The 56,042-nt window shown below is 67.1% G+C and carries 57 protein-coding genes and 1 tRNA gene (2 of these 58 running past the window's edge); 21 read left to right on the top strand and 37 right to left on the bottom strand.

All coding sequences use genetic code 11. From position 1 onward, the window contains the following. A protein-coding gene (locus PGN37_RS11315) for a hypothetical protein (protein ID WP_335331122.1) crosses the window boundary here: on the top strand, positions 1-102 show its end. It extends 171 nt beyond the left edge of the window; 102 of the gene's 273 nt are visible here — the last part of the coding sequence; its start codon lies beyond the left edge, outside the window; it ends in the stop codon at positions 100-102. Between the two features lie 645 nt (positions 103-747). Here the strand turns inward: PGN37_RS11315 and PGN37_RS11310 are convergent. After that, complete coding sequence (locus PGN37_RS11310; protein WP_335331121.1) at positions 748-1,110, bottom strand: hypothetical protein; 363 nt, start codon at positions 1,108-1,110, stop codon at positions 748-750. A gap of 412 nt (positions 1,111-1,522) precedes the next feature. Then, positions 1,523-1,912 (bottom strand): DUF6188 family protein, encoded by a 390-nt coding sequence (locus PGN37_RS11305; protein ID WP_335331120.1) that lies wholly within the window; start codon positions 1,910-1,912, stop codon positions 1,523-1,525. Between the two features lie 265 nt (positions 1,913-2,177). On the opposite strand from PGN37_RS11305, the gene PGN37_RS11300 reads away from it, so the two are divergent. Beyond that, positions 2,178-3,278 carry a hypothetical protein gene (locus PGN37_RS11300; protein WP_335331119.1) on the top strand — a complete coding sequence of 367 codons (1,101 nt, stop codon included), beginning with the start codon at positions 2,178-2,180 and terminating at the stop codon, positions 3,276-3,278. Positions 3,279-3,425: 147 nt separating this feature from the next. Here PGN37_RS11300 and PGN37_RS11295 read toward each other — a convergent pair whose 3' ends face one another. The 11 genes from PGN37_RS11295 to PGN37_RS11245 all read right to left on the bottom strand — a co-directional run bounded on the left by PGN37_RS11295 (position 3,426) and on the right by PGN37_RS11245 (position 9,630). Then, positions 3,426-3,791 carry a hypothetical protein gene (locus PGN37_RS11295; protein ID WP_335331118.1) on the bottom strand — a complete coding sequence of 122 codons (366 nt, stop codon included), beginning with the start codon at positions 3,789-3,791 and terminating at the stop codon, positions 3,426-3,428. Next, positions 3,788-4,060 carry a hypothetical protein gene (locus tag PGN37_RS11290; RefSeq protein ID WP_335331117.1) on the bottom strand — a complete coding sequence of 91 codons (273 nt, stop codon included), beginning with the start codon at positions 4,058-4,060 and terminating at the stop codon, positions 3,788-3,790. Before PGN37_RS11290 ends, PGN37_RS11295 begins: the two co-directional genes overlap by 4 nt. Continuing rightward, positions 4,057-4,482, bottom strand: a complete 426-nt coding sequence (locus tag PGN37_RS11285) for a hypothetical protein (RefSeq protein WP_335331116.1) — start codon at positions 4,480-4,482, stop codon at positions 4,057-4,059. Before PGN37_RS11285 ends, PGN37_RS11290 begins: the two co-directional genes overlap by 4 nt. Positions 4,483-4,513: 31 nt before the next feature. Then, positions 4,514-4,777, bottom strand: coding sequence for a hypothetical protein (locus tag PGN37_RS11280; RefSeq protein WP_335331115.1), 264 nt, complete (start codon positions 4,775-4,777; stop codon positions 4,514-4,516). A gap of 326 nt (positions 4,778-5,103) precedes the next feature. Further along, positions 5,104-5,409 carry a hypothetical protein gene (locus PGN37_RS11275; RefSeq protein WP_335331114.1) on the bottom strand — a complete coding sequence of 102 codons (306 nt, stop codon included), beginning with the start codon at positions 5,407-5,409 and terminating at the stop codon, positions 5,104-5,106. Between the two features lie 176 nt (positions 5,410-5,585). Then, complete coding sequence (locus PGN37_RS11270; RefSeq protein WP_335331113.1) at positions 5,586-5,858, bottom strand: hypothetical protein; 273 nt, start codon at positions 5,856-5,858, stop codon at positions 5,586-5,588. A 3-nt stretch (positions 5,859-5,861) separates the two neighbouring features. Then, a complete protein-coding gene (locus PGN37_RS11265; protein WP_335331112.1) occupies positions 5,862-6,317 on the bottom strand; it encodes a hypothetical protein in 456 nt (151 codons plus the stop codon). 69 nt (positions 6,318-6,386) lie between these two features. After that, positions 6,387-6,872 carry a hypothetical protein gene (locus tag PGN37_RS11260; protein WP_335331111.1) on the bottom strand — a complete coding sequence of 162 codons (486 nt, stop codon included), beginning with the start codon at positions 6,870-6,872 and terminating at the stop codon, positions 6,387-6,389. Next, positions 6,872-9,037: a TNT domain-containing protein gene (locus PGN37_RS11255; protein ID WP_335331110.1), complete on the bottom strand. Its 2,166-nt coding sequence runs from the start codon at positions 9,035-9,037 to the stop codon at positions 6,872-6,874. Before PGN37_RS11255 ends, PGN37_RS11260 begins: the two co-directional genes overlap by 1 nt. A 3-nt stretch (positions 9,038-9,040) precedes the next feature. Then, positions 9,041-9,328: a WXG100 family type VII secretion target gene (locus PGN37_RS11250; RefSeq protein WP_335331109.1), complete on the bottom strand. Its 288-nt coding sequence runs from the start codon at positions 9,326-9,328 to the stop codon at positions 9,041-9,043. Then, positions 9,328-9,630 (bottom strand): WXG100 family type VII secretion target, encoded by a 303-nt coding sequence (locus PGN37_RS11245; RefSeq protein WP_335331108.1) that lies wholly within the window; start codon positions 9,628-9,630, stop codon positions 9,328-9,330. Before PGN37_RS11245 ends, PGN37_RS11250 begins: the two co-directional genes overlap by 1 nt. Before the next feature lie 279 nt (positions 9,631-9,909). Here PGN37_RS11245 and PGN37_RS11240 point away from each other — a divergent pair, with 279 nt between their 5' ends. Continuing rightward, on the top strand, positions 9,910-11,001 hold the full coding sequence (locus tag PGN37_RS11240) for a PE-PPE domain-containing protein (protein ID WP_335331107.1): 1,092 nt from the start codon (positions 9,910-9,912) through the stop codon (positions 10,999-11,001). A 184-nt stretch (positions 11,002-11,185) separates the two neighbouring features. Beyond that, positions 11,186-12,118: a mechanosensitive ion channel family protein gene (locus PGN37_RS11235; RefSeq protein WP_335331106.1), complete on the top strand. Its 933-nt coding sequence runs from the start codon at positions 11,186-11,188 to the stop codon at positions 12,116-12,118. 2 nt (positions 12,119-12,120) lie between these two features. Here PGN37_RS11235 and PGN37_RS11230 read toward each other — a convergent pair whose 3' ends face one another. Then, positions 12,121-12,399, bottom strand: a complete 279-nt coding sequence (locus PGN37_RS11230; protein ID WP_335331105.1) for a hypothetical protein — start codon at positions 12,397-12,399, stop codon at positions 12,121-12,123. Positions 12,400-12,492: 93 nt separating this feature from the next. Here PGN37_RS11230 and PGN37_RS11225 point away from each other — a divergent pair, with 93 nt between their 5' ends. After that, positions 12,493-13,023, top strand: a complete 531-nt coding sequence (locus tag PGN37_RS11225) for a TetR/AcrR family transcriptional regulator (RefSeq protein ID WP_335331104.1) — start codon at positions 12,493-12,495, stop codon at positions 13,021-13,023. Here PGN37_RS11225 and PGN37_RS11220 read toward each other — a convergent pair. From PGN37_RS11220 to PGN37_RS11210, 3 genes are read right to left on the bottom strand one after another with little or no spacing between them, the layout of a single operon-like run. Further along, a complete protein-coding gene (locus PGN37_RS11220) occupies positions 13,015-14,592 on the bottom strand; it encodes an MFS transporter (protein WP_335331103.1) in 1,578 nt (525 codons plus the stop codon). The genes PGN37_RS11225 and PGN37_RS11220 overlap by 9 nt on opposite strands. Further along, positions 14,589-15,164 (bottom strand): TetR/AcrR family transcriptional regulator, encoded by a 576-nt coding sequence (locus PGN37_RS11215; protein WP_335331102.1) that lies wholly within the window; start codon positions 15,162-15,164, stop codon positions 14,589-14,591. The genes PGN37_RS11220 and PGN37_RS11215 overlap by 4 nt, the downstream gene beginning before the upstream one ends. Next, positions 15,161-15,754, bottom strand: a complete 594-nt coding sequence (locus PGN37_RS11210; RefSeq protein ID WP_335331101.1) for a TetR/AcrR family transcriptional regulator — start codon at positions 15,752-15,754, stop codon at positions 15,161-15,163. Before PGN37_RS11210 ends, PGN37_RS11215 begins: the two co-directional genes overlap by 4 nt. A 288-nt stretch (positions 15,755-16,042) precedes the next feature. Here PGN37_RS11210 and PGN37_RS11205 point away from each other — a divergent pair, with 288 nt between their 5' ends. Beyond that, entirely contained in the window at positions 16,043-16,747 is a 705-nt protein-coding gene (locus tag PGN37_RS11205; RefSeq protein WP_335331100.1) for an aspartate/glutamate racemase family protein, read from the top strand. Positions 16,748-16,797: 50 nt separating this feature from the next. Here the strand turns inward: PGN37_RS11205 and PGN37_RS11200 are convergent, their stop codons facing one another. The 5 genes from PGN37_RS11200 to PGN37_RS11180 are packed head-to-tail and all read right to left on the bottom strand — an operon-like array spanning position 16,798 to position 21,523. Continuing rightward, positions 16,798-17,604, bottom strand: coding sequence for an SDR family NAD(P)-dependent oxidoreductase (locus PGN37_RS11200; protein WP_335331099.1), 807 nt, complete (start codon positions 17,602-17,604; stop codon positions 16,798-16,800). Next, positions 17,601-19,052, bottom strand: a complete 1,452-nt coding sequence (locus PGN37_RS11195) for a purine-cytosine permease family protein (protein WP_335331098.1) — start codon at positions 19,050-19,052, stop codon at positions 17,601-17,603. Before PGN37_RS11195 ends, PGN37_RS11200 begins: the two co-directional genes overlap by 4 nt. A gap of 9 nt (positions 19,053-19,061) precedes the next feature. Continuing rightward, positions 19,062-20,282: a diaminopropionate ammonia-lyase gene (locus PGN37_RS11190; RefSeq protein ID WP_335331097.1), complete on the bottom strand. Its 1,221-nt coding sequence runs from the start codon at positions 20,280-20,282 to the stop codon at positions 19,062-19,064. A gap of 12 nt (positions 20,283-20,294) precedes the next feature. Next, entirely contained in the window at positions 20,295-21,041 is a 747-nt protein-coding gene (locus PGN37_RS11185) for an SDR family NAD(P)-dependent oxidoreductase (protein WP_335331096.1), read from the bottom strand. Then, positions 21,038-21,523 carry a GlcG/HbpS family heme-binding protein gene (locus PGN37_RS11180; protein ID WP_335331095.1) on the bottom strand — a complete coding sequence of 162 codons (486 nt, stop codon included), beginning with the start codon at positions 21,521-21,523 and terminating at the stop codon, positions 21,038-21,040. The genes PGN37_RS11185 and PGN37_RS11180 overlap by 4 nt, the downstream gene beginning before the upstream one ends. A gap of 111 nt (positions 21,524-21,634) precedes the next feature. Between PGN37_RS11180 and PGN37_RS11175 the strand changes: the two genes are divergently transcribed. The 3 genes from PGN37_RS11175 to PGN37_RS11165 all read left to right on the top strand — a co-directional run bounded on the left by PGN37_RS11175 (position 21,635) and on the right by PGN37_RS11165 (position 25,053). Then, the gene (locus PGN37_RS11175; protein ID WP_335331094.1) at positions 21,635-23,089 is read left to right on the top strand and encodes a gamma-glutamyltransferase; all 1,455 of its coding nucleotides are present in this window, start codon (positions 21,635-21,637) and stop codon (positions 23,087-23,089) included. Continuing rightward, complete coding sequence (locus tag PGN37_RS11170; RefSeq protein WP_335331093.1) at positions 23,086-24,303, top strand: M20/M25/M40 family metallo-hydrolase; 1,218 nt, start codon at positions 23,086-23,088, stop codon at positions 24,301-24,303. The genes PGN37_RS11175 and PGN37_RS11170 overlap by 4 nt, the downstream gene beginning before the upstream one ends. 96 nt (positions 24,304-24,399) lie before the next feature. After that, positions 24,400-25,053 (top strand): GntR family transcriptional regulator, encoded by a 654-nt coding sequence (locus PGN37_RS11165; protein WP_335331092.1) that lies wholly within the window; start codon positions 24,400-24,402, stop codon positions 25,051-25,053. Positions 25,054-25,062: 9 nt separating this feature from the next. Here PGN37_RS11165 and PGN37_RS11160 read toward each other — a convergent pair whose 3' ends face one another. From PGN37_RS11160 to PGN37_RS11130, 7 genes are all read right to left on the bottom strand, one after another. Beyond that, positions 25,063-25,938: an N-acyl homoserine lactonase family protein gene (locus PGN37_RS11160; RefSeq protein WP_335331091.1), complete on the bottom strand. Its 876-nt coding sequence runs from the start codon at positions 25,936-25,938 to the stop codon at positions 25,063-25,065. Then, complete coding sequence (locus PGN37_RS11155; RefSeq protein ID WP_335331090.1) at positions 25,935-27,389, bottom strand: flavin-containing monooxygenase; 1,455 nt, start codon at positions 27,387-27,389, stop codon at positions 25,935-25,937. Before PGN37_RS11155 ends, PGN37_RS11160 begins: the two co-directional genes overlap by 4 nt. A 44-nt stretch (positions 27,390-27,433) precedes the next feature. Beyond that, positions 27,434-29,041 (bottom strand): amino acid ABC transporter permease/ATP-binding protein, encoded by a 1,608-nt coding sequence (locus PGN37_RS11150; protein ID WP_335331089.1) that lies wholly within the window; start codon positions 29,039-29,041, stop codon positions 27,434-27,436. A gap of 12 nt (positions 29,042-29,053) precedes the next feature. Then, entirely contained in the window at positions 29,054-29,953 is a 900-nt protein-coding gene (locus PGN37_RS11145) for an ABC transporter substrate-binding protein (RefSeq protein WP_335331088.1), read from the bottom strand. Positions 29,954-30,083: 130 nt separating this feature from the next. Beyond that, on the bottom strand, positions 30,084-33,443 hold the full coding sequence (locus PGN37_RS11140; RefSeq protein ID WP_335331087.1) for an ATP-binding protein: 3,360 nt from the start codon (positions 33,441-33,443) through the stop codon (positions 30,084-30,086). After that, positions 33,436-34,119 (bottom strand): DUF4194 domain-containing protein, encoded by a 684-nt coding sequence (locus PGN37_RS11135; protein ID WP_335331086.1) that lies wholly within the window; start codon positions 34,117-34,119, stop codon positions 33,436-33,438. Before PGN37_RS11135 ends, PGN37_RS11140 begins: the two co-directional genes overlap by 8 nt. Next, positions 34,116-35,537: a DUF3375 domain-containing protein gene (locus PGN37_RS11130; protein WP_335331085.1), complete on the bottom strand. Its 1,422-nt coding sequence runs from the start codon at positions 35,535-35,537 to the stop codon at positions 34,116-34,118. The genes PGN37_RS11135 and PGN37_RS11130 overlap by 4 nt, the downstream gene beginning before the upstream one ends. Positions 35,538-35,723: 186 nt before the next feature. On the opposite strand from PGN37_RS11130, the gene PGN37_RS11125 reads away from it, so the two are divergent. Continuing rightward, the gene (locus tag PGN37_RS11125; RefSeq protein WP_335331084.1) at positions 35,724-36,356 is read left to right on the top strand and encodes a DUF1345 domain-containing protein; all 633 of its coding nucleotides are present in this window, start codon (positions 35,724-35,726) and stop codon (positions 36,354-36,356) included. Between the two features lies 1 nt (position 36,357). On the opposite strand, the gene PGN37_RS11120 is transcribed toward PGN37_RS11125, so the two are convergent. Both PGN37_RS11120 and PGN37_RS11115 read right to left on the bottom strand, forming a co-directional pair. Further along, a complete protein-coding gene (locus PGN37_RS11120; RefSeq protein WP_335331083.1) occupies positions 36,358-37,284 on the bottom strand; it encodes an NAD-dependent epimerase/dehydratase family protein in 927 nt (308 codons plus the stop codon). After that, a complete protein-coding gene (locus PGN37_RS11115; RefSeq protein WP_335331082.1) occupies positions 37,281-38,024 on the bottom strand; it encodes an SDR family oxidoreductase in 744 nt (247 codons plus the stop codon). Before PGN37_RS11115 ends, PGN37_RS11120 begins: the two co-directional genes overlap by 4 nt. Positions 38,025-38,087: 63 nt before the next feature. On the opposite strand from PGN37_RS11115, the gene PGN37_RS11110 reads away from it, so the two are divergent. Next, positions 38,088-38,834 (top strand): alpha/beta fold hydrolase, encoded by a 747-nt coding sequence (locus tag PGN37_RS11110; RefSeq protein ID WP_335331081.1) that lies wholly within the window; start codon positions 38,088-38,090, stop codon positions 38,832-38,834. Here the strand turns inward: PGN37_RS11110 and PGN37_RS11105 are convergent. Genes PGN37_RS11105 through PGN37_RS11095 form a run of 3 tightly spaced genes read right to left on the bottom strand, consistent with a single transcriptional unit; the run spans position 38,831 to position 42,123 of the window. Continuing rightward, a complete protein-coding gene (locus tag PGN37_RS11105; RefSeq protein ID WP_335331080.1) occupies positions 38,831-39,721 on the bottom strand; it encodes an NAD(P)H-dependent flavin oxidoreductase in 891 nt (296 codons plus the stop codon). The two genes, PGN37_RS11110 and PGN37_RS11105, sit on opposite strands and share 4 nt — an antisense overlap. Before the next feature lie 30 nt (positions 39,722-39,751). After that, positions 39,752-41,209 (bottom strand): aldehyde dehydrogenase family protein, encoded by a 1,458-nt coding sequence (locus PGN37_RS11100; RefSeq protein ID WP_335331079.1) that lies wholly within the window; start codon positions 41,207-41,209, stop codon positions 39,752-39,754. Next, positions 41,209-42,123: a quinone oxidoreductase family protein gene (locus PGN37_RS11095; RefSeq protein WP_335331078.1), complete on the bottom strand. Its 915-nt coding sequence runs from the start codon at positions 42,121-42,123 to the stop codon at positions 41,209-41,211. The genes PGN37_RS11100 and PGN37_RS11095 overlap by 1 nt, the downstream gene beginning before the upstream one ends. A 96-nt stretch (positions 42,124-42,219) precedes the next feature. Between PGN37_RS11095 and PGN37_RS11090 the strand changes: the two genes are divergently transcribed. Next, positions 42,220-42,597: a nuclear transport factor 2 family protein gene (locus PGN37_RS11090; protein WP_335331077.1), complete on the top strand. Its 378-nt coding sequence runs from the start codon at positions 42,220-42,222 to the stop codon at positions 42,595-42,597. Here the strand turns inward: PGN37_RS11090 and PGN37_RS11085 are convergent. Next, a complete protein-coding gene (locus PGN37_RS11085; protein WP_335331076.1) occupies positions 42,563-43,117 on the bottom strand; it encodes a TetR/AcrR family transcriptional regulator in 555 nt (184 codons plus the stop codon). The two genes, PGN37_RS11090 and PGN37_RS11085, sit on opposite strands and share 35 nt — an antisense overlap. Positions 43,118-43,195: 78 nt before the next feature. Here PGN37_RS11085 and PGN37_RS11080 point away from each other — a divergent pair, with 78 nt between their 5' ends. After that, positions 43,196-43,831 carry an NADPH-dependent F420 reductase gene (locus PGN37_RS11080; protein WP_442932906.1) on the top strand — a complete coding sequence of 212 codons (636 nt, stop codon included), beginning with the start codon at positions 43,196-43,198 and terminating at the stop codon, positions 43,829-43,831. Positions 43,832-43,924: 93 nt separating this feature from the next. Here the strand turns inward: PGN37_RS11080 and selD are convergent, their stop codons facing one another. Next, entirely contained in the window at positions 43,925-44,914 is a 990-nt protein-coding gene (selD, locus tag PGN37_RS11075; protein WP_335331075.1) for a selenide, water dikinase SelD, read from the bottom strand. A gap of 40 nt (positions 44,915-44,954) precedes the next feature. On the opposite strand from selD, the gene PGN37_RS11070 reads away from it, so the two are divergent. The 3 genes from PGN37_RS11070 to PGN37_RS11060 all read left to right on the top strand — a co-directional run bounded on the left by PGN37_RS11070 (position 44,955) and on the right by PGN37_RS11060 (position 48,038). After that, positions 44,955-45,049: transfer RNA gene (locus tag PGN37_RS11070), tRNA-Sec, on the top strand. 8 nt (positions 45,050-45,057) lie between these two features. After that, a complete protein-coding gene (gene selA / locus PGN37_RS11065; protein WP_335331074.1) occupies positions 45,058-46,368 on the top strand; it encodes an L-seryl-tRNA(Sec) selenium transferase in 1,311 nt (436 codons plus the stop codon). Further along, a complete protein-coding gene (locus tag PGN37_RS11060; protein WP_335331073.1) occupies positions 46,356-48,038 on the top strand; it encodes a SelB domain-containing protein in 1,683 nt (560 codons plus the stop codon). Before selA ends, PGN37_RS11060 begins: the two co-directional genes overlap by 13 nt. Here PGN37_RS11060 and PGN37_RS11055 read toward each other — a convergent pair. Further along, entirely contained in the window at positions 47,995-49,032 is a 1,038-nt protein-coding gene (locus PGN37_RS11055; protein ID WP_335331072.1) for a TerC family protein, read from the bottom strand. The genes PGN37_RS11060 and PGN37_RS11055 overlap by 44 nt on opposite strands. A 118-nt stretch (positions 49,033-49,150) precedes the next feature. Between PGN37_RS11055 and fdh the strand changes: the two genes are divergently transcribed. The 5 genes from fdh to PGN37_RS11030 all read left to right on the top strand — a co-directional run. Continuing rightward, complete coding sequence (gene fdh, locus PGN37_RS11050) at positions 49,151-52,417, top strand: formate dehydrogenase (protein WP_335331071.1); 3,267 nt, start codon at positions 49,151-49,153, stop codon at positions 52,415-52,417. Continuing rightward, a complete protein-coding gene (locus PGN37_RS11045) occupies positions 52,414-53,313 on the top strand; it encodes a 4Fe-4S dicluster domain-containing protein (RefSeq protein ID WP_335331070.1) in 900 nt (299 codons plus the stop codon). Before fdh ends, PGN37_RS11045 begins: the two co-directional genes overlap by 4 nt. Then, positions 53,313-54,317 carry an NrfD/PsrC family molybdoenzyme membrane anchor subunit gene (nrfD, locus tag PGN37_RS11040; RefSeq protein WP_335331069.1) on the top strand — a complete coding sequence of 335 codons (1,005 nt, stop codon included), beginning with the start codon at positions 53,313-53,315 and terminating at the stop codon, positions 54,315-54,317. Before PGN37_RS11045 ends, nrfD begins: the two co-directional genes overlap by 1 nt. An 88-nt stretch (positions 54,318-54,405) precedes the next feature. Beyond that, positions 54,406-55,668, top strand: coding sequence for an IS30 family transposase (locus PGN37_RS11035; RefSeq protein WP_335331068.1), 1,263 nt, complete (start codon positions 54,406-54,408; stop codon positions 55,666-55,668). Between the two features lie 52 nt (positions 55,669-55,720). Further along, a protein-coding gene (locus PGN37_RS11030; protein WP_335331067.1) for a YceI family protein crosses the window boundary here: on the top strand, positions 55,721-56,042 show its 5' portion. 221 nt of this gene lie beyond the right edge of the window; the window shows 322 of its 543 coding nt (coding positions 1-322); its start codon is at positions 55,721-55,723; the stop codon falls past the right edge of the window.

Here is a 56,042-nt window from a genome sequence, read left to right as displayed (position 1 = left end):
GTGATGGGTGTCTTCGTTGCCCAGCAGGAGGGCGAATTGTCCGCGCTGATTGCTGCTGAGTCCGATGCGGATGATTACCGCCCGAGTTTGGGTCAGGCGTAGGTGCGGCCGGAAGGTCACTGCTCGGGCTCGATATCTGCGACAGTGCAATCCATTTGAGACACCTCCTTAGAGTCTGTTGAAACTTCAGGTGTAGCCGAAGGCCCTCAATCCGGCCCTCGCGCGTGAAGCGCATGAAATGCGGTCACCGTCATCCAGGTCTACCGTCCCGTTCCTGAGCCGCGGGTCGGCTATGTAGGCATCGCGTTCGACGTCATCAAAGCTCCCCGCACCATCACGTGCGATTACTACATGCGTCTTTGCAGCAAGACCACCCGGGTGCGGGAAGGCCTCACCTCCCGATCCTGTCAGCTTGACAGGACCCCAGTCACCCTCCAGGACAGGAGAATTACCACCCGATGTGAGTATGTCGATGTTGCCGAGATCTTTTGCACCACTGGCGTCGTGGCGTCGGTGTAGACCGTGCCCGAGCGGTGAAGCCATTCGACCGCTTCTGGGTCGATGAAGCGAGCTCGGCTGATCGGTAGCAGTGATGCTCGCCAACGTGGGGTCGACGGTGCGCAGGGTGGTCCGGAGTCAGGACCACTTCGAGGATGAAGGTCAGCTGTGAGGGCGTTTCGTCGATCGCTAAGACATAACTGTCTTCGAGATAAAACCCGACGAGACCGGGGAACTGCTCGTAGTCGATCACGCTGGGTGCACCTCCAATTCTTCGGGTAGTGGCCACCGGTTCGGGGGTTGGTCCGTCACCCATACATACTCCAAGCCTGACAGATGACCGCCGCTGATCCAGATGACGACCTCGCCTCGATAGTCGACTTTGTTCGGGACGAATGCCCGCGCTGGAAACGGCCCGTCCGGGCAATGGAATACCGCCGCGAAGTTTGGCGCCCGCACGTCGAAAACCCATGTCGAACCGCCCGAAATCAATGCACCAGTTAGTTCGGACACCAGGGCAACTTCGTCGTAATTCTTTGTCGTGCCGACGATTGCGCGAATCAGCGCCCGCTCCCCGTCGGTCAGCGCGCGCCACTGCGGACGCTCGGTCACGACGTCGCCTTGTCTCGCCGCATCACGTCTCGTCTAATCTCGCCGCATTGACACGCTGCAGGAGATCGCTGATCGCGATGCCGTACTCCGTGGGTTCCCAGTTGTCGTCGAGATTGTCGAGAATTCCTCGGACAGGATCGACACGATCAGCTCTGCATCACTGGGCGACGCAGTTTCAGTTCGCGCCACTCTTTCTAATAATGCTGGATCGCGGCGATGGAGAACGTCACGGAGCATCCGCTTCTGTGCGTCTCGGAGGGTCCTCAAGCTTGCATCCATCGAGCCCACCTTCCGCACACCGATTCGATTCTGCGACATCCGCTCTGGCAGGTGCGCTCTAGATGGCGAGTTCGCCAACCATTCCCTTCTAATGACGCCCACCCGTCATGCTGCCTGCGGACGTTTCTCATTGTCACGCGCCATCCGGATTGGGCTGTGCACTCCACATAGCCAGCTTGCCGCCGGGCATCGAGACAACTAGCGCCCCATGAGGCCCGGATACGTTCCACGCCTCGTACGCCTCATCGGCGGGTACCTGAATCAGGCTGCCGTCCTCAAACGCAACTCTGAGTTCACCGGAATCGTCGGCGGTGGATTCAACGACGTCTAGCCCCACCAACTGGCGGATCGGGAGGAAGGCCTCCTGCGGGTCTTCGTCTGGGGTCAACGTGAACACTTCGTTGTTGCGAGTGAGGATAAGGGGCGACGCGATCAGTGCGGAATGCTCGTCCGACAACTGCATAACCACCGAGTTCTCGATCAGCACAGACTGCAGCTTCTTACAGTTGAGTCCTAGATCCATCAAGGCCACCAACCTTTCCGGAGCGATCTATCGAGCTGTTCCGTGGCCTTTCCCGAAAGCGACGCTTTCTCGACGATAGCGGTCGACGCCGGGGGCCTTCACACAAATTTTCGGCCGATGTTGCCTCAGGATGGCTTCGACGCCCGCGTCGTATCGGTTGTCACACCCCAGTCGTACCGTGCGGACCATGAACGACGGACGTCAGCGACGCAAGATGAAGCAAGCGCGCCGGGATGCGCGGCGGCGGCACCGGACGGACCCCAAATTGGACGAGTACGACAGGATGGCCGGCAATCTGATCAGCGAGGCTCTGGCCAAGAAGCATCCACTGGGTCTGCTCGCGATCGTCGCCTATCTGGTCCAGTCCTCAAAGCCGGATCCGTTCGCGCGCTTCAGATCTAGCCGATCCCTCGACCGCGAGCGGATGATTGAGAACTTCACTGCGCTGGAAACGCAGGTGTCCACCGCGCTGCTGGCGGCTCTCGCAGAGTTTTTCGACGACGACCCAGCCGCTCAGACAGCGTGCCGCCAGGAAGTCGCCCGCCGACGCCACCACATTCCGAAGTGGATCACCGAACTTAGGCGCGTCGAGGTCTACCGAGCCGTCCGGTTCGCTCACGTCCTCGGCGACTTCGACGAGCTGGTGATTGGCGCACGCTTTCCGAGCGGTCACGAGGTGGCCTGCGTCGCTCAGATCAGCCACAGCACGATGTCGATGATCGACACCGCCGAAGTCGGGTACGGGCCGGTAGCGGATCTCCTCGACAGCATCCAAGTGGACGGCGATCCGGACGTGGACCTCATAGAGATGACAGTGGCCGACGCGAAGGAGTGGATGCTTGAAGGCTTGAAGGGGTCCCCGTTCCCGCGAGAGACGGAATCGTGGCCGCAGTGCAGACCCCTGGTCGAATGGCTTGTCGGTTGCATGCCCGACGGTGGCGACGGGTACGCACCGCCGGACTGGGACCACACGGAGTTGCTCGAGCTGCAGAGGGAGTTCTTCGCCTCGCCCGCGGGACGCGCATTCGATCGTTTGTCGTTCTGGATGCAGATGGAGAACCTGCTGGAGTCGGGCAACGGCGATCCGGTGCGGTGGAGTGCGGTCCGTGTCGCAGAGGCGCTGGAAGGGTCGTCATACGTCGATGACGCCGCGACGTTGGAAATCGAGCTGAGCACACCTGATCTCCTGCGGGCCTTCATCCCTTTCGCTCATGCGCGAAGTGGGATACGGGAGGGCCTCACAGCCGAAGCTCTGGCAGCTGTCGACCGTCACGCGCCGCGCTTCCGCCGGGAGGTGATCGCGGAGGCGAAAAAGTGGGGCTACTTTGACGACGACGATGTTTGCGAGCAAGCGATCAGCGGTTGACGCCGTCAAAGCGTCTCGCCGGGGCCGTGCGGTGTGGGCGGCGACGGATTTTCGAGTCCCCAAGCTCGGGACTTGGACGCGGGGCGGGCCGGTGAGCCCGAGGCAAACGATCCAGCTGTGGGTGAGCGCGCCGACGAGCTTCTGCCGTCACAGCTGCGGTCGGTACTCAGCCAGTAGCCGACGCGCGACACCTTCCCCGTGTGAGGTGAGGCTGAACCAGCAACACCACGGCCATACGTTGACGTCCTCAGATGCCTCGACGTAGTAGTGCTCAATTTTGGCGATCGCGTCATCGATCGAATCGGGCCATGCAGCGAAACCCCGCTCGGCTGTGACATCGCCGACCTCGAAAAGGCCGTCCGTGACCAACTCGCGGATGAGCCCCAACACGGCGTCTTGGACCCGCGACGTCGAAGATCCAACGATGGACAGGGCGACACACCGATGCACCTGGTCAAGCGCCACCCAGTCGTAAAGACCATGGAGGAGCAGGCTTTCGCGGGGAGTCATCACGAGGGTGTCCCGCGGCGTTCGCAAGGCGGGTAGAGGAGTAGATCGTCGTGTTCCCGGCGGTGGCAGGCCTCGACGAATGAGATACACGATGCGACGTCATCCAGAAACGAGCGCGCTTGCTCGGCGGTGAGTCGGTAGTACTCGTCGTAGTCAACCGGTCCGTTGCTGACTGGTATCGCGAGATAACAGTCACCCGTCTGCCCATCGTCGCCGAGGGAGAAGCGATGGTCGATCGAGAAGTACGTCTCCGAGAACCGGCCCTCACTCATCGATCGGAACCTCCATCGTTGCGATGCATAGCAAGAATCCCGACGCGCGCCGCGTCGAAGCATCGCACGATACGGTCGCGGACCCACACGAGTGGATCGGCATAGGCTTCGTACTCCTGCCTCGCTCCCTGCGTGATGTCCCCGAGAGGCCCCCTGGGTCGTTCGGTGAAGCGTGTCAGGAATTGCCAGTCAGGGCTGTTCACGCCGAACTGATGAGCGTCGGACGTCGCGATCATGACGTTCGTTTCGCCCTCTCTGGATGACTCGTAGATCTGAATCCTGCAATCGGGCGAGCGATAAAAGACGATGTGGCGCTCGCGGCCGCCGCTGTCGGGGTTATCGTCGATCTGGTCGAGAACGAAGCCGCGAACCGCCAACGCGGGTCCGACGATTGCCTCGACGTCATCACGGAAGCTGCTCATCATCGACGTCCTCGGACGACCGGTGCTCGGCTCATACTGGCGTTCCCCGATTCCACCCCGGCCGCTGGATCAGTCGGTCGTCTCGGTCGCGATTTCTGCACGACTCCGCGAATTCGGCTGCTGCGGAACGATTGTGCAACAACCCGCGGAACTCATCGGGGGCGAGTTCGCAGTACTCCTCATAGTCGACGACTCCGCTGCTCACAGGAATCGAGAGGTATGCCTTGCCGGAGTCGTCCTCGATGCCGAGGGAGTACCGATCCCGCGCGGAAAAATACGTGTCGAGGTAGACCATAGGCACACCCCTCAAGCGGACTGATCGAGCCGACTGTTCCCGACAAGCCTACGACGTGAAGCGATGCGGACCATGCATCACTTCCTAGGGCGTGCAGCGCGCGGATTGAGAGAGGCTGGAACCAAACCAAGAACGTCAAAGTGCTGTCCAATGGTGCACCACTTACGCCTCAGCGTTTCTATGCCGGAACCGCAGAGCATAGGAGATTAGGTCGATCTTGCTGACGGCGAGCGACGTGGCGTGAACAGATTCGGTTCTCAACGGCCACTACACGAGACCGCGTCGTGCAGATGTGGCGCCTTACTCCGCCAATTGTCGGAGCGGTTTCAGCGCATGAGATACGTGTAGTAGTTCCCGATGGCTTCCAAGCTATCGGTAGAGAGTTCGGGGTGTCTTCGGAGCATTTCCGCCTCAACGTAGTCTGCTGCTTCGTTGAGCGACATCTCAGTCCAGTCCAGTTCGATTCGGACCGCCTCGTCGAGCATTGCGTGGACCCGGGACTTCATCACAGTCGACTGAGAAGGGCCATAACGGGTACTGAACTCCTCGAGGTTACTTCCGGGGTAGCGCCGCAGATAAATTGTGAGCGCTTCGCTGACGTCAGGCTTCTCGATCGGCATCGATTCGTCCACTTAGTCAACCTCGTGCCAGCTGGTTTGAGCGTTGCGTGCCGGGCATTCTTCCGAAAATGGGGATTGAGCCAAAGCGGTCGACCGCGATGGGACCGGATGACCCAATGTCGCCACCAAAAGTGATCCGCTCCGGTGGGGCGTAGTCCGCGTTCAATTTGCGACCGCTATAACAGATCTCAACGAGCGGCCCCGCGATCCGAGCCCGGTGCGAAGACGATGACATCGTCGTGCTCCCGCCGACGGCAGGCCTCGGCGAAAAATGCGGCGGCATTGTCATCGACCATGAACTCGTCGTACTGCGCCTCAGTCAACCAGTAGTACTCGATGTAGTCGATCATGCTGTTGGAGACCGGGATACCGAGAAAAGGTTGACGCAAGGCCTCTTCTCGACCGAGCCAGTATCGGCCAGTCGCCGAGAAGTGGGTCTTCTTGAACTGACGTCCCTTCATGACTCAAGGATTTCGAGGCGTGAAACGGCCAGGCGAGTGAACGGAAACCGGTGGCGATGCGAGCGCCGCTTCGATCTGCTGCTCAACCAATTCCTGGAGTTCAATCCTGTTGGCTGGCAGGCCGGGTGCTGAGCCTGGTTCCTCCAGCAGGACGACCGGATTCTCAAGTCGACCTACTTCAACGAAGCCGACCGGCAAGAGCAGCGTCCCAGGCAGCAGCACCACCTCCATCTCGTCAGGATGCCTGGACAGCGGAGCGATGTATCGGCCGCTTGTGGTGGCAATTGCAGCAACGCGCTCCGAGGTGAAGTTCTCACTGGCGACTCGCGGATTGACTGAGGTAGGTAACAGCCCGGAAAGCGTGATTGCGTATCTCGGCGGTGCGCCGATCATGCCCCTGTATGTGATTCCCGGAATTGCAGGGAGACGGGAGATTTGATCCACCAAATCGTCGGTCATGCGGATACCTTTGCGATTGCGTCAAGCATGGCGCGAGCGTGACAACCACGACGGTCGGTGAGTAGCGGCCTAGGTCGTGGGCATGCCGACATTGATGAGCCGCTCGATTTCTTCGGTGGGTTCAGCCATCAGATGGCTGAACATGATGGCCCGCGCCGCTGGAAGTACGGCAGCGTCCTCCCCGGCTCTTATCTCGACAAAGCCCTCACGGATTTCAATCACTTCAACCCCAGGGGCGTAGCCTCGCTCGTACAGGTCTCTACCGAGTGAGCCCGACGCGAGATCGCTTCGCGCGTTCGATGCCCATTGCCAAAGTAGATAGCGCTCCGCGACTTGGAAGTTCGAAAATTGCGCAACGCCCGGAAAATTGCGTCCGCGGTCGTTGGTTCTGTCCAGCACCCACCAATTCCCCTCATGCCGAAGGTGGAAGGTGTCGTCGTCAGATCTGAAGACCGCCTTCTGAGCAATCTCGTCGGACGATACGGACGGATTCGACATGCGCGACCATGCGGTCCACTTCAGCCAATTCGCTCCTAATCTCGAGAAGCTGACCATTACTTCTCCACTCTTTCTAGGACGCCGAAGCCAACCAGGTCGGTGACCGATGCGTCTGTGCCATCGGGCGCGATGATGCGGTACTGCAGACCTCCGCCGGGCTGGTGAAACCAGGGAGCAACTGCCGACTCTTCAATGCGCCATCCCGGCGGCAGTCGTGTCGGGTCCTTCACCACATACTCAAAATACGGCTTGAGAGCGCTGTCTGGCGGAAGTGCCCTCTCGGCGAAGGGCGTTCCGTGCGGCGAGAGCCATTCCCCGCCGGGATAGCCGAATCGATCGAGCATTGTTCCAGCGGGGACGTGAGCGTCAGGGACGATCGTTCCGGGGATTGCGTATGGCTTCTCCGGCAGGCTCGAATCCGGGTAGATGATATTGCCGTCCGCGTCCACGAAGTCTGGTGCGAGGTCTGCCGGTTGGTACCCGTCGAAGAGCGGTGAATCCGGCGGCAGTGGGGGAGGTGCAGTGTCCGCGGGCCGCGGATCAGGTGCCGGTCCGTGATGAGCGTCGGATGGGGCATGGCCGTCGTGATCAGCCGGGGTGTGTGTCTGCGAATCGCCACCATGGGCCGGCGGTCGGTCACCTGTCGCCGGACTGTCATGCGTCGCTGGCGCAGGATGCTGGTGCACGGCAGGGTGGTCCCCACCAGGCGCCTCCACCGGCGCCTTCCCGCCCGCACCCGGAACACCCTGTGCCTCCGGCACTTTGATGCCGTCGAGCTTCGTGCCGACCTCGCTGGCCTTGGTGGTGATCCCTTCGGTCGCCGACGCGGCGCGACCACCGGCGGCCGCCGCGGCGTCTCGCGTGCCCGCGCCGGCAGCCCGCGCTTCGGCGCCAGCCACCCGTGCCTCCGCGGATGCCGCGCCGGCGGCCGGTCCGGCCTCCCCGGCGCCCGGCAGGAACATCGATCCCACCTGCGCCGCGTTGTAACCCAGTGCCCGGAACGGATGGCCGTTCTCCACGTCCTCCCAGTCGAGCAACCCCTCAGCGGCGTTGAGGCTGCCCTGCGGATCGGAAACGACTTTCTCCGCGAGCAGCGCCGGATTCGTCACCATCGCAGTCGAATCCGCGAGACCCTTCCACGTGTCGAGCGCTCCCTGCGGGTCGTACGCGAATCGCATCGGGTCCAGTCCCTGGATGCCCTCCGCAGTAACACCGACGAACTTCAACCCTCCGGCCGGCAGGTCGGTCAAGGCCTTGAAGTCCTGTGACAGCGCGGTGCCGACGTCCTCGCCGAACGCTTCCACGAATTCCTTGGTGGCCCAGCCCTGCAACGACGTCGTCGCCGAATCGAGCGCATTCATGCTCTGGCTGAACAACGTTCGGGAGGCATCGGCCTGCCGCTTCATGTTGGCCAGCACCGTCTTGATCTCGTCGGCGACCTCCTGCACCTTCTGCCACGGGTTCTCGCCGCTGAAGATGTCGCCCAGCGCATCGAGGACTCCACTGATGCTCAGCTGGTGCAACAGTGCTCGGATCGCATTCTGCGTGGCTTCCACGTTCGCCGCGAAAGCTTCTACCCCTGCAGCCAATTCGCTTGCTTGCGCGGCAATGTCAGTCAGGCCGCTGCTGATCTGTCCGGCAGCGTCGCTCATGTGACCGGCCTCGGGAATCTGCTGTCCAGCCAATGCCGCGCCAGCGGCAGCGACAGGTTCCGCCACCCCTCCAACAGCGGTGCCGAACGACCGCCACGCCGCTGCGGCCGCCCGCATCTCCTCAGGATTGCCGTCTGGCCAGACGTCGCCCACCAACGACTCGACGACCGTCCATGCCAGCGGCGCCACGACGCCGCTGCCCATCGGGGGCGGCATCGACGGTGCGGTGAATCCACCAGGCGCGGAGGGCTGCGGGACGGATGTCTCGCCTCCGCCCACCGTCGATGCCGCATTGGCGTGTTCGTAGTTGAACGCCGACATCTGTACGCCGAAACCGACCTTGCGGCAGGCATTCACCGCCGACGCTGCGGCGTCGAGAAGTGACGTGCCGGCCTCTGTGTAGGTCTGCCCGAAGAGGAGTCCCGCAGCGTCGTGCCCAAACAGAGCCCCGGCACCTAACAGTGCTGTCGACAGACTGTGCACTGCGGTGGCGACGGTGACGCCGTCAGTTGCGACGGCCGCGCCGGTGCCGGAAAGCGTGACGGGGTCGACGGTGATGGGAGCCGTCACGGACTAACCCCACATACGGAGATTCGTCCGGGCCGCCGACGAATAGTTTCCGTGCGCAGTCTCGGCGATGGCTCGAAGGCGCGCCAACGCATCACGCATCTCTCGGGCGCCCTCGTCCCATCGTGCCTGCGCTGCCTGCTCAGCCTCACCGGCATCCCCATGCCACGACGTACCGAGTCTGGCCACGCTGCTCTCGGCCTGCGCCAGGTGCCCCTCCAGCTCGGAGTCGAATGCGGCCATGCGGTCCACCGCGGCGAGCAGGGCGGCGGGATCGGCGCTGAACGCACCCATCAGAGACCGGCTCCCGACACCTCGTCGCCCGAGGCCTCATCGGTCGATGAGTACCGTTCGGCTGCCTCCTGAAGCAAGCTCGACATCCGGCTCAGCCCCTCGGCCACCGCAGCCGCGCCCTCATGCCACTCCCTCCAGACCCCGGTGTAGGCCGCCGCCGCTTGCCCGGACCAGCCTCCGCCGAGCAGCTCGGAGATGTCGGTGTCGAGAGAGCCCAGGCCAGAACGCAGCGTCTGAGCCAGTACGTCGAGCTCGCCCGACACGGCAACCAGCTCCGACGTCGCAACCTGCAGACGTGACACGTTCAGAACTCCTTCGCGGTCGACAGGGAAGCTCGACGACCAGCCTACGACCGCCGCGCGGGGGGTTTAGACACCGAATTGTGTGGGTACGCGCGGCGACTCTCAGCAAATCTTCAGGCTCGCCGATCTTGATGACGGGGGGATTCCCCGATTCCTCATCGCGATATCGCCAGTAGCGTCAAAATGTCAGGGTACGACCCTTTGCTGCAGAAACCGGGGTGGGTTATGAAGCGCTTTGCCGTTTTGCTCGGAGCACTCATCATTGCGCCATCGGCAGGTGTGGCGAACGCTTCGACCGCCCTGCTTCTCGGCGGTAAAGGCATCTACGCCGAGCTCAGCGAAGAACAGATGGCCAACGCCTTCGGCGGCTACTTCTCCACCTACGATCGCCGCGTCAACGTTCCCTTCCCAGGCAAGGAGTTCTACTCCTCGGTCAAGGTGGGCACCGAGAACCTCTACAACGCCGTCTACGACCCGCAGTACGCGGGACCCAAGACCATCGGCGGCGTCTCCGAAGGTGCGCCCGCCGTCATGGAGGTCCTGCGCCGCCTCGAAGCCGACCGCGAGAACACCACCGACGGTAAGGAACCGCCGCCGCCGTCGGAACTGAACGTCGCCATCTACGGATCGCCCAGCGACCACTGGATGGGCAAGCTGGCCAATCTCCCGGTGCCCGTCACGCCGTACAACATCATCATCGTCACGGCCCAGTACGACGGCATCGCCGACTTCCCGGACAACCCGTGGAACATGCTCGCCGTCTCCAACGCGATCATGGGCGCCGCGATCCTGCACGTGAAGCAGTCCGAATTCGACATCCGCAACAACAAGACCTACTACACCGTCGAGACCAACGAGGCCGGCGGAACCACCACCACGATCCTCATTCCGACCGAGGTGCTGCCGATCCTGCAGCCGATGGTCGCGTTCAACTTCGACCCCGACTTCGTTGCGGCACTGGACGCCAAGCTGCGGCCCAAGATCGACAAGGCCTACAAGCGGACGCCGATGGAATACGGCATCCCGGACACCCTCAACGGGCCTCCCGGAGAAACGCCGACGGTCACCCCTCCGGAGGCTGCCCTCGCGCCGGAGCCGAAGATCGAGTCCACCGCCAAGGTCACTGAGAAGAGTTCCGTGACGTCGTGGAAGGAGACGGCCGCCGAGCGCCGCGAGGAGCGTAAGCGTCTCCGCGCCGAGGCCCGCGCCGAAAAGCAAGCAGCTTCAGGGGCTTCGGACGATACCCCCTCGGTCACCCCGCCTCGTGAGTCCGAGGACAAGGACACCACGTCCAAAGACGACACGAAGACTGCCGACAAGCCCGAGCACGCCGCGGCGACGTCGTCGGCGTCGGCCGGCGGCGACGAGTAACTAGTCCTGCATAGAGTCGATCTCGTCACAGGAGTACTAGTTAGTAGGGCTGACCGGACGCCGACAAAGTCGCTAGCGCTGGGCTTTCGCCGCACATGGGTGCCGCCGAAGCCGCGCACACCAAAGTGATTCAGTCACAACGCGATTTGCGTTCGACGGAGTGGGTAAATGTACGGTCGAGATGATGGACGTATACAACCTTGCCTTCGAATGGACCGAGACCAACCGGCACTGGCTGATCGAAGTTCCCGTCCGGATCGTTGCCTACATCCTGGTCGTGCTGATCGCACGATTCCTGCTGCACCGGATGATCGACCGCGCTGCCACCGCCCGACACCCCAAGAGCCACGACGACGCGGTGAGCAAGAAGCCACCGTTGCTGCGTGGTCTCCGGGACCGTGCGCCCTCCAACGCCCGCACCGCCGAACGCCGTCAGCAGCGGGCCCAGACCATCGCCTCAGTGCTGAAGTCCAGCGTGTCGATCGTGCTGCTGATCTGGGTGGTGCTCGGCGTGCTGAGCGTCCTCGGAGTGAACATCGCGCCGTTCATCGCGTCCGCCGGCGTCGTCGGCCTCGCGATCGGATTCGGTGCGCAGAACCTGGTGCGCGATTTCGTGACCGGCGTGTTCATGCTGCTCGAAGACCAATACGGCGTCGGCGACACCGTCGACCTCGGTGACGCTGTCGGCGAGGTGGAAAGTGTCGGGTTGCGCGTCACCACTGTCCGCGACATCGACGGCACCCTCTGGTACGTCCGCAACGGCGAGATCGCCCGCGTCGGCAACATGAGCCAGGACTACGCCGTCGCCCGCATCGAGGTCCCGGTCGCGCTCAGCGCCGACGTCGAACGCGCCGAACAGGTCGCCCTCGACGCCGCCCACACTGCCCTCGAAGACCCGAAGATCGCGGCCAAGGTGCTCGGCGAACCGGAGATGCTCGGGGTCCAGGAGTTGCGTCCCGACCAGGTCACGCTGCGGATGACATTGAAGACCCGTCCCGGTGTCCAGTGGTCGGTGCAGCGCCGGCTGCGCCGCGAAATCCTGCGCGCCTACGACGAGAGCGGCATCGAATTGCCGTACCCGCCGTCGCGCTACGCCGCGGCCGTCAACGCCGAGTAGCTCTACGCCGCCAGCTTCTCCGGCAGGTCGATCTCCTCTAGCTCCTCGGGGACGTCCTCGACGCCGCGGTACTGCTGCAGATAGCGCTGGATCTGCGCCTCGCGAACAGGCTTCGACCAGGCGTGCGTGCCCCGCCGTGATCCCGCGATCATCGCCACGATGAACACGATCAATGCCGTGCCGAACGCGACCGCCGCGCCGCTGCCGGTCGCCAGTGCGTGCACGAACAGGCCCAGCGCGACGAAGGTCAACAAAAAACTGAGGTAGGCGAAGGTCGCCACGATTCTCCTTTCGGCAAGACGCTACGCACACCGTAGCGATACGCTCAGCGTAGCGTTTGGTGCGGCAGGGATATTCCGGGCGACGGGAGCACGATGACGACGAGGGCTGAGGTGGACGCGAAGATCGCCGCGGCCACACTCGAGGTGCTCCGGACCCGTGGCCCACGGGCCGTGACGGTCGAGGCCGTGACCGCGCGCTCCGGAGTGGCCAAGACGACCATCTACCGCCGATACAGCGATCGTCGCGACATGCTGGCCGCCGCGCTGTCCTCGATCACCACAGCCGCCCCACTCGACGCGCAGACCGACCCGCGTGACCTCCTCGCATGGGTGATCACCCATGCCGTCGACGCGGTCGAGGGCGGTATCGGCTTCGGTGGCTTCGCCGCGCTGCTCACCGATGACGATCCCGACTTCACCGAGGTGTTCCGGCGCATCCTCGCCGAGCAGCGCGCGACGTTGGAAGCGGCTATCACGCAGACCTGGACCGGGATCGACCCGGTGACGCTGATCGACGCGATCGTCGGCGCCTACACCGCCGAACGGGCCCGCACCGGCGCGGTCGCCGACGGGTGGCAGGACCGGTTGTTCGACGTGTTCTGGCTGGCGGTCAGCTCAGGCTGAGCGGACCGCCAGATAGTGGTGCGACGTCGCAGCGCCTTCGACCAATCCCTCGACGTTGGATTCGATCAACTGATCCTGGCTGGTGAGCCGGGTGTAGTGCTGGTGCATGTGCTCACCCCACGAGCGCACGACGAACGTCTCGACGAACGTCGACTCCTCCTCCACGCTGCGGAACAGCCGCCACTGCGACGCGCCGGTGCGCTGCCGCGAGCGGCCCAGCACCGCCATCGCGGCGATGAAGCGCTCCTCGTTCTCGGGGAGCACGCGATACGACGTCAGCACGAGCACCGGTCCGTCCAACGGCTCCGGCTCGAACACCAGCGAGGGCTCGGGCCAGTGCGACGACGGCGTGAGGTCGAGGTTCCCGGTGTTCGCATGCAGGGGCCACCACAGCGACGACAGCCCACACACCAGCAACAGGCCAACGCTGACCAGCAGGCTCGTGACGCTGGTCGTCGCACCCGCCAGTACGCCCCACACCACCGAGCCCAGCGCCTGTCCGCCCATGAAGATCAGCTGGTACACCGACAGCCCGCGGGCCCGCACCCACGCCGGCAGGCTCAGCTGCATCGACGCGTTCAGCGTCGACAGCGACAGCAGCCATGACGCGCCGCCCACGACCAGCGCCGCGATCACCGCTCCGAACACCGGTACCAACGCCAGCACCGCCGTCGCCGCGGCGAAACCGACAGCACCCGCCGTCAGCAGCATGTTCGCGCCGAAGCGCGCCCGCAGCCGGGACAGCACCAGCGCACCGAGCAGAGCGCCGACCCCGAGCGCACCGAGCAGCAGCCCGTACCCCGCCGAAGACAACTGCAGTTGGTCGGCGGCGATCACCGGCAGCAGTCCCCACAGCGCGCTCGCGGGCGCGATGAACAGCGCGGTGCGCAACAGGATGCGTCGCACGATCGGCGAACTGCGGATGAAGCGGCCGCCGGCGCTGAGCGCCGCCATCGCGCGCTCCGGCGGATAGTCGTGCTCCACCGGCGGGCGGCGCCACCACAGCAGGACCGCGACGATCCCGATGAACGACACCGCGTTGAGCCCGAACACCAGCGTCGGCCCGGCCAGCGACACCAGCGCGCCCGCGATCGCGGGCCCGATCGCCCTGGCGCCGTTCATGCTCATGCTGCCCAGCGCGGCGGCGGCCGGAATTTGTTGTGGTGGAACGAGATCCGGCTGGATCGCTTGCCAGGCGGGCATCGTCAGTGCCTGTCCGCAGCCGATCACGAACAGGATGATCAGCAGCACCGCGGGCGTCGTCAGCCCGAACCCCGTCAACGCCGCCAGGAACGCCACCCCGGCGGCCATCGCGCCTTGCGTCGCGAGCAGCAGCCGCCGCCGATCCACCAGGTCGGCCAGCACACCGGAGGGCAGTGCCAGCAGCATCACCGGCAGCGTCGTCGCGGTCTGCACCAGCGGAACCAGCACATCGGCGCGCGGATCGCCGACGAGCATCCACTGGGCGCCGACGGTCTGCATCCACGTGCCCAGGTTCGAGACCAACTGCGCGATCCACAGCGCACGGAAGACCGGTGACCGTAGCGGCGCCCAGGTCGAACTCGTCACGTCGACAATTTTGCGTCGAGAATCTTGAGCGCGTGCGGGACCGCGTGCTCGGGCAGCGGCGTGTTGTGGGCGGCGCCGAAGATGACACCGACCATCGCGCCGGCCAGCACCCGCCGCTCGTCCTCGGGGGTCGGCTCCTCGAGCCGGTCGGCCAGGGCATCGGTGATGAGATTGATGAGCTTGATGAACTCGACGTAGATCAGCCCGTGGGCCTCGGGCACCTGATAGAGCAACTTCTGCCCGATGAGGTCGTCCTCCCGGTCTTCGGGGGACAGCCCGCTGAACACCTCGGAGACCGCGTGCTTGTAGGCGGCGATCGGCGTCAGGTGCCGCGGGGCCGCGCGAAACGCCGCCACGATCAGCGGTGAGTGGTCAGTGGAGATCAGTACCGCTTCCTTGATCCCGAAGTAGCGGTAGAAGGTTCGCGGGGAGACCTCTGCGGCCTCCGCGATCTGCTCGACGGTGGTCGCGTTGAAACCCTGGGTGGTGAACAGCGCGAACGCCGCGCGGCGGATCGCCCGGCGGGTCTGGGACTTCTTGCGTTCCCTCAGCCCGAGTGGCACTTCGGTCATCCGTGGCCCATCACGCGTGCTGTGTACTCCAGGATCGGTTCGCGCAGCGCGGTGACGTCGTCCCCGCGGGTCAGAGCGTTGGTCACCAGCGTCGACACCGCCGCGACCAGCGCCTGGCAGGCGAACTGCGTCGCGTCGTCGCGGGCGTCGAAGATCTGCGCGACCCCGGTGACGAACTCCTGCTGCAATTCCACGCGGCGGCGCATCGCGTCCGGGCCTGCGGCGTAGACCTCGAGGAGATACAGCCGGGCGGTCGCCGGATCGAGAGCGATGAAGCCCAGGTAGCGGTCCAGCATCACAGCGAACCGCGCCATGGGTGTGCCGTCGACCGGCACGGAGCGGATCGCGTCGATGACGTGGCGTTGCATCCGCCCGTAGCCGGACATGAAGAGGTCCTGCTTGGAATCGAAATGCTCGTAGAACGTGGCGCGGGAGACCTTGGCTTCTTTGATCACGTCGTCGACGGAGGTGTTGCTGTACCCGTTGGCCGTCATCACCGTCGCCAACGCCTTGTACAGGCGCTGCTTCTGATGGGCCGCCACCTCTGCTCGGCTGAGGTGATGGCGGCCGGCGGCGAGCCGCTCGGACACTGGGTCGCTCCCTTGTGAACGGTGCAGCATCGGCCTGGGCTCAGCAGATGCGAGGGCATCCGCAGTATAGGTGGGGCTGACCTCGAGCCCGGCGACGTGCAATCCCTTATGTTTCTCAGAAACGGCGATGTTTATGTACGATGCTCTTGGTTTCACTCGTCGGGACTGTCGAGGCGCGCGCAGTGAGGGGTTGAGCGAAGCCTTCTGCAGTGACGCGCCGGTCCTGATGTTCGTGGATGGGGGAGCAGCGGCCTTCGGGGCCGGCGCCGTCGCTCCTATCCTTGCGGTGTGCACACGTTGGGCCTGATCGGCGGGATGAGCTGGGTCAGCACCGCGCACTACTACCGGGTGATCAACGAACTCGTCTCCGATCGTCTCGGCGGATTGCATTCCGCACGCATCGTTGTCTCGTCGGTCGATTTCGGCGAGATCGAGACACTCAAACTCGCAGGGGACTGGGACGGCGTTGCCGCGCGGCTCACCGACGAGGCGCGACGACTGGAGGTCGCCGGCGCCGATGCGCTGGTGCTGTGCACCAACACCATGCACTACGTCGCCCCGGCCATCGAAGCAGCCGTCACGGTGCCGTTCCTGCACATCGCGGACACGACAGCGCGGGCCGTCGCTGCGGCCGGGCTGACCCGAGTCGGCTTGTTGGCCACCGCTTTCACGATGGAGCAGTCCTTCTACGTCTCTCGCTTCGCGTCGTTCGGGGTCGAGGTCGTCACACCGGACGCCGACGACCGCGCTGCGGTCAGCCGGATCATCTACGACGAGTTGTGCCACAACGTCGTTCGCGACGAGTCGCGGGCGCTCTACCGTGACGTCGTCGCCCGGATGGCCGGAGTGCAGGGCGTGATTTTCGGCTGCACCGAGGTCGAACTGCTCCTCGGCCCCGATGACGTTGCGGTGCCGGTGTTTCCGACGACGCTGCTTCACGCGCAGGCGGCCGTGGACTTCGCGCTCGGTCCAACTGGGGCTCCAGGTCATTAGCCTCATCGATCCCCGGCACGTCGCACACGGGTCATCTGGCGGCTTTCACCTCAGGCGGAACCGACGCTCCAGCCACCGTCGACGACGATGTGCTGGCCGGTGACGTAACGGCTGAGCGACGAGGCGAGGTAGACGTAGGTGTCCGCGACGTCGTCGGGGTCGCCGAGACCGCCGAGCGGAATGTGGCGGGCGAATGCCGCGCGCTCCGCGTCGGGATCGGTGCCGTTGGCGGCGGCGCGGTCGGAGAACAACTGCCGAATCATCGCTGACTCGATCTGGCCGGGACACACACTGTTGACCCGTATGCCGGCCGGGGCGAGCTCGGCGGCCATGCTCTGCGCTAAGCCGATGATGCCGAATTTCGATGCGGCATAGGCGGAATTGCCCACTCCGCCACGAAGTCCGAACAGCGACGACGTGAAGATGATCCGGCCGTCGGCTTCACTGCCGGGCATCCGGCGCGCGAACTCGACCGCGGTGAGAAAGGCTCCGGTCAGATTCACGCGCAGTACAGCGTCGAACTCCTGAGGCTCGATCTCCAGCGCGGTCTTGAGCACCAAGATGCCGGCGTTCGGCACGACCACATCGACCGGTCCGAGACTCGCCTCGATCTCGTCGGCCGCGCCGCGCAGCTGCGCGGCGTCGGTCACGTCAGCGGCGAACCCCACGGCGCGGCCGCCTGTCGATTCCTCGACCTGACGGGCAGCATCGCGTGTCTGATCCCCGTCGAGATCGATTAGCGCCACCGCAGCGCCGTGGGCGGCGAAGCGGGTGGCGATACTCAAACCGATTCCGCGCGCGGCGCCGGTGACCACCGCGGTGCGGCCGTGCAGCAGTGACTGGGGCGCCGCGGTCATCGTGCACCTCCCGGGATTGCGGTGTTGAGCGATGTGGCAGACGGGGTGCGCTGCGCCCCAGCGAGTTTGGTCACGCCGAGGTAGACGGCGCCGGTGACGAGCAGGCCCGGCACCCAGGACAGGTCTGCCCCTCCCAGCTGCTGGGCGATAGGGCCGGCGTACCAGCCGTTGTTCACGAAGGGCAGGGACACAGCCACCCCTACCGCGTAGGCGACGAAGGCCTGGAAGTTCACCCCACCGTATGTCCAGGTGGCTGGGTCATGGTTGTAGACGCCTCCGCGGCGTGTGAAAAACGCTGTCACGTCGTAGCTTCCGTGCCTCACGAAGTAGAAGTCGAGAAGGTTGATAGCACCCCACGGGACGAAACCGAGGGTCAGGAACGACAGGAAGTTGGTCAGTTGCGCGGAGAAATCGTCGGTGACGGTGAGGCCCAGCCAGAGCCCGATCGCGAAGGTCGGCAACAGGAACCCGAGGCGAACCAGGACCGACGGCCGGACGTCTTTGAACGACGAGATCGCGGTGATCAGGTTCAGCATGCCGCCGTAGAGGTTCAACGCGTTGTTGCCGGCGATCGCGAGTGCGGTGACCAACAGGGTGGCCACGGCGATCCACTCGACTCCCACCACCTCTCGGGTGGCGAGGAACATGTCCGTGCCGCCGATCTGGGCTGCCAACACCACACCCAACAGATTGCACCAGGTGGCCGATACGAACACCCCGCTGAACGTCCAGCCGAAGCAGGCTTTGGCGGATACCGCGACGGGCAGGTACCGCGAGTAATCGGAGACGTACGGTGCGTAGGTCAGCAGGAAGGTCGCCATCAGTCCGACCGCGGTGAAGAACGGGCCGGGTTGGAACGGCCCGGCGCTGAGTTCTATGCCGCTATGGGAGATGGATCCGATGGTGACCACCACGACCGCGGCGGCCAGCGGCCAGATGGCCCAGCGCGCGGCGACGTGGATCGCCTTGTAACCCAGCAGTGCGATGCCCAGGCTGATCAGCGAGAGCACGATCAGGCCACCGTTGACGCTGAATGTGTTCGGCATGGCTGCCGAAAGAGCCTGCCCGCCAAGCACTGCGGTGACCACGAAGAAGCCGCAGTACAGGAAGGCCGCCAGCACCACGGGCAGAAGGGCGCCGAGGAATCCGAACTGGCCGCGACTCTGGATCAGTTGGGGGACACCGAGGCGTGCCCCCTGCACTGAGTGCAGCGCCATGAACGTCCCGCCCACGATGTTGCCGACGAGCACCGCGACGACTGACCACCAGAACGAGTTGCCGACGACGATCGCCAACGCGCCGAAGATCGCGTTGCCGATGCTGAGGTTGCCGGAGAACCAGACGGTGAAGAGGTCTCGTGGCTTGCCGTGCCGCTGATCCGCGTCGATGACGTCGATGTGGCTCGATTCGAGGCGGGTGGACTCAACCGTCTCCGGGGTGTGAGACATGTGCGCTCCTCAGTGGTGATGGTGGTCAGCGCCGTTGCTCGCCACCAGGGCGTCCCGGCGTTCGGTGACGTCGGTGTGCGAGCGGCCTACGACGCGTTGATAATTCACCGGATCGGTGGCGCCCTCGGTGTTCACCAGGAGTACGCACGCATCGGTGTGCAGTCCGGCGTGCGCACGCTCCTCGGGCGTGCCACGCTCCGCGAGGGCCAGAAGCCCACCGAGTCCCGCCGCCCCCGATTCGCCCGCGACGATCCCCTCGTCGGCGAGGGCGCGCATCGCCTCCTCGGCGTAGGTGTCGGCGATACCGACGAACACGTCGGTGCCGGCAGCAAGCAGGGGCCACACCAGTTCCGACGGCATGCCGCAGTTGAGCCCCGCCATCGACGACGGGTGCGGACCGGGCACCATCGTCAGCCCGCCGGCCCGGGCAGACGCCATCAGACAGTTGGCGCTCACCGGTTCCACGACCACGGTGGCGGGCGGATCCGGCCGCCCGTCGCGGAAATGGCGCAGGCCCGAGGCGGCGAAGGCGCCCACCCCAGCTTGCAGCGCAACGACATCGGGCCGGGGGAGGCCGTGGGCCTTGATGACGTCGTCGATCTCGTAGAAGAGCGTCGAGTAACCCTCGACCACGGCCCGCGGGGCGGCCGTGTATCCCTCCCACGAGGTGTCCGAGACCACGAGGTGGTCGTTGTCGGCCAAGCGCGCCGACGCGGCGATCGCGTCGTCGTATGTGCCGTCCACGACGTCGACCGATGCACCCTCCGAGGCGATCGCGTCGATGCGGGACTGCGACGTGCCTGCGGGAACGAGGATGGTGGACTCCAGGCCCAGCATCGTCGCGACGCGGGCCACCCCGCGGCCGTGATTGCCGTCGGTGGCCGCGACGAGGCCGCGACCATCCGTCGAACCGATGGACGCGCGCACCGAGTCGATGGACAGCGGGCCGTCCGTATCGCGGCCCCAGGCCCCCTGCACGGTGGTCAACGCCGCCCACGATGCGCCGAGGATCTTGAAGGACGGCAGGCCGAGCCGCTGGGATTCGTCTTTGACCAGGACGGTGCGCACGCCGAGCCGGTCGGCGAGGCCCGGGCAGGAGTGCATCGCGGTCGGTCGGTAGCCGGGCAACGTGCGGTGCGTGTCCTGCGGAACGCGGCTCTCGGCGTCGAAACCGGCGGTCGGCACGCGCGGCTTCGCGGCGGGGTTGAGGTAGATCTCGACGTCGGTCATGTGCGCGTCCTTTCAGACCGAGGTGTAGCCGCCGTCGACCACCAGCGCCTGGCCGGTGATGTACGACGACGCGGCCGAGGCGAGGAACAACAACACACCTGTCACGTCGTCTGGATCGGCTTGCCTGCGTAGCGGAATGCTCCCGGTGAGGTCGTCACGTGCGCGGCCGGGGTCGTGTTGATGAGCCCAGAAGGAGTCGTTGAAGGCCGTGTCCACCCACCCGGGACACACCGCATTGACAGTGACGCCATCGGGCCCGAGTTCGTCGGCCAGCGCGCGGACCATCCCGAGAAGACCCGCCTTGGTGGCGTGGTAGGCAGGCATACCCGCGTGCCCCCGGAATGCGCCTGTCGACGACGTGAGAATGATTCGGCCCTGCTCCGACTTTCGCAGATGCGGGGCCGCCGCCTGCGACATCAGGAACGGGGCACGCAGATTGACGGCCGCGCTGCGGTCCCAATCCGAGGCAGTCCACTCACCGAGAGGGTGCGCCTCGAGCACCGCAGCGTTGTAGAAGATGACATCGAGGGAGCCGACGCCGAAGCTGACGGCGGCCTCGACGGCAGCTTCGGCGGCATCGCATTCGGTGAAGTCACTGTGCAGGAACATGGCCTCGCCCGGTAGGTCCTCGTTGACCAGGGCCCGGCCCGCCTCATCGTTGCGGTCGGCAAGAAGCACGCGGTCACCGCGCTCGCGAAATCCCCGCACGGCCGCGGCGCCGATGCCGGTGGCGCCACCCGCGACGAGCACCACGCTCACGAGGTGCTCTCGGGGTCGACTGTGAGGCGCTGTTCCGTCACGGCGTGCGTGGCACAGGCGGCGTCGACCTCGGACGCCGCACCACTCACACCCAATCCGCCGACCAACTCGGCGTCGGAGAACACCGGCACCCCGCCGGGAAAGACGACGGCATGACCGCCGAGTGTGTGGGCCAGTCCCCAGTCGCTGCCGCCCGGTGCGCTGCTGGCGGTCCACGCAGACGTCGGTCGGCCGAAGGACACCGCGGTCACAGCTTTGTCGTGGGCCAGGGAGCTTGCTCCGAGCTGGGCGTTGTCCATCCGCATCGACGCCACCACGTTGCCCCCGCGGTCGACGACCGCTGCCGCCAGCCGTAGACCCCGAGCCGATGCCTGCGCCTTGACTCCGGCGAGCAGTCGCTCGGCGACGGCGAGCGACATGTCGGACGCTCGTACCAGGTCGGGGGCATCGGCCGCGGTCTGCGCGGCCACAGTCTGAGTCATGTCGACTCCTTCACGATCGCCGTTGAGATGTTTTATATTCTATCTCAGAGGTTCATTTGGCAAGCCCTCGCGAAGATCTGGAGACGATCGTTGGCCCCGTCCGAGCACTGCATGCCCAAGCACCGCGCATCAGAGTCGTCGAGCACTCGTGGCGCAGCATCGACGGCGCACCCCCTGGCGACCGGCGCCGCGGTGCGCGTGCTCGAGCAGGGCGGCAGTGCGGTGGATGCTGCGATCGCCGCGCAGGCGGTGATCAGTGTGGTGCTCCCGCAGGCGGCGGGGCTCGGCGGTGACGTGCTGGCCCTGGTGCATGACCGCGGCCGCGTCTCGGCGGTGAACGGCACCGGACGCAGCCCCCGCGCCCTGACGTCGCAACCCGAAGCATCGGGCGGCTCGTCGGTCACTGTTCCCGGACTGGTCGACGGCTGGGTCACGCTGAGTGCGCGATGGGGACGGTTGCCGCTGAGCGAACTGCTGGCGCCGGCCATCGAGCTCGCGGATGGAGGGATCGTCCCGGAGGCGAGCCTGATCGCGGCGGTCGACCAACAGCATGCACGGCTGGAGCACGGTGGTGCGGCGGACTGGTCGCTGCTGACGGCCGCTGACGGACTGTGGAAGCAACCGGAACTGGCGGAGCTGCTCGGGCGGATCGGGGGCATGGGCCGCGACGCCTTCTACGAGGGACGGGGAGCGGTCGCTCTTGTCGACGCGGTCCGTCGCTGCGGTGGATCACTTGACCAGCTGGATCTGGCCGGGCACGACACCCCCTGTCCACCAACGATTTCCGTGCCGTGGAGCGACGGAGCAGTCCACGTCCAACCGCCGATGTCGCAGGGCGTTCTCCTGGCGCTGGCGCTGCAGGAGGTGCGCCGGATGGCCGCGCGCGGCATCCCCGTCGACGACCACCTCCTCGTGGAGATCACCGGGGCGGCGTTCGAGCACCGCTCCTCGTGCGGCAGGGGAGCTGAGCTCCTCGACGTCGATCTCGACGTCGACCACGAGCGGGCATCAGGACGCGCCGGACCGCGCGCCTACCTGCACACCGCTGGAGTCGCGACCGTCGACGCCGACGGTCAGGTCGTCTCGTCACTGGTGAGTGTCTTCGACGACTTCGGCTCCGGAGTGTTCGTGCCCGAGTTGGGCATCGTCCTGAACAACCGCGCCGCGGGGTTCACCGACGGCGACAACAGCGCAGCGCCGGGGAAGCGCCCCGTGCACACGCTCGCACCGGCGATGGTGACCTCGGCCCACGGCGTGCTCGGCATCGCGACGCCGGGCGCCGACGGTCAGATCCAGACCCTGTTGCAGGTACTCGTGGCGCGCGACCTCAGCGCGACCGCCCTCTCCGACGCCGTGGGCGCGCTGCGCTGGCGCAGTCAGGACGGCGACCTGCTCATTGAAGAGGGACATCCCCGGGCTGATGCGCTCGCCGAGCGGGGCCACCGCATCGTTGCCCGGACCCCGGGCGCCGACGTCTTCGGAGCCGTTGTCGCCGCCGGCACCGACCCCACCCCGCACGCCGTCGCCGACTGGCGGCGAGAGACCGACACACGAGGAGCCGCATGACCCAGACCGGCGTGACGTCGCAGCTGCTGGACACGATCAGCGGACAACGCGAGGCGATCGTGGAGCTGTGCGCGCAGCTGGTGGCCGCGCCCAGCGTGAACCCCGACGGCGATACGCGGGAGGTGGCCGACGTGGTGTCGCGCGCCCTCGCCGAGCGCGGCATCCGTTCCCGTCAGGAGCGCCTCCTGCCGACCATGCCGTCGGTGCTGGCCGAGCTCGACTCCGGCCGGCCAGGTCCGCATCTGGTGTTGAACGTCCACCTCGACACCATGCCGCCGGGCGACGAGTCCGCCTGGAGCCAGCCGGTCTGGGAGCTCACCCGCGTCGACGGCCGGCTGTACGGGCTCGGGATGGGGAACATGAAGGGCGCAGTGGCCGCGATGGTGACGGCCGCTGCGCTGCTCGCCGAACAGCGGGACACCTGGTGCGGCAGAATCACATTCACCGCCGTCAGCGACGAAGTGGTGTTCGGTGACAACGGTGCGGCCTACCTCTTGCGCGAGCATCCTGACCTGCTGGGCGACGCGCTCATCTGCGGCGAAGGACCGGGCTACCGGCGTCTGGCGCTCGGGGAGAAGGGCGTTCTCTGGGTGGAGGTGAGCGCCCAGGGGCCCGCGGGTCACTCGTCGGCCGTGCAGCGGGGCCGCTCCGCCTCCGCGCGCATCGCGGAGGCGGTGTCCCGCATCGACGCCCTCAACGGCAAGACCGGATCGTTGCCGCCGGAGCTCGCGGTGATGTCGAGTGAGGCCCCGGACGCCGGACTGGTCTTGTCGTCCAACGTCGGCACCGTGGCCGCCGGCACCTTCGTCGGTCAGATGGCCACCCACGCCAGAGCCGAGGTCGATCTTCGCCTGCCGCCCGGCATCACGACCGGCGAGGCGCTCGCGCTGGTCGAGGACGCGGTCGCGAACGTCGAGTCGGTGCGGGTCCGGCAGATGAAGGGCTGGGACGCGAACTGGACGGCGCCGGAGGCGTCACTGACCCGCGCCTGGGACGTCGCGTCCCGAGCTGTCATCGGCGCACCGCCCACATACGCGATCAGGCTGCCGGCCAGTGATGCCAGCCGGTGGCGCCGCCAGGGGGTCCAGGCGCTTTGCTACGGCCCGCAGCCGACCCTCTCCGCAGGTATCGACGACTACGCCGAGGAAGACGAGGTGCTCCGGTGCGCCGCGCTGTACACGCTGGCCGCCCTGGAGTACCTGGGCGCGCCGTGATGGGGTGACGAGAATGCCGATTCGTATACTTCATCACCAGTGCACCCCTTCGCCCGGCACACGTCGAGCGACCCGAGACAACAGGACAGGACGGTCGTGAGCAGCCCCTCGCCGCTGGTGCCCGCGTTCCCAGCGAACGCCACGCTGACCACGCGTGTGCACGACGCGCTCGAGAGCGCGATCATCGCCGGCGAGCTCAAGCCCGGCGAACGGATTCACGCCGACGTCCTGGCCGCCCAGTTCGGGATGAGCCGCATCCCGGTGCGGGAGGCTCTGCGGTCCCTGCACGAGGCGGGCTGGGTCGACATCAAGCCCCGCCACGGTGTTCATGTCCGCGAACGCACCGCCGAAGAACTCGACGAGCTCTTCGAATTCCGCGCCGTCGTCGAGGGTCTCGTCGCCCGCTGGGCCGCGTTGCGCCGCACCGACGCCGACCTCGATGCTCTGGCCGCCCGGATTCAAGAAAGTCGCGAAGCCAGCGACGCGCCGGCTACCGGCGCCGGCTTCTACGCCGCGCTGCGGGCCGCCTCCAGGAACTCGGTACTCGCCACGACGTCGGCCGTGCTGGAGAAGCGGGCCCGCTTCTACTTCTCGACTGTCGAGCACCAGCTCGGCGAGGACTGGCGTCACGTCCACGAAGCGGTGCTCGAGCACGTGCGGGCACAGGATGCAGATGCCGCGGATCGTGTGGCGCACAAGCACATCGAGGACACCGGCAAGGCGGTGGCCGCGCTGCTGTTCGACCGCTGACGACGTAGGTCAGCGATGCCCGTCCCGCGGATGCCGGATCGCGTTGAACATCAATTGGTCGTGACCGGGGATAAGCCGGGCGTCATGGTCGGCGGCGTCGGCGAGGAGTCGCTGCAGCGACGCGTCCGCCGCCTTCTCGTCGGCGGTCGTGCCGCCCGCGCAGTAACCGCACGGCACCCGGTCGAGCAGATTCTGGCCGAGATCGGCGGCGTCCGCTGCGAAGATCCAGGTGCCGGTGTCGCGAAGGGTGACCCGTAGCGACACGTGGCCGGGTGTGTGCCCGGGTGTGGACAGCACCCGGACTCCCGGTGCGATGTCGGTGTCGTCACCCAACACCTGCCAGCGTGTACGTGGATCAGACCAGTCTTCCGCGCGAAAACCCTCCTCGAACAACGCATCACCGCTGCGGGCGAAATCGAGCTCGGCCCGGTGGATCGCGACCGGGACGCCGGCCCGCGCCAGCAATGGGATACCGCCGGAGTGATCCAGGTGCAGGTGGCTGATCACCGCCAGGTGCAGATCGTCGACGGCCAGGCCGACCGTAGCCAGGGCGGCGATCAGCGGATCGCCCTCGAGACCCCAGTTCCAGCGCGTCGGGTCCGGCGGCTCGGGATGCAACGACCAGGTGGCACTGTCCGGGTCCGCGCCCGCGTCGACCGCCGCGGCCCGGTAGCTGTCCTGAGTGACGTCCGCGTCGAGGGCCTCGCGGGCCATCCCGGTGTCGAACAGCACCCAGCCGTCACCTGTGTCGACCAGAACGCCGAACAGCGGCTCCCACCCGAGATCGGCTGACCCGCCGCGCAACGACAGCGAGCGCGGCACCCGCTCCGCGCCGTACTGGAGCAGGAACATGCGTGCGGCCTGCCCGCCCTTCACCACCGTCACGACACCCGCGTACCCAGGCGCCGGAGACCAAGCAGCACAAGCGCATACACTGCCGCACCCTCGGGCCACTGGGTCACGATCCGGCCTGTCGACGACGCGAAGTAGTTACTCCCGTCCACCCAGGCGGTGCTGCTGATCCGGTGCTGCACCCACCGGTTGTACACCGCCGACACCCGCTCGCGCGCGTCCACCACGGACTTGCCCTTCGTCAGCACCCGCCGGATCTGATGGACGACGAAGTCGGCCTCGTGCTCGAAATTCGAGACGGTCAGGCCACCGTTGGTGTTGGGCCCGTACATGATGAAGAAGTTCGGAAAACCGGGAACCATCATCCCGGCCAGTGCGAACGGATCCGGGCCCCACACAGTGCTCAGATCCGTGCCGCCTCGTCCGGTGATCTTCAGGGAGGCAAGGAATCTCGTTGCAACGTAGCCGGTGGCCAGAACCAGCACGTCGGCCTCCCGCTCCACGCCGTCGCTGTCGATGATCCCGCTGCGTGTGCAGGAGACCACGGCGCGCGGCACCAGATGCACGTCGTCGCGCAGCAGCGCCGGGTAGAAGTCGCTCGAGACCACCGTGCGCTTGCCGGCGAATGCGTAGTCGGGGGTCAGTGCCTCGGCGAGATCGGGCCGTTCGGCGAACACCTCCGCCAGGTACTGCCGGGCCATGGTCTCCCAGCGCCGGTTCATCCTGCTGCCCGGGCGGAACACCGCGCCGTGCCATTCCCGGCGCTCCTGGCGCACGTAAAGACGAATACGGTTGAGCCGCTGCGTGATCGGCCAGGAGAACACCCGCCGCTCCCACGGGGCGAAGTCGCGATCACCCTTGGGTAGCACCCACCCGGGTTGACGCTGATACACGGTGACGGACTGGGCATGCGGCGCCACCGTCGGCACGACCTGGGCGGCGCTGGAACCCGTCCCGACCACGGCGACCCGCTTGCCCGAGACGTCGAGCGTCTCGTCCCATTCGGCGGTGTGCACCACGTCGCCGCCGAACTCCTCGAGCCCCGGCCACGTCGGGTACTGCGGTGCTGCGAACAGGCCGACACACGACACCACGAACGCGAAACGCTCGGCCTCGCCGCCGGCGGTGCGCACGATGTACTCGCTCGACCCGTCGTCCCACGTCACCGAATCCACGGTTTCCTTGAAGCGGATGGAACTCATCACCCCGAACGACTCGGCGACATGCTCGAGGTACTGCTGGATCTCGGCGCGGCGGACATGCGTCCGGCTCCAGTCGTACGGCGCGAACGAGTAGGCGTACAGATGCGATGCCGCATCGGTTTCCGCACCGGGGTACCGGTTGTCCCACCACGTGCCGCCCACGCCGTCGGACCGCTCGAAGATGACGTGGTCGATACCGGCCCGCTGCAGTTTGATGGCGACGACGATGCCGGCGAAGCCGGCACCGATGATCGCGACGCGGGGCGGGGTGGCTCGGGGCATGGGGCGCCTTTCCGATCTGACTGTACGTGGACGCGGCGGTGTCGTCAGACGCCCTCGGTCTGGGCGACGAGGTTCAGGAACCTCTGCGTGCGCGGGTGCGTCGGGCGGTCGAGGATCTCCTCCGGAGTGCCCTGCTCGACGACCTTGCCGCCGTCCATGAACACCACGCGGTCGGCGACCTCACGGGCGAAGCGCACCTCGTGGGTCACGACGAGCATCGTCATTCCGGCCTCCGCCAGGCGGCGGATCACCTGCAGCACTTCGCCGACGAGTTCGGGGTCCAACGCCGACGTCGGCTCGTCGAACAGCATGAGCTTGGGCTGGATGGCCAGGGCGCGCGCGATCGCGACCCTCTGCTGCTGCCCACCGGACAGACGGTGCGGGAGGTGGTGGGCGTGCTGTTCGAGGCCGACGTCGCGCAGAAGAGCCAGCGCGAGTTCGGTGGTCTCTGCTTGATCTCGGCCGTAGACCCGTCTGGGGGCGATGCTGATGTTGTCGAGCACGGTCAGATGATCGAAGAGGTTGAAGTGCTGGAACACCATGCCGATTCGCGCGTCGGCCCGAGCCTGCGCGAGACGGGACACCGGCCGCAGCGTGCCGTCCTTGCGCTCGTAGCCGACGTGGCGCCCGTCGACGAGCACCTCCCCGTCGTCGACGTCCTCGAGGTGGTTGATCAGACGCAGCAGGGTGCTCTTGCCGGATCCGCTGGGCCCCATCAGCACGACCACCTCGCCCTGCCGCACGTCGAGGTCCACCCCGGTGAGGATCGGGCGCCCGTCGTAGGCCTTGTGCACGTTGCGGCACGAGACGAAGTCGGTGCCGTCACCCGCATCGTCCGACGACGTCGTCGACTGCCGTGCGATGAGGTCAGCGACGCCCGTCGCCGCAGGCGCCGCCGATGCCGTTGTCTGCGAGGGGGTTTCTTCGACCGACGGGGCGTCCTTCGGGCAACGGCGGGGGAGGCCGATTGCGCGCGCCATGAACCCGGCCTGCGGGGTGGTGGGCCTGTCGAGCGCGAATTTGCGCTCGAGCGCGGACTGGCCGAAGCCCATCACGGTGGTAGCCGCGAGGTACATCGCACCCGCAGCCAGGAAGACCGGGAAGAAGTCGAAGTTCGTGGCGACGATCGTCTGGGCCCGCAGAGTGAGTTCGTTGACGGCGATCACCGATGCCAGCGAGGTGAACTTGAGCATCGAGATGGCGTCGTTGCCGAGCGCGGGCACGATCGCCCGCAGCGCCTGGGGCATGATGACGCGACGCAGGGTCAGGATCGGCCCCATGCCGAGCGAGTTCGCTGCCACCACTTGGCTTTTGCCCACGGACTTGATACCGCCGCGGATGATCTCGCCCGCGAAGGCCGCCTCGTTCATCGTGAAGCCAATCATCGCGGTGACCACCGGACCGAACGAGATACCTGCGCTCGGCAGCGCGGTGTACAGGAACACCAATTGCAGCAGCAGAGGTGTACCCCGCATCAGCCACGTGTAGAACGCCGCGGGGACCCGCAGCACGGCGTGGCGCGACTCCCGCATCAGCGCGAGCAACAGGCCAAGAACAAGAGCCAGGGCCATGGAGACCGCGGTGATCTGGATGGCCACCACCAGACCGCGCCACAGGAACGGGTCGACGAGGTAGCGCAGGAATTCCGTCATGTCGACTCCGAATCAGGCTGTGGCAACAGCGGGTTGGAGCTCCTGGTCCGGTGAGAAGCCCCAGCGCTTCATCGCCTTCTGCAGCCCGCCGTCGGCGTACATCTCCCCTAGCGCGGCGTTGAGCCCGTCGCGCAACTCAGTCGCTTTCTTGTTCACACCGAACCCGAAGTCGAAATCGGTGGGAAGCTGGAAACCGACCGCGAGCTTGTCGGGGTTGCGCTCGGCCAGATACGCAGCCACACCGGCATCCGTGAGCACGATGTCGGCTTCACCCTGCGCGAGGGCGCTCTGGGCGCGGTCGATGCTCGGGAAGTTCAGGGTCTTGAGCGCTGGCTTGCCTGCCGTCTCGCACTCTTTGTTCTGCTTGTCGAAGATCGCGTTCTCGACGGTCCCGACCACCAGCGCGGCGGTGACCCCGCAGACGTCGGCGAGGGATGTGAGGTTCTTCGGGTTGCCGGCGGCGACCAGAGAGGCTTCGCCGGCCTTCATGTAGTTGACGAAGTCGACCTGTTTGACCCGCTCTTCAGAGGAGTACATCCCGGCCGCCACGAGATCGACGCGGCCGGATTGCAGGGCCGGCACCAACCCGGCGAAGTCCAGTTTGGAGTACTGAGTGCGGAACCCGAGGCACTGGCCCGCGGCGTTCAGCAGATCCGGCTCGATCCCGATGATGTTGGACGGATTGGCCGGGTCCGACGCCGAGTAGTTCGCGGGTGCCGGGGAGATACCCACCGTCAAGGTCTTGCCGGAGAGCCCGGGGTACTTCGCCGTCAAGGTGTCACACGTCGACTTTTCGATGGCGAGATCGCTGGTCGCAGCGTTGTTCGCGGATTCCTCCGCGGAGCAGGCGCTCGAGCCGATGGCGAGTGCGGTGGCGGCGAGGGCCGTGACCACCATCTTGGGAACGTGCACGAGAGCCTCCTCTGGTCCGGATCGTGCAACCGGTTAACAGCACTGGCGCAGGTATAGAATATAAAATAGTTCGGGTCAAGGATGCGGCGTTACGCCGGTGTGAAATCTGGATCGGGGCGCTGAATACCGCTCAGTGCGCCAGCGCCGGAACCTTCTGCTTCATCTGGTGGCGCAGTTCCGTGAACTCCGCGATGGAGCGGGTGGCCACGGTGGCGACCGGGCGGGCGTTGCGACCCGTCGCCTCGGTCTTGCTGACCATCACCACGCTGTCGATGTAGGGCTGGATCGTCGTCGCGTTCTGCACCGTCGCGACGATCACCAGCTGGAAGCCGAATTTCCGGAACGCCTGCAGGGCCTGCTGAGCGAACTGCGGATCGGACTTCGAGAACGCCTCGTCGAGCATCAGCTGCGCGAACACCGGCTTGTTGTCGGTGCTGTCGGGGCTGGCCAGGTTGAAGCTCAGCGCGCCGGCGAGACAGAACGCCATCAGCTTCTCCTGCTCACCGCCCGAGTTGTCGCCGGCGTTGCTGTGGGTACGGATCAGCTCGTCGGACGCCACATCCCACTCGGCGCAGTCGAACGTGAACCGGTTACGCACATCGAGCGCATCGCGCGTCCACGCCTTGTCCTCCGGCGCCGTCGACGCCAGCCGGTTACGCAACCGCAGGATGTCGGCGTACTGGTCGAGGATCGCCTGCTTGTCGCCCAGACCCACCTCGGCGATGCGCCTGCTGATCGCGCGGACGATCTCCGTCAGCTCGGACACCGCGGTCAGGCTGCGCGGCGTGGCGCGCAGCGTCAGGCGGGTGCCGCGGTTGAATTCGACTGCGCCCAAACCGGTGTTGACCCGCTCGATCTGCTCGGCGATGCGGCGTGCTTCCTGCTCGGCCACCCGGTGCAGCGTCAGGATCGCATCCGGCGCCTGCTCGGTGACCAGCCGCATCATCCGCTCGTAGGCTTCGGGCAGCTCGCGCTCGTCGATGTGCCGGCACAGCGCCACGTAGTCGTGCACGCGCTCGTCGAAATTCTCCGAGTTGTTCGGGATCGCGTCCGGGAACGCCGTGTCGAACGTGTTCAGGATGCGGGCGAGCTCGTCGTAGGAACGTCTGCGGCTCTCCCGCAGCTGCTCTCGTTCCTTCTTGATCGCGCCGAACAGCGCGTCGCGGAACGGCTCCGGGTCCAGCAGCTCGAGGCTGACGGGAAGCTGCGCGGAATAGCGGGTGAGCAGTTCGGTCAGCGGTTCACTGACGAACGCCGGTGACAGCCGCTCCTCCAGTTCGAGCAGCCGGGTTCGCCGGGTGTCCAGATCGTCGCGGCGGGTCTGGATCGCACCGCGGCGCGTCATCAATTTCTGGATCTGCGACCAACATTCGTCGGCCCGCGCATTGAGCGCCTCGATGTCGGGGTTGTCGGCCAGCAGCAGCTCGTACTGTTCGCGCAACCGGTCGGCGTGCCCGTCGGCGGTCTCGGCGTCGATCTGGCTCCACTGCGGGAACTGCTCGCAGATCGCCTTGCACGCCGCGGCGCGGTCACGCCACTGCTGGCGCTGCGCGGCGATGTCGTCAGCGGTGCGGCGGGCCTTCTGATACGCCTCCTCGGCAGCGGCGAGATCGACGGTGAGCGCGTTGATCTTCGCCGACACGTCACCCTGGTACAGGTACTCGGACTGCTTCAGCGGGCGCCGGTCGTCCTTGATCGCGAGCCGATCGGAGTCCTTATACAGGCCCGTGTCGGTGACGGCGCGGCGGAACCGGGCGAACACCTCCGGGGTGTCCACGCACACGTGATCGCCCGCGGCGGCGACGACGTCGACGGCTTCGGCCGCACACGGATGCTGGGGATCGACCGCGAACAGCTTGCCCGCCAACGTGTTCAGCTCCGGATCGACCGGTTGTGCGCCCAGCATCTTCGCCCGCACATGGTGCAGCGCCAGCCGGCCGCGCATGTTGGTCTCGTTGACGAACTGCAGCACCGCCGTCCAGTGCTGATCGGGCACCATCAACCGCAACCCGACGCCGCGCAGCACCTTCTCCACCGCGGTGCGCCAGCGGGTCTGGTCGGGTTTGAGGTCCATCAACTCGGCGACATAGGGCAATTCGGCGGCGTCGACACCGATGGCGGCGCAGATCTGGTCGCGCATCAGCAGTGCGAACTCGGGCAGCGCCGAGCCGACGTGCTCGACGCGCTTGAGTTCTTTGGCGGCGTCGTCGCGGGCCATGCGAGCGGCCTTCTGCGCGTACTCGGCGTCGGTGGACGCCTCCCGGTGGCGCTCCACCTTGGCGAGCAATTCGGTGGCCTGCCGCAGGAGCTCCTCGCGCAGATTCCAGAACTGGTCGGCAGTGTCGGGGACGCCGAGGTCCTGCGCGCTCAGCATGTCCTCGTAGGCGGCGCGGCGGCGAGAGACCTGCTCGGCCTCGGTCTCCGCGGCGGTCACCTGGCTCTGCAGCGGCCCGATGTTCGCGCTGGTGCCGCTGATCTGAGCGTTGAGCGAATCTGCTTCGGCCTTCGCGAGATTCAGCGCCCGCGTGACGTCCTCGTACTCGTTGTCGAGCTGGTCGATCGTGGTGTCGAGCTGCCCGATCTGCGCCGGACACTGCGCGAGACGCACGTGGTCGGTGTAGGCGCGCACCATCGGCAGGTCGACGAGGTCGATGATGCCGAGATCGCTGGATTCCGAGGCGTAGCGCTGCTGGATCTTCTCGATGTCGCCGAGAATCTTGCGTTTGCGCTGCGCGACGGCCAGCAGCTCGCGGGCTTCCACCAGCGGATCGATCTGCTTGAGCGCCTCGGGCAGCCGGGCCAGGCTGTCCGGCTCGTCGAGCATGAACTCCCGCACGAACTGCTCGAGGCCGCCGACGCTCTTGAGTGACTTGGCTTTTCCGAGCAGCTGTTGGGCGGCGTCGGACGCGCGGATGCCGATGGTCGCGTACAACTGCGCCAGATACTGCGATTCGACCTTCGTGGTGAACCGCCAGCCGTTTTCTTTGAACACGCCGGTGTCGAAACGCCCTGCCGCCCAACGGTTGCAGACGTCCTCGATGCCGAGATCGCCGTCGCCGAGCACGAACCGGCTCGACGAATCGTTACGCGACTCGCCCGTCAGCCACTTCAGCACCAGGCCCGTCACCGTGCGGCCGGAGTCGCTGGCGTAGGTGACCGCGACCGCCGACCACGCGGTCCCGTCGCCGCGCAGGTACATCACCCGGCTGGTGCCGCCGTCGCTGCGCTGCCCCCACGCGCCGCGCACATACTTGTCCACGGTGCGGCGGCCCGCGCTCGACCCGGCCGCGGTGTTGTCACCCGAGGCGTTGAAGTTGCGCCGGTTGAACGGCAGGAAGCCCAGTGAAATGGCATCCAGCAGTGAGGATTTGCCACTACCGGAGGCGCCGGCGATCAGCGCGCCGCCTTCGCTGAACGGGATCGAGTGGTACCCGTCGAACACGCCCCAATTGACGATCTGCAGCCGGGAGAGGTGGAACTGCTCAGTCAAGAGCTTCGCCTTCCTGCGCGCTCGTCACTCCGGTGGTGAGCATCTCGAACTGCTGCTGCAGCTCGGTGATGACGCTGGCCGTCATCACCGCGGTGATCACCGGGCTGATCGTGTAGCTGTCCTCGTCGTCGCGGCTGCGCCGCAGGATCTCCAAACCCGTGAGCCGGGCGATCGCCGCGTCGATGCGGCCGGTGAACGTGACCGCGTCGCGGTCCACGTCGTTGAGCACACCGGAGAACAAGCCGTGCATCTCCTCCCGCGAGATCAGCACGCTCTGGCCGCCCGCGGCGCGCATCATCTGGGCCAGGTGCAGGGCCAGGATCGAGTCGTACGTGCCGAGCGGCTCACGGCGTAAGAGCTTGATGCCCTTGGCCGATTCGTAGCGGGCCTGCTCGACGAACGCCACGTCCGTCCCGTCCACGATGCGCAGCAGCAGATCCAATTCCGAGAGCCGGACCGAGAGCTGATGGCGGTACTCGAGCACCCACGCGTAGATGTCGGCATCGGACTCGGCGCTGATGTAGCGCCGGGTCAGCAGGTGCTGCAGGGCCCAGCAGGCACGGTCGGGGAGTTCGGAGACGTCGCCGTCGAACCGTGGCCGGCGCTGGTGCGGCGGCCGCGCGGTCTGGTCGACCTGTGGCAGCGACGAGAAATCGATATCGGAGTCGGTACTCACGGGGCCACTCCCACGGCAATCGGTTCGGTGAAAGTCACATCGGGAACGGCCATCTCGCGATCGCGGCCGTCCAGGGAACGGAACCGGACCGTCGTCGACGCCCCGGCCGTGTCCTGCGGCTGTTTCAGTGCCCACGACCAGAGGACGATGACGTGACCCAGATATGCGTTGTCGAGTTTGGCCACCGCGTCCGGCAGCGACACCGGCAGCGCGCTGTTGATCATCTCCGCCATCGCGGCCGCGTCGACCTGCGTGGTGAGCGCCGCGAAGCTGGCGAGGTCGACATCACCCTCGGCGGGTGCGGCCGGCTTGGGGTTCGACAGGTCGCCGATCTTGAAGCTGAGCGCGCCGACGGAGCTGATCGCGTGCCGGGCCAGCGGCAGCTCGAGATCGAGGCGTGAATCCGTCAGCGACGTCTTCAGCAGAGACCGTGCGGCGCCGATCGCCTCGTTGAGCTGGCGGGCGATGCCGCGGCTCTGCTCGAGCGTGCCGAATGCGGTGAACCGCTTGACCCGCTGCGCGCACCGCTGCTGGATGCGTTCGACCTCGTCGATCTGATGGCCCACCAGTTCGAAGAAGCCCGCCATCACCGACCGCAGCGCCGGGTCCAGATGCGGAAGCGCCCCAGCGACCGCGGCGACGTCGGCCTCGAACTCGGCACGCTGGTCGGGGTCGTTGATCATGCGCAGGAACGCGCGGTGGCTGTCGCGGCCCTGCGAATCCCACGCGGCCTGGTAGTCGGCGTACATCTGCCGCTGCCGGTCCCGATAGGCGACGTTGCTGTCGATCGGCTCGTCGAGCGCGGCGGTCGCCTGCTCGATCATCGTGCCGTACTGACCGATGTCGGTGATCAGGCGTTCCATCTGCAGGGCGATCGCGCGGGCCTCGTCGTAGGCGTCCGTGACGTCGGGGGCAGGCCGCTCCCCAGCGTCGAGTTCGTCGAGCTCGCGGCGCAGCGCGTCGATCTCCGCGTCGATGCTCTTGCGGATGCGGGCGGGATCGTTGCCGACCCGGATCGCGACCTGCTTGAGCCGGCCCGCGATGCCGGTGATCGACCCGCCGGTGGCGATCGTGTCCTGGCGCCGCATGCTGCGCAGGAAGTCCAGTGCGCGCCGCGCGTCCTGGGTCAGGTAGCAGACGTTCTGGTCGCTTCTCTCGTCGACGATCCGGTGCAGCCAGCCCTGGCTGGCCCAGGACTTGACCAGCGCGAGCCCCGGCTGATCGTCGGTGAGGTCGGTCAGATCGCGCTCGAGACGGACCACGAGATCGGTCTCGGCGACCACGCCGCCGCTCAGATGCCGGTCCATCAGCGTGGCGTAGAGGTTCAGGTTGGTGGCCGAGAGCAGCCGCACCGTCGGGGACGCCTGCAGTTCGCGGTTGCGCTCGAGCAACTCGCTCGCCGACAGCTGGTCGTCCACTCACCCTCCCGTTCTGGTCTCTGGCCGGAGGCCCAACATAGGCCACGGCGGGGACACCACCGCCGTCCGCGGGGGAGTGTCGCGAGGTTTTCGGCGCGTCGTGTGACGGGTGTGACCAGCGGGATTGTCGGGTCTGGTGAGGGTGTCGTCCAGGCCCTCGGCAGGCGGGCCTGGTTGACTGCTCGGATGACGTCGGCCCGGTGGCACACCCCTGCCGTCCGGCTGCTGGGCGCCGCGATCCTGGGTCTGGCGGCCGGCGCGGCGGCGTCCGTTGCGCTGGGGTGGTTCGCGATCCTGATCGGCTGGGACGTGCTCGCGCTCACCTACCTCGTGTGGACGTGGTCGGTGCTGTGGCGATTCGACGCCGACCAGACCGCGTCGCATGCCGAGATCGAGGAGCCGGGCCGCAGCACCGTCTTCGCGCTGATCCTCGTCGGAGCGCTCGCCAGCCTGGTCGGAGTGGGCCTACTTCTGGCCAACGCGCGGCCCCAGTACATGGGTGCGGTTGCGCCGTTCATCGCGGTGGCCAGCGTGGTGATCTCGTGGTTCGCCGTGCACACGCTCTTCGCGCTGACCTACGCGAAGATCTACTTCCGCGAAAAGCCCGTCGGTGGAATCGATTTCAACACCTCCGAGCCGCCACGCTACAGCGACTTCGCGTACGTGGCCTACGCCGTCGGCATGAGCTTCGCGATCTCGGACACCAACCTGACGTCATCGCGGATGCGGGCTACCGCGCTCAAACACGGGCTGCTGTCCTACCTTTTCGGCTCCGTGATCGTCGCCTCCGTCGTGAACCTGATCGCGGGCGGGCTGTAGCTCAGACCAGCCCGAGATCCCGCAGCGAGGCCACGGTGTCGCGCATCGTCTCCGCCAGCGGGCGCGGCGCCCAGCCCAGCACCTGTTTGGCTTTGGCGTTGCTGATCTGCGGCCGAGGCCCCGTGGCGTTGTCGTCGGCGTCGACGCCCACCATGCGTGCCAGCTCACCGAACGTCACCGCCGGCTCGTCGGCAACCACCAGAAAGCGTTCGCCCGCAGCGCCATTCGTGGTCAGGGCGCGGACGTGCGCGTCCGCCACGTCGCGGACGTCCACCGCGCCGAAGTACTGCGACGGCGGGAGCTCACCACCTCTGAGCATGGAGCGCACGATCTGCACCGACGTCGACAGGTGCGGACCGAGCGTCGGCCCGAAGATCCCGACCGGGACGATCGTCGTCAGCTCCAGCGCGCCGCCCTCGCTGTCGAGGAAGTCCCACGCCGCCCGCTCGGCGATGGCCTTCGACCTGATGTACGCGGTGTTGTCGTCGGCTGGATCGGTCCAATCCTGTTCTGTCCAGCGCTGTTCGGTGCTCGGCGAATAGCCCACCGCCGCGAACGACGACGTCATCACCACCCGTCTGCACCCGGCATCACGCGCATGGCGCAGCACGCGCAACGTACCGTCACGCGCCGGCGCGATGACTTCCTCGTCCGTGCGCGGGTTCGTTGCCGGGAACGGGGACGCGACATGCATGACGACACCGGCGTCGGCGACGGCGTCGGCCCAGCCGTCGTCGGAACCGAGATCGGCATAGGCGAATTCGACCTCATCGTCGAGCCCGCCTGCGCGGACGGTCTCCCGGACACTGTCGGTGCGAGCCGGCGCCCTGACCGCGGCCCGCACCCGGTAGCCCTGTGCCAGCAGCTGATTGACGAGGTGACTACCGACATACCCGGCGGCGCCGGTCACCAGGACCAGGCTGCTCAATGCTCGCCTTGCCAGTCGGCGAAGCGCAGCGTGCCGAGCCGGGCACCGGTGCCTGTGACCAGGCTGTCGTTGTCCACGCGCGCGCCGAAGTAGGTGGCTTCTTCGTCGTCGACCACGCCTGCGTCGTCACCCCGGTGGGCGAGCACCGCACGCACCAGGTCTGCGAACGTCATCTTCTCCGGGCCGCCCACGTCGACGATGCCGTTGACGGGAGCCCCCTGCGCTGCGTCGGCCACCGCATCCGCCACCTCCGCGGACGCAATCGGCTGGATGCGGGCCACCGGGGCGTGGTACTCGTCGCCGACCGCCAGCGATCCGACGATGAGCTCGGCGAACTCGTGGAACTGCGTCGCGCGCACGATCGTGAACGGCAGTCCGGAGTCGGCGATCGTGCGTTCCTGGATCACCTTCGCGCGCATGTAGCCGCTGTCGGTGATGCCGTCGGTGCCGACGATCGACAGCGCCACGTAGTGCCCGACGCCGGCGCTCGCCGCGGCCCTGACGAGGTTTGCCGACGACCTGGTGAAGAAATCGATCGCCGAATCTCCGTCCAGCTGAGGTGAATTCGTCACATCGACCAGCACCGCCGCGCCGGTGAGCGCGTCGTCCAGACCCTCCCCGGTCAGCACGTTCGCCCCGGTGCGCAACGACGCCCCGACGACGTCGTGCCCGCCTGCGATCAGTTTCTCGACCACCTGGGCGCCGACCATTCCCGACGCGCCCACCACTGAAATCTTCATGACTCCACTCTGGCACCCGGGGGCGGAGAAAAAACCCCCGGAAAGTCCGTAGTCTTGAGCGCCATGACGGCGGTGTTCGTACATGGCAATCCCGAGACGCCCGCGATTTGGGGTCCGCTGCTCGCGGTGCTCGGCCGCGACGACGTGGTGCTGCTGTCGCCGCCGGGCTTCGGGGCGCCCTTGCCCGACGGGTTCGGTGCGACGTTCCTGGAGTACCGCGATTGGCTGGAGGGCGAGCTGTCGTCGATCGAGGGACCCATCGACCTCGTCGGTCACGACTGGGGCGGCGGGCACGTCGTCAATCTGGTGATGCACCGACCCGAACTCGTGCGCAGCTGGGCCAGCGATGTGCTCGGACTGTTCGACCCGGAGTACGTGTGGCACGACATGGCGCAGGTCTGGCAGACGCCGGGGGCGGGCGAGGAATCACTCGACGCCATGCTCGGCGGCGACCTGAGCGCGCGCACGGAACTGATGATGTCGTTCGGCATCCCTGCCGACGTCGCCGCGGCGATCGCCGAACACCAGAACGCGGACATGGGCCGGGCCATTCTCGCGCTCTACCGGTCGGCCGCGCAGCCGGCGATGGCCGAGGCGGGACGCGACCTGGAGCGGGCTGCTGAGCGTCCCGGTCTGTCGCTGCTGGCCACCGACGACGCGTTCATCGGTGCCCACGACAACCGGCGCCGCGCCTCCGAGCGTGCCGGCGCGCGCATCGAGGTGCTCGAGGGGCTGGGGCACTGGTGGATGGTGCAGGACCCGCATCGAGGCGCGCAGGCGCTGAACGCGTTCTGGGCGACGCTGGACTAGCTGTTGGTGAGACGTGCGACGACGGTTCGTGCGTCCACAGAGGCGGTGACGTCGCCGACCCCCTGGCCGGCGTTGATGGGCGCGAGGCGGTAGTCGTCGCGGGCGATCGCCGTGTGCAGGTCTGCTGTTGTCTCGGCGTCGATCTCGCTCTCCCGCCCGTCGTACCGATCGGTGAAACTGTTGCGCAGCACGCGTTCTGGCGTGTCGGCCGGCCACGGGTAGCCGAACGCGACGTCGAAGGCGCGGGTGGTGATCGTGTCGGCGGCGTGGGCCGCGATCAGCTGTGCGCGCGCAGCGTCGGTGAGCAGAGATTCCGTGCACACCGCGAATGCGGTGCCGATCCAGGCTCCCGCGGCGCCGGCGTCGAGCACTCGTGACAACGCGTGCGCGGACGCAATGCCGCCTGCGGCCAGCACAGGCGCGGCTGTGTGGTCGAGGATTTGGGCCAGCAGCTCCTCGAGTGGGAAGCGGGGCTGGCCGTGGCCGCCGCCCTCGGCACCGCGGGCGACCAGGACGTCGACGCCGGCGTCTTCGGCGCGTCGCGCCTGGCCGAGATCAGCGACCTGAGTGGCTGTCAGCGCGTGAGCATCGTGGGCCGCGTCGACCCAGGAGAAGTCGTCGCCGAAGCTGACGGACAGCAGGGTCGGCTCCGCCTCGAGCGCGGCGTGGAGGAGGCGCGGTTCGTCGCGCACCCGCCAGCCGATGAGGCCGATGCCGAACGGGAGCCCGCGGACGTGGGGGAGCTCTCTGCCCAGAGCGGATGACGTTGCGCTGCTGCCCATTCCGATCATGCCCAGACCGCCGGCGCGTGAGACTGCGGCCGCCAACTTCCCGCCGGCGACCCCGCCCATCGGGGCGTTGAGGATCGGGACCGCGAGATCGAGCATGACGTGATCCTAGGCAGACGCGCGGCGCACTCAGATGGCGTAGTCGCGGGGGGCGTGCTGAATGGAGATCCAGTGATCGGAGGTGAACTCGTCGACCGCCCACTGGCCGCCGAATCTGCCGATGCCCGAACCCTTGACCCCGCCGAACGCGGTGTTGGCGTCGTCGTTGACGGGGGAATCGTTCACGTGGGTCATGCCGGCCTGGACACGGCGCGCGAAGCGTTCCGCCCGTCCGACATCGCGACTGAACACCGCCGACGACAGCCCGTAGTCGGTGTCGTTGGCAATACGCAACGCGTCTTCCTCGTCGTCGGCACGGATCACGGTGATCACCGGACCGAACACCTCCTCGCGCGCTGTCGCGACGTCGTTGCCCGCTGAGAGCACATGCGGTGGCAAGCACCTCCCCGTCGGACCGAAGGGATCGCCTCCCGTCAGCAGCTCCGCGCCCTCATCCTGGGCGCGCTTGAGCTTGTCCTGAATCCCTTCCAGCTGAGACGAATTGATCACCGGACCCAGCTGCGTGTCCGGATCGGACGGGTCACCTACGACAAGGGCCTTCACTCGGCCGACGAATCGATCGACGAAGTCGTCGTGCACGGCGGCATCGACGATGATCCGGTTGGCGATCATGCAGATCTGGCCCTGGTGGAAGAACGATCCGAACACCGCGGCGTTGACGGCGAGCTCGAGGTCCGCATCGTCGAGGACGACCAGTGGCCCGTTGCCGCCCAATTCGAGGGCGAGCTTTTTCAGACCTGCCTTCTGTGCGATGCCTTTGCCCACCGGCGTAGAGCCGGTGAACGAGACGACGCGTGGCGCCGGATGTTCGACGATCGCGTCGCCTATGTCGGAGCCCGATCCGACGACCACCGACAGCAGTCCGGCCGGTAGCCCGGCCTCCTCGAAGATCCGGGCCAACAACAGGCCGCCTGTCACCGGAGTATCACCGGCAGGTTTGAGCACGACGGCGTTTCCAGTGGCCAACGCCGGTGCGACGGACCGGTTGGACAGCTGCATCGGGAAGTTCCACGGCGAGATCACCGCGACAACCCCGACCGGCTCCCGATAGACCCGGCTCTCCTTGCCCGGGATGTCCGACGGCATAATGCGGCCCTCCATGTGATGCGGCATGGACGCCGCCTCCCACATGACAGAGCGCACCAGGTTCCACTCCAGCTCTGCCTTCGCCAGCGTTCCGCCCGTCTCCCGGACCAGCCAGTCGGTGATCTCGTCCTTTCGATCGGTCATGACATCGGCCGCGCGGCGCATCACACCAGCACGCTCCAGGGGCGGTGCTGAGGCCCAATCCGGTTGTGCGGCAACTGCTGCGTCGTAAGCCTGGTTGAGGTCGGCCTCGTCGGCCTGCGCGAGGTCGGTGAGCGTGTCACCGCGATAGGGGTCGCTGTCGGCGCGGGTCCTGCCGGTCGATCCGCCTCGCCAGGTCGTCCCGATCGGCATGGTGTCGAACGGTGGATAGCTACTCATCAGATGACGACTCCGATCTTGACGTGGGGCCCTTCGGACTGTGCCCGCCAGGCCTTCTCCGCCTCCTCGAGGGGATAGCGAGTGGTCTCGATCTGCAGCCGACCTTCGGCTGCCAGCTTCGTGAGTTCGTCGTAGGCCTGGCGCAGAATTCGCGACGGCATGAGATCGTTCAGATGCCCGATGTGGCTGCGGCCCATCAGCTTCGAGAACGGGACAGCGGCAGTACTTCCTGCTCCTTGACCCACCGTGATGAGCGTCGCGCCGGGGGCGGTGGCGTCCAGAGCCGCGAGGAACGGATCGCCGTACACGAGGTCGACCACGACGTCGAACCCGTCGCCCGCCTGATCCCGCAGCGCGGCTGTGTCGTCGTCCCCGCCGAGGGTGACGATGGCATCGGCGCCGAGATCGGCAGCCTTGGCCAACGCGTCGGGGTTGCGGCCCGCACCCACCACGTGCCCTGCACCCAGGATCTTGGCGGCTTGGACGGCAATGGCGCCGACGACTCCGGTGGCACCCAGAACGAGCACCGACTGGCCTGCCGACACGTCTGCGTGGCGGGTCAGGGGAAGCCAGGCCGCAAGACCCGCTACACCCAACGCCACCGCGACGTCATCGGTGACGCCGTCCGGCACCGGATAGACCTTCTCCGGATCCACGCGGGTGCGCTCGGCCCACGATCCATACGGCGCCGGTGGGGAATCGAAATACACCCGCGCGCCGTCCGCGGTGAAGCCGACGCCCTCCTTGCCGACGACCTTGGGCACCTCGGGCTTGCCCAAGTGCCCCGATGCCAGGGCCAGGTCCACCGGGTTGCACCCCGCCAAGGTCACGGTGACGACGTTGTCGCCCGTGGGGTCGGGAAAATCAGTGACGTGCGGAGATCCGCCGACGACATCGAGTACTGCTGCGCGCATGGCCCTCCTTCGAACTCCCGGCGCGACTACCCGGCTCGAGCCCGCCGAAACGCGGACCCGCTTGACGCCAACTTGCATGAGCACTACAAAACACTGATGAGTGATGACATCGTTCGGCTGATGGAAGAGAACCTGCTCGCGGTGTTCAACGAGCGTGATGCCGATGCCCGGCTTGCGGTGGTGCGCCAGAACTACGCTCCCGACGTCCGATGGTCCGACGCCGAGGAGACAGTGATAGGCCAGGACCGCGTGCATGCGAAAGCTCAGGAGCTCCTGGACGGGCCGTTGGCCGGGTTGTCGTTCACCCAGGCGGGACCGGTGCATCAGGTGGCCAACATGGGCTACCTGAACTTCGAGGTCTATGCGCCGGGCACCACCGATGTGCTGGTCGCGGGGTTCGACGTCGCGCTCGTCGAGAACGGTGTGATCGCGCAGCTGTTCACCGTGGTGACGCAGGAGCCGGCCACGCCATGAGCGCGATGTCCGCCGCGGCGCGCAATTGCCTGCGCGTCGCGCCGTCGCGGGCCTTGGCCGACAACCCCCGCAACACCAGATCGACGTAGTCGGTGAGAGCGGTGACATCGACCGCGGCGGGCAGATCGCCGGCCCGCTGAGCTCTGCGTAGTCTGCGGATGATCGCGTCGCGGCCGGAATCGCGGCGGGCGCGCAGCGTCGGGTCGGAGATCACGAAACAGCCCGGCGGGTGCGCCGGCCGGGTGTACAGCTCGACGGCCCGGTCGAGCATCGTGATGAACACCTCGCGCGCGGTGGGCTCCTCGAGAGCCGGCGGAACGACCGCGGACCGTTCGTAGAGCTCGACCGCGGCGTCGAACAGCGCCTGCTTGTCGCCGAATGCGGCATACAGACTGGGTGGGGAGATGCCCATCGCGGCGGTCAGATCGTTGATGGAGGTGCGGTCAAAACCTCTGTCCCAGAACAGATGCATGGCCGCCTGCAGCGCTTCTGCGCGATCGAACTTCGGCGGCCGGCCCATCGGCTGATCCTATGCACCCCGGTGTGGACTCTGCTAGCGTCGACGCTTTAACGATCGCTACAAAATCGAGAGGCCGGCATGAGCTACGCGATCATCGGTTCGGGGAACATCGGCTCAGCGGTGGCGGGGCACTTCGCCCGCACCGGCATCGACGTTGCCGTCGCTGCCTCACGCGGTCCCGACACCGTCGCCCCGTTGGCGCAGCGTCTCGGGCCGCACATCACTCCGTCCGAAATCTCCGACGCGTTGGGCGCCGACGTCGTGGTGCTCGCCGTCCCGTTCGACGCAGTGCAGGAACTCGTCGGTCAGGTGCCGGACTGGTCCGGCAGGATCATCGTCGACGCGACCAATGCCATTGACTACCAGAACTTTTCGCCGGCAGACCTCGGTGGGCGCGCATCGTCGGACCTGGTGCAGGAGTGGGCCACCGGCGCCCGCGTGGTGAAGGCCTTCGGGCACACGTGGGCCAAGGTGCTCGCTCGCGAGCCCGAGGACGGCCGCGGCGGACGGCGGGTGCTGTTCGTGTCGGGCAACGAACCCTCCGCCAATGCCGACGTGGCGGCGCTGATCGAACGCTTCGGTTTCGAGCCGGTCGACCTCGGTTGCAACGACGCCGGTGGGCTACTGCAGCAGTTCGGCGGGCCGTTGACCACCCGTAGCTTCATCTCCCAGGCGATCGGTGGGGCATCGCCTGCCGAGATGGACCTGGTGTAGCACTGAGCGTGCGCTCGGTGGTCGCGAGCGCACGCTGCGGTACGCGACGCGCCCCGCAGGGATGTACAGACGCGCGCGCTCGCCGAACCAGAGTCACCGCACGATGATCGTGTGGTCGGTGCGCGGGACCAGCTCGCCGATGACCGGGGCCCCGGGGATCTCTCCGGCGATAAGCAGCCCGCCGGAGGTCTGCGCGTCGGCCAGCAGCAGCGCCTCGTCCTCGCCGACCGACAGCTCGATGTGCGGGCGAACCCACTCGAGGTTGCGCCGCGTGCCGCCGCTGACGTAGCCGTCGCGCAACGCCTCCCGAGCTCCGTCCAGATACGGCACGGCCGCCGCGTCCAGCACTGCCGTCACACCGCTGGCGCGCGCCAACTTGTGCAGATGCCCGAGCAAGCCGAAGCCCGTGACATCGGTGGCGCAGCGGACACCGGCCTCCAAGGCTGCCTGACATGCCGTGTCGTTCAACGTGGTCATCGCATCAATGGCGTTCTCGAAGCGTTCCCCGGTGTTCTTGTGCCGGCTGTTGAGCACACCGATGCCCAGCGGCTTCGTCAGCGACAACGGCACACCGGCGATGCCGGCGTCGTTGCGCAGCAACAGGTTCGGATCGGCGACACCGGTGACCGCGAGGCCGTACTTCGGTTCGGGATCGTCAACGCTGTGCCCGCCCGCCAGATGGCAACCTGCTTGCACACACACGTCCATCCCCCCACGCAGCGTTTCCGCGGCCAGTTCGAACGGCAGCACGTCCCGTGGCCAGCCGAGCAGGTTCACCGCGACCACCGGCCGACCGCCCATCGCGTACACGTCGGAGAGGGCATTGGCCGCGGCGATGCGGCCCCAGTCGTAGGCGTCGTCGACGACCGGGGTGAAGAAGTCGGTCGTCGCGATCAGCGCGGTGCCGCCCTCGATTCGGACCGCGGCGGCGTCGTCACCGTCGTCCAAACCGACGAGCAGCTCGCCGGGCGGATTCACCGGCATCCGATGCTGGAGCCCGCGGACCACCTCTTCGAGTTCGCCGGGCGGGATCTTGCAGGCACAACCGCCGCCGTGGGCGTACTGCGTGAGCCGATGCGTCATGGCTTCCATGCTGCCCTGCCATGATGGGGAGGTGGCTCAGGGAGGCGTATCCGGTCTGGTGACCGGCTCGATCTTCAAAATCGCTGAGCGGCAGTTCCTGTCGCTGGCGGGTTCGATTCCCGTCCGCCTCCGCCACGGTGACCATGAGTGACCCGCGCCGTCGGGTGCCCCGCACCGACGCCGTGCTCGCCGACCCGCGTCTGGTCGCGGCGGCTCAGAGATTGGGCCGCGTGCTGGTCAAGAGCGTGGTCGTCGAGGCGCAGCAGCGGGCCCGCGCCGGGGAGATCGACCCCGAGCAGGTCGCCGACCACGCCGTCGCGTCGCTGCCCACGAGCGCGGCCACGCTCCGACCCGTCATCAACGCCACCGGCGTGGTCGTGCACACCAACCTGGGCCGCGCCCCGCTGTCACCGGCTGCGATCGACGCGGTGACCACCGCCAGCGGCGCCACCGACGTCGAGTTCGACCTCGCGACCGGACGCCGGGCCCGCCGCGGCCGCGGTGCGCTGGCAGCGCTCGCCGCCGCGGTGCCCGCCGCCGAGGCCGTGCACGTCGTGAACAACAACGCGGCCGCGCTACTGCTGATCGCGATGACGCTTGCGCCAGGCAAGGAGATGATCGTCAGTCGTGGCGAGCTCATCGAGATCGGCGACGGGTTCCGGCTGCCCGAGCTGATGACGTCCACCGGCGCGCGCATCCGCGAGGTCGGCACCACCAATCGCACACACCTGCGCGACTACGCCGACGCGATCGGGCCCGACACCGGCTTCATCCTCAAGGTGCACCCGTCGAACTACCTCGTCAGTGGGTTCACCTCGACGGTGTCGGTGAGCGATCTCGCGACGCTCTGCCGGGGCGAGCGAAGCGACGGGAGAAATTCGGCGACGCTGGTGGTCGACATCGGTTCGGGTCTGTTGAGCCCGCATCCGCTGCTGCCCGACGAACCCGATGCCGCGACCGTGCTGCGCCACGGCGCCGACCTGGTGACCGCCAGCGGCGACAAGCTGCTGGGCGGCCCCCAGGCCGGGTTGCTGTTCGGTGCGGACGAGTTGATCGAGCGTCTGCGTCGCCACCCCGCGGCGCGCGCTCTGCGCGTGGACAAGCTGACGCTGGCCGCGCTGGAGGCCACGCTGGTCGGGCCACCGACCCCCGTCGCGCGGACGCTCACCGCCGATGTGGCCGAGCTGCGGACCCGGGCTTCGACATTGGCGGCTCAGCTGACCGGCGCTGAGGTCGTCGACTGCGTGTCCGCAGTCGGTGGCGGCGGCGCGCCCGACATCGAATTGCCCAGTGTTGCAATCGCTCTCCCACCGCAGTACGCCGCTGCCTTGAGAGCCGGCACGCGGGCGGTGGTCGGCCGGATCGAGGACGGCCGCTGCCTGCTCGACCTTCGCACCGTCGCACCCGAGGACGACGCGGCATTGCTCGAGGCGGTTCGGGCGTGCATGTCGTAGCGACCGCGGGCCACGTCGATCACGGCAAATCCACTCTGGTGGAACGGCTCACGGGTATGTGGCCCGATCGCCTCGCCGAGGAGCGGCGCCGCGGCCTGACGATCGACCTCGGCTTCGCGTGGGCCGACATCGGCGGCCGGGAGATCGCGTTCGTCGACGTCCCGGGCCACGAACGCTTCGTCGGGAACATGCTCGCCGGCGTCGGACCCGTCCCGGCGGTCATGTTCGTCGTCGCCGCCACCGAAGGCTGGATGCCGCAGTCCGACGAGCACGCCGCCGCGCTGCGCGCACTCGGCGTGCAGCACCTGCTGGTCGTGATCAGCAAGGCCGACCTCGCCGATCCCACGCGGGTCATCGCCCAGGTGCGTCAGCAACTCCCCGACGCGGCGATCGTGCTCGGCACCGACATCGACTCGGTGCGAAGCGAACTCGTGGCGCTGACGGATCGCCTGCCGCCGCCGAATCGGAGCGCCGACGTGCGGCTGTGGGTCGACCGGTCGTTCACGGTGCGCGGGGCCGGCACCGTCGTCACGGGCACGTTGGCCGCCGGAACCATCCGCGTCGGCGACGACCTGGTGCACAACGGCCGCCGCGTCACGGTGCGCGGCGTCCAATCGCTGGGCCGAGACCTGTCCGAGGTCGCCGCGGTGGCACGCGTCGCCGTCAACCTCCGCGGCGTCGACCACCACACCATCACGCGCGGCGACACCCTCTGCACGCCGGACGTCTGGCGCGACACGGGCGAGATCGACGTCGCGCTGCGTGCCGCCGGAAAACTGCAGCAGCATTTGGTGCTTCACATCGGCTCCGCCTCGATGCCCGTGCATGTGCGACCGCTCGGTGAGGCGGGGGCACGGCTGCGACTGTCACGTCCGCTGCCTCTGCGCATCGGCGACATCGGGCTGCTGCGCGACCCCGGCGAACACCGCATCGCCGCAGGGGTCGAAGTGCTCGACGTCGCACCGCCGGCGTTGCGGCGTCGCGGCGATGCCCGCGCGCGGGCCGACGAGCTGGCCTCCGGTCGGGTCCGACCCCCGGTGTGCGCGCGCGAGAAAGACCTGCGCGCCATGGGTTTCGACCCACAGGGCGAGCGGTTGGGGGAGTGGGTGGTCGACGCGCAGTGGTGGGCGCAAAGACGTGAGGAACTGGTGAGCGTCGTGACGCGGTGGTCAGCCGGTCATGACATCGCTGCCGGCATGCCGACCGAAGAGCTGCGCCGCGCTCTGGGCTTGGCTGCCGTCGAGCTCGTCACCGCCTTGGCCACAGGCACCGGTCTCGAGGTCGCCGACGGCCGGGTCCGCGAGCCCGCCGCCGCCTTGCCCGACCGTGTGGAAAAGGCGGTCTCCACGCTCGAGGAGTGGCTGGCCGCCGAGCCGTTCCGTGCACCGGACGCCGACGAGCTCGCCGAGCTGCACCTCGGGCCGAAGGAACTGGCGGCGGCGGTGCGGGCCGGCCGGCTGGTCAAGATCGCCGACGGCGTGGTGCTCGGCCCGCAGGCCTACCAGCGCGCCGCTGAGATTCTCGAGGGCGTGCCGCAGCCGTTCACTGTCGCCGACGCCAAGCGTGCGCTCGACACCACTCGTCGTGTCGCCGTCCCCCTGCTCGAAGCGCTCGACGCGCGCGGGGTCAGCCGACGCCGTCCCGACGGGACGCGCGTTCTGACTGCGTGACCGGGCCGCCCTTGGACGTGGCGCGCAGCGAACCGGGATGAGCCTTGGCGCTCGGATCTTTGCGGGTCTTGGCCAGGCTCGCGACGGTGGTGATGGCGAGGATCGCGATGATCACCACCAGGCTCAGGTAGGTGTTCACCTCGGGGATGTTCGGGTTGATGTCGACGTGGCCCCAGTGCAGGACCAGCTTCACACCGATGAACGCCAGGATGATCGACAGCCCCGTCGACAGGTACACCAACCGGTCCAGCAGGCCCTTGACCAAGAAGAACAGGGCGCGAAGACCCAGCAGGGCGAAGGCGTTGGCGGCGAACACGATGAACGGCTCGGACGTGACACCGAAGACCGCGGGGATCGAGTCCAGCGCGAACAGCAGGTCCACGCTGCCGATCGCGATCAACACCGCCAGCAGCGGGGTGGCCATCTTGCGGCCCTGGCTGCGGGTGGTCAGCTTGCCGCCGTCGTAGTCGTCGCTGAGAGGCAGGAACTTCCGCGTCGCCTTGATCATGATGTTGTTCTCGACGTCGGGGTCCTCGTCGCGGTGCCGGAACAGCTGCACCGCGGTCAGGATCAGCAGAATCCCGAAGATCAGGAACATGAACGAGAACAGCGACAGCAGCGTCGCGCCGACCGCGATGAAGATCGCGCGCATGATCAGCGCCAGGATGATGCCGAACGTCAACACCTTGTGCTGATGCTCCTCGGGCACCGCGAACGTGGCCATGATGATGACGAACACGAAGAGGTTGTCGACCGACAGACTCTTCTCGACGATGTAGCCCGCGAAATACTGCGTGCCGAAGTCGGTTCCGTAGGTGGCCATGAACCACACGCCGAACGCGATGGCGACGGCGATGTAGAAGACCGACCACGCGGTGGCTTCTTTGAATCCGACGCGGTGAGGGCGGACCGCGGCCAGGATCAAGTCGACGGCGAGCAGGGCGACGATCAGACCGATCGTCACCCCCCAGGTCAGCAGGCTGATCTCGAGCATGCACCCTTTGTACAGGAGGTTCCGAGGTTAACCCGCAGTTCACCGGGTAGCCCCTGCCTTGCCAATGAGAACAACCGGCGGTTGGATCGGTGATGTCGCAGGGCAGAGGAGGCGGTGAGTGGATCTGAAGAAGCTGTTCGAATCGTGGCCCCTGTACCGGCAACTCACCGGCGACGACAAGCTCGGCCGCGGTTACGCCGCCCAGTCCGGGCGTTCGCTGACCCTCACCCCGCGCACCGCTGAAGCCGATCACGTCGCACACTCGGTGTGTCCCTTCTGCGCCGTCGGCTGCGCGCAGAAGGTGTACGTCAAAGACGAGAAGGTCGTCCAGATCGAGGGCAACCCCGACAGCCCGATCTCGCGCGGCCGGCTGTGCCCGAAAGGCTCTGCCAGCAAGCAACTGGTGACCGGGCCGCAGCGTCTGACCACGATCCGCTACCGCGCGCCGTACGCCACCGAATGGCAGGACCTCGATCTCGAGACTGCGATGGAGATGGTCGCCGACCGGGTGCTCGACGCCCGCGAGAAGGGCTGGCAGCAGTTCGACGCCGACCGCAACACGCTGCGCCGCACGATGGGGCTGGCCAGCCTCGGTGGCGCCACGCTCGACAACGAAGAGAACTACCTGATCAAAAAGCTGTTCACCGCGCTGGGCGCCCTGCAGATCGAGAACCAGGCGCGTATTTGACACAGCGCCACGGTTCCCGGTCTGGGGGCCTCCTTCGGTCGCGGCGGGGCGACGGACTATCAGCAGGATCTCGTCAATTCCGACTTCATCGTCATCATGGGTTCCAACATGGCCGAGGCCCATCCGGTCGGCTTCCAGTGGGTGATGGAGGCCAAAGCCCGCGGGGTCAACGTCATCCACATCGACCCGCGGTTCACCCGCACCAGCGCGCTGGCCGACCGGCACGTGCCGCTGCGCGCCGGTAGCGACATCGCCTTCCTCGGCGGGGTGATCAACTACATCCTGACCAACGAGCTCGACTTCCGGGAGTACGTCACCGCGTACACCAACGCGTCATTCCTGGTCGACGAGGGCTATCAGGACGCCGAGGACCTCGACGGTCTGTTCTCCGGCTACGACGAGGCGACGGCGTCCTACGACCCGGAGACGTGGCAGTACCAGAACACCGAAGCCGAGGGCGGCGGGTCGGATGCCAAGGAGCACGCATCACCCGATCAGCAGGGCTCCGGCGGGGCTCCCGTGCAGGGCGCCGCCGACATCCCGTCCGACCCGACGCTGCAGGACCCGCGCTGCGTCTATCAGATCCTGAAGCGGCACTACGCGCGCTACACCCCCGAGATGGTGGAGCGGGGTGTGCGGGGGGTACCGGCCGCCCAATTCCTCGACGTCGCACGCCAGTGGACATCGGCGTCGGGGCGCGAGAAGACCGCCGCCCTGGTCTACAGCGTCGGCTGGACGCAGCACACGCTCGGCGCGCAGTACATCCGCGCCGGAGCGATCATCCAGCTGCTGCTGGGCAACATCGGCCGACCCGGCGGTGGCGTGTTCGCGCTGCGCGGCCACGCCAGCATCCAAGGCTCCACCGACGTGCCGACGCTGTTCAACCTGCTGCCGGGCTACCTCGCGATGCCGCGAGCCGGGCAGGAGACACTGACCGACTACGTCGACGCCATCACCAGCCGCAACCAGAAAGGCTTCTGGCACAACGCTGATTCGTACATGGTGTCGCTGCTCAAGGAGTACTGGGGCGACGCGGCGACACCGGACAACGACTTCTGCTTCGACTACATGCCGCGCATCAATGGTGACCACGGCACCTACCGCACCGTGATGGACATGGTGGACGGCAAGGTGTTCGGCTACTTCCTGCTCGGGCAGAACCCGGCCGTCGGCTCCGCGCACGGCAAGCTGCAGCGCCTCGGCATGGCGAACCTGGACTGGCTGGTGGTGCGCGACCTCGTCGAGATCGAGAGCGCCACGTTCTGGAAGGACGGGCCGGAGATCGAGACCGGCGAAATCTCGCCCGAGACGTGCCGCACCGAGGTGTTCCTGTTTCCCGCGGCGTCGCACGTCGAAAAGGCAGGCACCTTCACCCAGACCCAGCGCATGCTGCAGTGGCGGGAGAAGGCGGTCGAGCCGCCGGGCGACGCCCGCTCCGAGCTGTGGTTCTTCTACCACCTCGGCCGCATCCTGCGCGAAAAGCTGGCCGGCTCAACCGATGAGCGCGACCGTCCGATTCTCGACCTCTCGTGGGACTACAGGATGGACGGCGACGAACCCTCCGGGGAGGACGTGCTGCGACGCATCAGCGGCGTCGACCTGACGACGAACCGCGCCGTCAGCGGCTACACCGAGCTGAAGGCTGACGGTTCGACGATGAGCGGCTGCTGGATCTACAGCGGGGTGTACGCCGACGAGGTGAACCAGGCCGCCCGGCGCAAACCACACACCGAACAGGGCCCCTACGACAACGAATGGGGATGGACCTGGCCGTTGAATCGCCGGGTGCTGTACAACCGGGCGTCCGCCGATCCCGCCGGCCGGCCCTGGAGCGAGCGCAAGAAGTTGGTCTGGTGGGACGCGTCCGCCGGCGAGTGGACGGGTTACGACACACCGGATTTCGAGAAGAACAAGCCGCCCGGCTATCGACCGTCCCCGGACGCGGTGGGCGTCGCGGCGTTGCGCGGTGACGACCCGTTCGTCATGCAGGCCGACGGCAAGGGCTGGCTGTTCGCGCCCAACGGGGTGCTCGACGGCCCGCTGCCCACCCACTACGAGCCGCATGAATCGCCGGTGCGCAACCCGCTGTACCTGCAGCAGGGCAATCCAGCACGCAAAGTGTATGGGCGCGAGGACAATCCGTCGAACCCGTCGTGGCCTGACGCGCACGGTGACGTGTTCCCGTTCGTGTTCACCGCAGCGCGGCTGACCGAACACCACACGGCGGGCGGCATGAGTCGTCAGCTCCCGTATCTGGCAGAGCTGCAGCCCGCGCTGTTCGTCGAGGTCTCGGCGGCGCTGGCGGCCGAGCGCGGGCTGACGCACATGGAGTGGGCGCATGTGGTGACCAGCCGTGCGGCTGCCGATGCCCGGGTGTTCGTCACCGAGCGCATGCGACCGCTGCGCGTGGATGATCATGTGGTGCATCAGGTCTGGATGCCGTATCACTGGGGTGGCTCCGGGCTGATCGACGGTGACGTGGTCAACGACCTCCTGGGGGTGGTGGCCGATCCGAACGTGTTCATCCAGGAGAGCAAGGTTTCGACGTGCGACATCCGGCCGGGGCGGCGACCGCGAGGACCTGCGCTGCTCGAGTATCTGGCGGGGTATCGCGAGCGGGCCGGGATAACCAAGGCCACCGGAACCGACCTGGACACGACGCAGGTGTCGCCCGATCACACGGAGGAAACGCCATGAGTGGCAACAGCTTCTACGGCCCGCTGCCCGATCCGGCGGGCGACGCGGGCTACGACGAGCACCCGCCGCGGGTCGGCTTCTTCACCGACACCTCGGTGTGCATCGGCTGCAAGGCATGCGAGGTGGCGTGCAAGGAGTGGAACGAGGTGCCCGTCTCCGGTGAGGGCGACGGGTTCAACCTGCTCGGAATGTCATTCGACAACACCGGAAATCTGGGCGCGAACTCGTGGCGGCACGTGGCGTTCATCGAGCAGCCCGGTAGAGCACCGGTCGATCTGGGCATGCCCGAGGTCACGCAGAAGGCCGTCGAGATGGTGGGCGAGCTTCCCGACTTCCGGTGGTTGATGGCGTCGGACGTCTGCAAGCACTGCACGCACGCCGGCTGCCTGGACGTCTGCCCGACCGGGGCGCTGTTTCGCACCGAGTACTCGACCGTCGTTGTGCAGCAGGACATCTGCAACGGCTGCGGCTACTGCGTTTCGGGTTGCCCCTACGGCGTGATCGAGCGGCGAGAAGGTGACGGCCGAGCGTGGAAGTGCACGCTGTGCTACGACCGCCTGCACGACGGTCTCGAACCAGCCTGCGCCAAGGCCTGCCCAACCGACTCCATCCAGTTCGGCGTGCTCGACGAACTGCGGGAGCGGGCCGCTCAACGCCTCGAGGCGCTGCACGAGCGCGGCATCACCGAGGCGCGGCTCTACGGCGAATCACCCGATGACGGCGTGGGCGGGGACGGGGCGTTCTTCTTGCTTCTGGACGAACCCGAGGTGTACGGGCTGCCGCCCGACCCGGTGGTGCCCACCCGTGACGCGGGGGCCATGTGGCGCTACGCAGGCATGGCCGCCTCGGCCCTCGTCGGGATTGCGGTGTCGGCATTCGTCGGGAAGCGGACCTGATGCGCGAGAAGCTCAGCGACACAGACGCGTCGGACCGCAACGCCCACACGCGGCACCGCCGCGGCGGGCGCGAGGACATGGCGGTGCCGACGGCCGAGTTCCGCTCCTACTACGGCAGGCAGATCCTCAAGACGCCGGCGTGGAACTGGATGATCGCCGCGTACCTGTTCAGCGGCGGCCTCTCGGCGGGCTCGGCGCTGCTTGCCGCCGGCGCCGACCTGACGGGCCGCACGCAGCTGCGGCGGGTGTCGCGCCTCGGGGCGCTGGCCAGCCTGCTGGCCAGCATGTACCTCCTGATCGCGGACCTGGGCCGGCCCGAGCGGTTCCACCACATGCTGCGGGTGGCCAAGCCGAGTTCGCCGATGAGTATCGGGACGTGGATTCTCGGCGCATACGGCCCGGGTGCCGGACTGGCCGCCGTGGCTGAGCTGGTGCCGTCGCGGCTACGGCGCTCGCTTCTGGGCCGTCTGCTGATCTGGGCGGCGCGGCCCGCGGGCCTGGAGGCTGCTGCGGCTGCCCCCGGGGTGGCGTCCTACACCGCAGTGCTGTTGTCGCAGACGGCGGTTCCGGCGTGGAATGAGGCGCACCCGTACCTGCCGTTCGTGTTCACCGGCTCGGCCGCTGCGAGCGGGGCCGGCCTGGGCATGCTGGCGGCCCCGGTGTCGGAGAGCGGACCCGCGCGGCGGATGGCGGTCGCGGGGGCGGTCCTGGAAGTGGCGGCGTCGCGCACCATGGAACGCAAGCTCGGGTTGGTCGGCGAGGCCTACACCACCGGCCGACCGCACCGGTTGCGCCAGGCGTCGGAAGTCCTCACCGTCGGCGGTGCTGTGGGCGCCGTCGTCTCCGGTCGTCGGCGCTGGGCCGTCGCTGCCTCGGGCGCAGCGCTCCTGGCAGGCAGCGCGTTGCAACGCTTCGGTGTCTTCGAGGCGGGTGTGGCATCGACACAGGACCCGAAATACGTCGTGGTGCCTCAGCGGGAGAGATTGACGCGGCAGGAGGCGTAGGTTGCCGCGAGTGTGCACCCTGATACGCCCTTCGCGGGGCGGTTTCAAGCGGTCGATGCAACACCCCCTGTGATCGAGGAGTGTTGCGATGGGTCGAGTGCCGTTGCGGTCGCGGATGCCGGCGTTCTGGGAGTATGTCCGGGCTGGTCTGTTCCCGGCTGAAGCCGGGGTGGCTGTCGGTGTGTCAGAGGGCTGTGGACAGCGGTGGTTCCGTGAGGCTGGTGGCGTGAAACCAGCTAAGCCCAAGCCGAAATCGAGTGGTCCGCGTCCGCGGCTGACACTGGACGATCGCATCGAAATTCAGGTAGGCGTGTGCACGGGTGAGTCGTTGCGATCCATCGGTCGACGATTGGGCCGGCCAGCCTCGACGATCAAACGCGAAATCGATAACAACAGCGAGCTGCGGAACCGCCACACGGGCCGCAAATCGGGTTACCGACGCAAACACGCCTTCGGTGCCCGCCAAAGCGGTAAACCCTCGTCGGTGCGCTACCTGGCCACGGCTGCTCATGACCGCTCGGCCGAACGCACCCGCCGGCCCAAGCAGCGCCGACTGGCCTGCGATGACACCCTGCGCCAAGAGGTGCAGACTCGACTGGAGCGCCACCACAGCCCTCAACAGATCGCGCGGCGGTTGCGCAGCGATTTCCCCGACGATCCGGAGATGTGGGTGTCACACGAGGCCATCTACCAGGCCATCTACGTACAAGGGCGTGGATCGCTACGCCAAGAGCTGCACCGCTGCCTGCGCACGAAGCGCGCGATCCGCCATCCTCAGCGCCCCGCAGGAGCGCGTCGTGGTCGTATCCCCGGCATGGTCAACATCAGCCAGCGTCCCGCCGAGGTCGCCGACCGGGCGGTGCCCGGGCACTGGGAGGGCGATCTGATTTTGGGGTCGACGGCCTCAGCCTCGGCGATCGGCACCCTCGTCGAGCGCAGCACCCGGTTCGTCATGCTGTTGCACCTGCCCGACGATCACACCGCACTGAGCGTGCAGAACGCGATCGTCGAGAAAATGAGCGAGCTGCCCGAACACTTGCGCCGCTCCCTGACCTGGGACCAGGGCAGCGAAATGGCCAACCACGCAGCGATCGCAGCGGCCGCCGATCTCGACATCTACTTCTGCGATCCACACTCGCCATGGCAACGCGGCACCAACGAGAACACCAACGGGCTTCTGCGCCAGTACTTCTCCAAAAGCACCGACTTATCGCTGTGGGGACCTGGCTACCTCGACAACGTCGCCGCCGAACTCAACGGCCGACCCCGCAAAACCCTCAACTGGAAAACCCCAGCCGAAGCCCTCAACGAACTACTGTCACAACCGCCAACTGTTGCATCGACCCCTTGAACTCAAGCGGCGTGTCGCGGATGGCGTTGCACGGTCGGGGTAGGTTCGGGTGATGGCCTGGTCGCTGGACTCTTCACACGGCGAGCTGCTGGTGACCACCGGCGTCACCGGCCCTGCCGCCGCGATGGGGCACCGGCTGGTGCTCGCGATGACGGCGTGGCAGGCGACGGTGACCTGGTCCGGCGATCAGCCGTCCAGCGTGGAACTGACCGTCGACGTCGACTCGCTGCAGGTGCTGCGCGGCGAGGGCGGTGTCAAAGGCCTGTCCGGCGTGGAGAAGTCACTCGCCCGCTCGAATGCCGTGAAGACGTTGGACGCCAAGCGCTTTCCGCAGATCCGGTTCTCGGCCGACCAGATCGTCACCGCCATCGACG

The sequence above is a fragment of the Mycobacterium kyogaense genome (assembly GCF_036946525.1).
Lineage (GTDB): Bacteria > Actinomycetota > Actinomycetes > Mycobacteriales > Mycobacteriaceae > Mycobacterium > Mycobacterium kyogaense_A.
Note: the sequence above shows the minus strand (reverse complement) of the source record. Positions and strands in the feature narration are given on the sequence as shown.

Coding starts and splice junctions, on each gene's coding strand:
- PGN37_RS11305 (WP_335331120.1), bottom strand. CDS start 1,912: ATGGATCTAGGACTCAACTGTAAGAAGCTGCAGTCTGTGCTGATCGAG.
- PGN37_RS11290 (WP_335331117.1), bottom strand. CDS start 4,060: ATGAGTGAGGGCCGGTTCTCGGAGACGTACTTCTCGATCGACCATCGC.
- PGN37_RS11285 (WP_335331116.1), bottom strand. CDS start 4,482: ATGAGCAGCTTCCGTGATGACGTCGAGGCAATCGTCGGACCCGCGTTG.
- PGN37_RS11280 (WP_335331115.1), bottom strand. CDS start 4,777: ATGGTCTACCTCGACACGTATTTTTCCGCGCGGGATCGGTACTCCCTC.
- PGN37_RS11270 (WP_335331113.1), bottom strand. CDS start 5,858: ATGAAGGGACGTCAGTTCAAGAAGACCCACTTCTCGGCGACTGGCCGA.
- PGN37_RS11265 (WP_335331112.1), bottom strand. CDS start 6,317: ATGACCGACGATTTGGTGGATCAAATCTCCCGTCTCCCTGCAATTCCG.
- PGN37_RS11260 (WP_335331111.1), bottom strand. CDS start 6,872: ATGGTCAGCTTCTCGAGATTAGGAGCGAATTGGCTGAAGTGGACCGCA.
- PGN37_RS11250 (WP_335331109.1), bottom strand. CDS start 9,328: ATGGGTGCGTTCAGCGCCGATCCCGCCGCCCTGCTCGCCGCGGTGGAC.
- PGN37_RS11235 (WP_335331106.1), top strand. CDS start 11,186: ATGGACGTATACAACCTTGCCTTCGAATGGACCGAGACCAACCGGCAC.
- PGN37_RS11225 (WP_335331104.1), top strand. CDS start 12,493: ATGACGACGAGGGCTGAGGTGGACGCGAAGATCGCCGCGGCCACACTC.
- PGN37_RS11215 (WP_335331102.1), bottom strand. CDS start 15,164: ATGACCGAAGTGCCACTCGGGCTGAGGGAACGCAAGAAGTCCCAGACC.
- PGN37_RS11200 (WP_335331099.1), bottom strand. CDS start 17,604: ATGACCGCGGCGCCCCAGTCACTGCTGCACGGCCGCACCGCGGTGGTC.
- PGN37_RS11195 (WP_335331098.1), bottom strand. CDS start 19,052: ATGTCTCACACCCCGGAGACGGTTGAGTCCACCCGCCTCGAATCGAGC.
- PGN37_RS11190 (WP_335331097.1), bottom strand. CDS start 20,282: ATGACCGACGTCGAGATCTACCTCAACCCCGCCGCGAAGCCGCGCGTG.
- PGN37_RS11180 (WP_335331095.1), bottom strand. CDS start 21,523: ATGACTCAGACTGTGGCCGCGCAGACCGCGGCCGATGCCCCCGACCTG.
- PGN37_RS11175 (WP_335331094.1), top strand. CDS start 21,635: ATGCCCAAGCACCGCGCATCAGAGTCGTCGAGCACTCGTGGCGCAGCA.
- PGN37_RS11170 (WP_335331093.1), top strand. CDS start 23,086: ATGACCCAGACCGGCGTGACGTCGCAGCTGCTGGACACGATCAGCGGA.
- PGN37_RS11155 (WP_335331090.1), bottom strand. CDS start 27,389: ATGCCCCGAGCCACCCCGCCCCGCGTCGCGATCATCGGTGCCGGCTTC.
- PGN37_RS11150 (WP_335331089.1), bottom strand. CDS start 29,041: ATGACGGAATTCCTGCGCTACCTCGTCGACCCGTTCCTGTGGCGCGGT.
- PGN37_RS11125 (WP_335331084.1), top strand. CDS start 35,724: ATGACGTCGGCCCGGTGGCACACCCCTGCCGTCCGGCTGCTGGGCGCC.
- PGN37_RS11115 (WP_335331082.1), bottom strand. CDS start 38,024: ATGAAGATTTCAGTGGTGGGCGCGTCGGGAATGGTCGGCGCCCAGGTG.
- PGN37_RS11110 (WP_335331081.1), top strand. CDS start 38,088: ATGACGGCGGTGTTCGTACATGGCAATCCCGAGACGCCCGCGATTTGG.
- PGN37_RS11105 (WP_335331080.1), bottom strand. CDS start 39,721: ATGCTCGATCTCGCGGTCCCGATCCTCAACGCCCCGATGGGCGGGGTC.
- PGN37_RS11100 (WP_335331079.1), bottom strand. CDS start 41,209: ATGAGTAGCTATCCACCGTTCGACACCATGCCGATCGGGACGACCTGG.
- PGN37_RS11095 (WP_335331078.1), bottom strand. CDS start 42,123: ATGCGCGCAGCAGTACTCGATGTCGTCGGCGGATCTCCGCACGTCACT.
- PGN37_RS11090 (WP_335331077.1), top strand. CDS start 42,220: ATGAGTGATGACATCGTTCGGCTGATGGAAGAGAACCTGCTCGCGGTG.
- PGN37_RS11085 (WP_335331076.1), bottom strand. CDS start 43,117: ATGGGCCGGCCGCCGAAGTTCGATCGCGCAGAAGCGCTGCAGGCGGCC.
- PGN37_RS11080 (WP_442932906.1), top strand. CDS start 43,196: ATGAGCTACGCGATCATCGGTTCGGGGAACATCGGCTCAGCGGTGGCG.
- selD (WP_335331075.1), bottom strand. CDS start 44,914: ATGACGCATCGGCTCACGCAGTACGCCCACGGCGGCGGTTGTGCCTGC.
- selA (WP_335331074.1), top strand. CDS start 45,058: ATGAGTGACCCGCGCCGTCGGGTGCCCCGCACCGACGCCGTGCTCGCC.
- PGN37_RS11055 (WP_335331072.1), bottom strand. CDS start 49,032: ATGCTCGAGATCAGCCTGCTGACCTGGGGGGTGACGATCGGTCTGATC.
- PGN37_RS11045 (WP_335331070.1), top strand. CDS start 52,414: ATGAGTGGCAACAGCTTCTACGGCCCGCTGCCCGATCCGGCGGGCGAC.
- nrfD (WP_335331069.1), top strand. CDS start 53,313: ATGCGCGAGAAGCTCAGCGACACAGACGCGTCGGACCGCAACGCCCAC.
- PGN37_RS11035 (WP_335331068.1), top strand. CDS start 54,406: ATGGGTCGAGTGCCGTTGCGGTCGCGGATGCCGGCGTTCTGGGAGTAT.